We start from the raw sequence: 54,958 nt of genomic DNA, 5'->3' as shown, positions 1-54,958 counted from the left end.
CAGTCTGCGAAGGCAGACTTCGTGTAGTTGTTGCAGCGAATTCATTCGCCTGTGCAGGGTCGGCACGAAATCCTGCCGATGACCGCGACGGCCGCATTCCTCCCCCCGCACCTGCTGGAGCGGATCGGCGGGCTGGACCTGATCGCGAAGACCATCGTGCGCGGGTTCCAGTCGGGCATCCACCGCTCGCCCCAGCACGGCTCGGGAGAGGATTTCGCCAAGCACCGCGACTACCAGCAGGGCGACGACGTCCGCTACGTGGACTGGAAGCTCTTCGCTCGCACCGACCGGCTGTACGTCCGTGAGTTCGAGGAGCGCTCCAACCTGCAGTGCTGGCTGGTGATGGATACGTCGGCGTCGATGGACTACGCCGACCCGGGCGGCGTGCCCAAGTCGCGATACGCTGCCTACGTGGCCGCCGCGCTCGCGCACCTGATGCTGGGCGCGGGCGACGCCGTGGGGCTGGCCGCCTTTGGCGCGGAGCCGCGCCTGCTGCTGGCGCCTCGGTCCCGCCGTGGGCACCTGCACGACCTGCTGATGCAGCTGGAGCGGATGTCGCCCTCCGGCTCGGGGGCGGCCGGGGCCGCGCTGGACCGCGTGGGCGGCACCATGCAGCGGCGGGGGCGCGTGGTGCTGATCAGCGACCTGCTGGAGGAGGATGACGGGTCCGGGCTGGTCACCGCCCTGGCCCGCCTCCGCGCGCGCGGAGACGAGGTGATCGCCATGCGCGTGCTGACGGCGGCGGAATCCGGTGATCGTCCGCCGGGCGCGGGACTGTTCTTCGATCCCGAGCAGCCACAAACCGAACTCCCCGCCACGCCGGATGCCGACGCGGGCTACGTCCGCCGCGTCCGCGCCTACTACGACGGGCTGGCCGACCGCCTGCGCGAGCGCGGCGTGGAATACGTGCCCCTGACGACCTCGCAGCCGGTCGAGGAGGCGCTGGTGGCCTGGGTTAACGCGCGGCGCGGATGACGCGGTGCTGACCTTCGCCGCCCCCGCGTTCCTCCTCGCCGGTGCCTTGGCGATGCTGGTGCCGCTCGCCCTGCACCTGATCCGCCGTCGTCCGCCCGGACGCGTCCCGCTTCCCACGGCGCGCTTCCTTGCGGAGGACCCGCGCAACGCCGTCCGCGTCAGCCGGCCGACGGACCTGCCGTTGCTGGTGCTGCGCATGCTGCTGCTTCTTCTCGTCGGCGCGGCGTTCTCGCGGCCGGCGTGGATTCCCGCGCCGGAGGGGACGAGCACGGTGGTGCTGCTGGACCGGGGAGGCGTGGTGGACGCGGACGGGTGGCGCGCCGGGCTTTCCGCGGCGCGGCAGGCGCTGCTCGGGCCGGAGGGCGAGGCGCGCGGCGAACTGGTGCTGTTCGATACGGGGGCCGTGCACGTCCCGCGGGCGCGGGTTCGCCCCGAGCTGTTCGATTCGCTGCTCGCCGCCGGGCCCGGACGCGCGCCGTCGGACTATGCCGCGGCGCTGCGGGCGATCCCCGCCGCCACACGCGCCCTCCGCGGCGCAGATTCCGTCACCGTGCGGATGATCTCGACGCTCTCGTCGGCTGGCTGGTCGCCGGGGCTGGGGGCGCTGCGCGAGTCCGCCTGGCCGGGATCGATCCAGATTACCCGCTTGCCGATCGCGCGCGACACTGCTGCTGGGGACCCGCCCACATCCTCACGGCGCGCGTACGTCGTGGCGGGTGAGGGAGGGCGGTTCGTCAGCGCGGCGCTCGGCGCGTTGGGATACCAGGTCCAGGTGATCCCGCCCACCGGCCTGGTCGCAGCGACGGATACCACGACCCCGGACTCCGGCGCCTACTTCGTGCTGGCCCAGCCGGATCGCTCGACCGCGGTGGAACTGCTCTCTCGCACGCGGCGGGGCGCGGCGTTGATCGTCGCGTCTACGGCGGTCGTCGACTCCGGTGCATGGAGTACCATGATGCCGTGGGACGGCCCTTTCGCCGTGCGGCCCAACAGCGCCGGGGGAACGATGTGGCTCGGGGCGGACCTGCGGGTCGGCGGGGCGGCCGGGCGTGTCGAGGGGCGGACGGCCGAAGGGGCACGGACGGTGGGGGCCTGGGATGATGGGCGGCCGGCCGCGACGGCGCTTCGGACCCGCACGGGGTGCACCGTGTACCTCGGGACGGCGCTGGAGGGCGGTGATCTGCCCTTCCAGGCGGAGTATCCGGCCATGCTGGGCCGGCTCGCGCGCGGCTGCGAGTCTCAGGATGCGACCACGATCGACCGGCCGCTGGATTCAGGCGCGCTCCAGGTGCTGCGCGGCCGCGGCGCATCGTCCATCGCGGCCAATCGACTGGGTGCGGCCGGCGGAATCGCGTTCGGGCGATGGCTGCTCGCGGCTGCGCTCCTCGTCGCGCTGATCGAAACGATGCTGGCCTACAGACGCAGGGCGCCACGATGAGCACCATCGTCCAGTCACCCCCGGCCACATCCCCACGGCCGCTGCAGGCCCCGGCCGAGCGGCTGATCGGCGGCGTGCGCGCGGCGTGGAGGCGGTCGGTGCTGCTCCGCGCCCTGGTGATCGCCCCGGCGCTGTTCGTCACAGCGGCGATTCTGCTCGTGTTTCTGGACCTCCTGATCCCCCTCCGCGCCGTGCTGCGCGAGACGCTGCGGTGGATTCCGCCCCTGCTCGGCCTGGGCTTCGTCGCGTTCTCCATCCACCGCGTGCTCCGTCCGCCTCCGCCCCGGCGCTTCGCCCTGCTGGCGGAGGAGCGCATTCCCGCGCTGCAGAACCGGCTGCTGACGGCTTTCGACGCGGCGGACGCCCTGCCGGACGGGGTGGTCGTCCGCGCGTTCGTGGCGGATGCGGAGCGGCGCCTGGCCGAAGCCGATCCACGCGGCGTCGCTCCCGCACGCCTGAAGGTACCGGCGATGGTACTCGGGATCGGGCTGGCGCTGGCCGGCATCTTCTCCATCGCGCTGCCACAGGTGGCGGGTGAAGCGTGGACGCGGTGGATGCATCCCGCGGACGCCTACGCCAGCCGGTGGGCGGAAGTGCGCGCGGAGACGCTTCCGAACGCCGCGCCGGCGCCCATGCCCCTGTTCGACGAGCTGCGGTGGCGCGTGCAGCCGCCCGCGTACGCCGGCATCGGCCCGCAGGAGGGCCGGGGCGACGAGCCGGTTTCGGCGCTGGCAGGAAGCCGCATCCGCCTGCGCAGCCGTTTTCCGGATCGATGGGACGGCGTTCGCGCGGCGGTCATCGGCGGCCGTGCGCTGCCGGTGAGACGGGCTGGAGGAGAGTGGGTGATCGACTACACGATGGCGGCGGACGCGCGCGGGCTGTCGCTGGAGGCGGTGGCCGGGGGCGAGGTGATCGACCGCCGCGTCGTTCCCCTGCTCGCGCTTCCCGACCAGCCGCCGGACGTGCAGCTGACCGTCCCCGCGGCTGACCTCATCCTGGCGGAGGGGACCGGGCGTCTGACCATTCGCGCCACCGCCGGGGACGATTACGGCATCGGCGGCTTCTGGCTGCACTGGACGCACTCGCGCGGCAGTGGCGAATCGTACGAGTTCGTGGAGGGCGACTGGCAGTTCGCGCGCGTGTCGCGAAACGGCAGGACGGCCACGGGCGAGCTGGTGGTGGACCTGGCGACGCTCAAGCTGCAGCCGGGGGACGTGATGCACATCCGCGCCGTGGCGCGCGACCGCAACGACGTCACGGGACCGGGCGAGAGCGTGTCGCGCACCCGCATCATCCGGGTGGCGCGCCCGGACGAGTTCGACGAGGTGAACACCGACATCGGCCTTCCCGCCGAGCTGCCCAAGGACCCGGTGCTCAGCCAGCGGATGATCATCCTGATGACCGAGCGGCTGGTACGCGAGGCGCCACGTTTGTCACGGGCCGACCTGCTGAAGCGCAGCGGCGAGGTGGCGCGCGAGCAGGGGCGCCTGCGCGACGTGGTGGGCGAGCAGGTCTACGTGCGCAGCTCCGAATCGGGGGTGCAGGGGCAGGACCTGGACTTCGGCTACCTGGAGACGTCCGGCGCCCAGCACGAGCACACGGAGGCGGGAATCGCCGAAGCGGAGCGGCCCAGCGCCGAGGAACTGCTGGAGGAGGCCTCGGAGGCCACGGGGCGGGGCACCATCGACGAGATCAGCCACAAGCACGACGAGGGCACCATCCTGGACGTGAACCGCGACCTGATGGCGCTGCACAACCTGATGTGGCGCAGCGAGAGCGAGCTGAACCTGGCGAAGCCCGACTCGTCGCTGCCCTTCCAGTACCAGGCGCTGCGGATGATCCAGGCCATGCAGCAGGCGGAGCGCGTGTTCCCGCGCGGAAACGTGCGGGTGGACCCGATCGACGTCGCCGAGGCGCGCGGGCAGGGAAAGCTGGACGACGTGGCGCCCTCCGTTCGCGCCCGTGGCGCGGCGCTGCCGTCGCTTGGCCCGCTGCTCGCGGAGCTGGACCGCGTGGCCGCCGGCCTGGGCCGCCGCCCCGCGCGCCAGTCGTCGCTGGAGATCTCCGCGCTCGCCGCTCGCGCGCTCGAGGCGGGAGCGGACCGCGAGGCCGCCGCGCTGGTGTCGCGCGCCGCCGGCGAGGCGGGAGCGGGGCGGGCGGACCGCGCGCGGGACCTGCTCGGCCGGGCGCGCGAGCGGCTGGCACCCGGTTCCGGGGCCGCCGCGCGCCCCCTTCCCACGACCGCGGATCCCGCGGCGGCCGAGTACTTCCGCCGCATCGGGAGAATGCCGTGAGCCGCCGCCGGATGCGCCGCATCGCCTTGCCGCTTGCCCTTGCCGCCATCGCGGGTACGGCGACGGCGGTCCTCTCGTCGCCTTCCGCCGTGGTGGTGCAGGCTCCCGAGCCGCCACAGGACGCACCGGCGGCGGAGCCGGCGCGCGGGCCGGAGGCCTTCGTCTTCGCCATCGCAAAGTACGAAAGCGGCAACTGGGACAGCGCGCCGCTGGTACCCACGAACATCCTTCACTCCGTGGCGCAATACACCTCCATCCCGGTGGCGTCACAGGGCGCGCTGGTAGACCTGTCGAGCCCCGAGCTGTTCCGCTTTCCGTTCGTCTTCCTTACCGGCCACCTGCCGCTGCGCTTCAACCCGCAGGAGAGCGCCAACCTCAAGGCGTACGTGCAGCGGGGCGGCTTCATCATGATCGAGGACCACAACCACGACGTGGACGGCGGCTTCCACAAGACGGCGGTGGCGGAAATCGCGCGCATCTTCGGCTCGGGCGCGCTCCAGCCCATTCCCAACAATCACGAGCTGTACCGCTCGTTCTTCGTGTTCGAAGACGGGCCACCCACCACCAGCCATGAGCTGAACGGCTGGGGCGACGGGCTGGTGCACGAGAACCTGATGGGCGTCACCGTCAACGGCCGCATCGGGCTGCTGTACAGCAACAAGGACTACGCGTCCGAGTGGAACTACCACGCGCGGAACAAGCGGTTCTCCTCGGTCGACAACACGCGGTTCGGGGTGAACGTGGTCGTCTACGCGCTGACGCGATGAGGCTGCCGCTGGCGCTTCGCGGGGCCGTCCTGCTGCTGCTCGTCGCCGCGCTCGCCCCGCCGCTCTGGCGCACGCGGGGCGGTCCGGCCGGTCCCGTGTGGATCGAGAACGCCCGCGCGCTGGAGGCTCGGCGCGACTCGCTGCTGGTCGGCTCGCCCGTTCCCGCCATCGCCCGTGCTTCCACGGAGCCGCCGATGGTCCGCGAGCTGGAGGTGCTGGCCGCGGCCGCGCGCCGGGCGCCGCTCTACGCCGCGCTCCCCAACGAGGCCGCCGTCGTCCAGGCGCAGGCACCCGCACGGGTGCTGGCCGGCCGCGCCGCCGCCGTTGGTTTCCGCCTCCGCGCGCAGCCGGGCGACAGCGTGCTGGTGCGCATCAGCGACGACACGGGCGTGCTCGACAGCCTGCGCATTCGCGTGGACGCGTCCGGTACCGCGGCGGGCGCGTTCCGGGTCCGCCCTCCACGCGCGGGGTGGCGGGAGTGGACGGTGGACGCGGACGGGCAGACGGCGCGCACGGGAGCGTGGGTGGATTCCGCCGGCCCGCCGCGCGTGCTGGTCCGCGCCGGGTTTCCGCACTGGGAAAGCAAGTTCGTCGTGCGCGCGCTGGAAGAATCCGGCGCGGCGGTGGAGACCGCGTTCGACCTGGGCCGGGGCCAGGCCGTGGCGGCTGGGGGCGGCGCCGTTACGGCGGAGCGCCTGGCGCGCGTGGACGCGGCCGTGGTCCTGAACGCCGCGCCCACGAGCGAGGCCGAGCGGCGGCTGCTGGCGGACTGGGCGGCGGGGCGGGGCGGGGGCGTGCTCCTGGTGGGCGGCGCGGCGGGCGCGGGGGCGTTCGGAGTCGTGACGGATCCCGGCCGGGCGCGAGCGGTGGACGGCCCCTCGCTGGCGTGGACGCTGCCGCCCGAGTTGGCGCCGCTCCCCGCCGATCGCGTCCGCTCCGGCGCGGTGCTCTTCGGCGGCGTGCGGCCCGGGGCGTGGCTGGCGGCGTCGTCGCCGGGCGGTGGCGTGTTGGGTCTGCGCCCTCTGGGCCGCGGGCGCGCGGCGTCGCTGGCGCTGACGGAAACCTGGCGCTGGCGGATGGAGGCCGGCCGCATCGCCGAGCACCGCGAGTTCTGGCGCGCGCTGGTGGACTGGCTGGCCTCCGCGCCGCGCGATCCGCTGACGATCTCCGTGCCGGAACCCGTCGGCCCGGCCGGGGTGCAACGGCAGGTGATCGTCTACGCGATGGCGGAAGCCGCGCCGCCGCCCCTGATCGTCACGCGTCCCGGCCGCCTGGCAGACACCCTCGCGCTCTCGTCCGATCCCGCGCGCCCCGGCGTGCTGCGCACGGCGTTCGTCCCGGCCGACACGGGGCTGTACACGCTGGCCTTCGCGGGCCGCACCCCGTCCGCCGCCCTGCGCGCAACCGCATCCACCGGCGCCGCGGCCGACGCATGGGCTCGGCTCGCGGTGCTGGCCGGCGCGTCGGGAGGGCGGATGCTGCCAGCGGATTCGCTGCGCCCGGTCATCCAGGGCCTCACGCCGGAGGGCGCCCGGACCAGCTCGCGCCTGCCGCTCGCCGCAATCCTGTTCGCCATGCTGCTGCTCGCCGCCGCGTCGGAGTGGGCCATCCGCCGGCTCCGCGGGCAGCCGTAGATCGCAAGCGATGCTGCTACGGTCGCAGCAAGCTTGCATCGCGCGGTCCACCGGACGAGATTCCCGCACGCCGCCCATCCCACAGCCACACCACCACCGAATGACGACGCGCCTGATCCGCCTCGCCGCCCTGATGGCGGCGGCCCTCGTGCTCCACGTTCCCGCCCGTGCCCAGCAGCCGATCCCCAAAGCCCTGCCATGGGGAATCACGGGTGCCGAGACCGCGGCCCTGCTGGCCGACAGCAGTGCAATGCGCATTGCCGCGACCCGCGCCGGGCGCGAGATCTACGCGATGTCCACGACGGGGCCCGTGCAGGCGGTGGCGCTTCTCGCGCAAGATACGCTGGTGGGGCTGATCTACTTCCATCCCGAGACCCACGCCGTCAGCGCCGCGGACCTGTTCACGCTGGCCGCCGCCGACGCCGAGCGGACGCATGGCCCGCCGTTCTGCCGCAAGCGCGACGTGGCGGTCTGGACCATGGAGAACATGATCCTGGAAATTCGCCTCCGGCGCCCCCGCGGCGACGGCGCGCCCGGATCCGAGGTGCGCTACACGCGGCCGGGATACGAGGCGGAGATCGCCCGCCGCTCCGCGCCCGCGCGCTCGGCCAGCACCCCGCGTCCTGCCACACCGCGCCCCGAGCGCGGGCCGCGGCTGCTGGGCGCGCCGGCGCAGGCTCAGCCCGAGCCCGCGCCGCCGGCGGTGGAGCCTCAGCCCGAGCCCACGCCGGCTCCGGCGGACCCCACGGCATCGGGCGTGTCCGCGCACGTGCTGGCGGCCTGCGCCTGATCGCGGATCGTCTACGCAGGATGATGGACGCCCGACAATTGGCGGCCCGCGTCGCACGGCTGCGGAAGCGCGTGCGGTGGCTGATCTGGTTCTTCATCTTCGGCCTGGTAGTCAGCGGCGTGACCTCGTTTCCCATCCAGACCGAGCTGGAGTGGCTGACGGGCATGCTGGGCGCCGGGCCCCAGGCGAAGCCGGAGAGCTACACGGGGCTGATGCGCTGGCTGGTGACGGTGCGGGAAGCCCTTCGCGCCACGAACGACGCGTATCCATTCCTGGCGTACGGAACCGATTGGCTGGCGTTCGCGCACCTGGTGATCGCCATGCTGTTCGTCGGCCCGCTGCGCGACCCCGTGCGGAACGAGTGGGTGATCACCTGGGGGATGCTGGCCTGCGCCGCGGTGATCCCGCTGGCGCTGATCGCCGGAGCGGTGCGGGAGATTCCCTTCTGGTGGCGGCTGGTGGATTGCTCGTTCGGGGTGATCGGAATCGTGCCGCTCTGGCTCTGCCGCCGCGCCATCGGGGAACTGCGGCGCCTGGAGACGGCACCGGGCTGACGCCTTCGACCCAAACGACGAACGGGCCTGCACCGCGGATGGGTGCAGGCCCGTTTTCGTGACGTCAGCCGCTATCCGATGGTGCCGCCCGTCGCCGTGCCGCCTCCGGCGTTGTTGCCGGTCCCGGCGTCCAGCCCCAGGCTCTTCGGGAAGACGTCCTCGTCACCCAGGCCGCTGGTGCCGCCCCCGCCGATGTCGTTCGAGGCGATCCCCGCGTCCCCATCGGGGCCGTCGGTCAGCCCGCTTCCGGCGTTGCCGCCCGTCCCCGCCGCGCCGGCGTATCCGCCTGCCCCGCTGGTGTGCCCGACGTGGCCGCCGCCCGCCCCACCGGCGCTGCCCAGCTCGCCCGACACCTGCTCGTCGCTGGCGCGATCGGAGCCGTCATCCGCCGGTAGGCCGCCCAGGTCCCGCCCTCCGGCGCCGCCGCCGAACCCGCCCAGGTCACCTCCCGACGCACCGCTGGCGCTGCCGCCCAGGTCGCCGCCGCCCTCGGGGGCCGCGCCGCCGCGTCCGCCGCCGAATCCCTGGCCGCCGCTGCCGCCAACCGTCTCGCGTTCGTCTTGCATCGCATCCTCCAAGCGGTGTGAATGTCAGGGCGGGGGAGACATGCAAGGCGCCGGCCCATCGCCGGGCAGCATTGCCGTAGGCCCGCGCCGCCGCATATTGGGCAGCGACCCCGCAGCCGGAGCCCGGATCGTTTGAAGATCACCGCCTTCGTCAGCCACGAAGACTGTTCCCGCCACGACACGGGCTGGAGCCATCCCGACCACCAGGGGCGCCTTCCGGCGATCGTCCGGGCGGTGCAGCGCGACATGGTGGCGCTGTGGGAGCCGCTGCTGCAGCTGGAGGCCGTGCCGGCGACGGACGAGGATCTCTGGTTGATCCACACGCCGGAGCACGTCGGGCGCGTCCGCGAGGTGGCGGGTGACGCGGCGCGGAGCGAGGAGACGCTGGAGCTGGACGGCGTTCCCGTGTCCGGCGCCTCGTGGGACGCCGCCCGCGCCTCGGCCGGGGCGGTGCTGACGGCGGTGGATGCCGTGCTGGCGGGAGAGGCGCGCAACGCTTTCGCTCTGTCCCGCCCGCCCGGGGCCGGCGCCTGGGCCGACGGGCCGGGTGGATTCGGGCTCTTCAACAACGTGGCCATCGCCGCGCGGCACCTTCGGGAGCGGCATGCGGCGGCTCGCGTGCTGGTGGTGAGCTGGGGGGTGCGCCCGCCGCTGGCGCTTGCACGCCTGCTGACGGACGACGATGGGATCGGGTTGATCTCCATCCACCAGCACCCGCTCTCGTTCCCCACGCCGGACCCGTCAGCCGCCGATCATCCGGAGGTGGCCGGCGCGGCACTCTCTCCGGGGAGCGGGGGCGAGGAGTTCGAGGAGGCCCTGCGGGCGGCCCTTGCCGCCGTCCCCGCAACCGAGTCGCCGGATTTCGTGCTGCTGGCGGCCGGGTTCGACATCCTGGACGCCGATCCCGTGGGCCAGCTCGCGGTGGAGCCCCACGAGGTGCACGCCATCACGCTCGCGCTGCGCGAGTGGGCGGACGAGCGCGCGGGCGGGCGCCTGGTGTCGGTGCTGGAGGGCGGGTACGCGGCCGCGGAGACGGCGCGTGCGGTCGTGCAGCACCTGCACGCGCTCGCGGGGCTGCCGCCGGCGTGAGGGGTGGATTCTCCCGCTCTCCGCGGCAACGATCGCTGGGAAGGGAGAGCTTCGGTGGGAACTGGACCGGGTTGGGCGCATGTCTCGGGCGCCCCCCATCCCCAGCCCTTCCCCCGCAAACCGCGCGGGGGAAGGGAGCCAGCCCGGGGCGCTCCGGTCGGTGCCGTGAGAAAACGGGCGATGATCGGGTTTGGGGCGCTACGACGTGGGTCGGCGCATGCCTCGGCTGCCCTCTCCCCCGGCCCCTCTCCCGCAAGCGGGAGAGGGGAGAATTCGGTCGCGCTTCGGCAACCGCCGTGCACGTGCAGCCGGATCGGCCTGCGCTGGCGAGAACGCTTGTAATCGTTCCCTCATCGTTGGCCTGCAACGGTTGGCCGACAAGCCTGGATCGAATGGCATGAGCGCGACGACAGGGTGCGCGCTCGGATCCGATCCCCCGGAAACTACGACGATGAACAGGAACCTTTCTTTTGCCGCGCGGCGCGGGGTCGCGGGATTCGCGCTGATGTTGGCAGGTGCGGCCGTGGTGCCGGCCTGCGCGCAGGCCCCCCGCGACGCCATCGCCGCCGGCGCGTTCGCGTACGACCGCGCCGCGCCGCTGGACCTGCGCGACTCGCTGGAGTCGGTAGACGGTGACGTGGAGGTGCACGCCATCAGCTTCGCCAGCCCGCGCGGGGGGCGCGCGACGGGGCTGCTGTTCGTGCCCCGCGGCGGCGCGGCGCGGAAGCCGGGGATCGTGCAGCTGCACGGGGCCCCGGGGAGCGCGCGGTCCATCGCCGCAGGCTCGCTGCGGCTGGCCCGGCGCGGTGCGGTGCTGATTTCCGTGGACGCCCCGTTCGCACGGCGGGGCGGGGGGATGGTGACGTTCACCGCAGCCGACAGCGCCGACCACGTGCAGCTGATCGTAGACCTGCAGCGCGCCGTCGACGTGCTGCTGGCGCGGAGCGACGTCGACCCCGCGCGCATCGCCTTCGTGGGCGGGAGCTACGGCGGCGCGGTGGGCACCATGTACGCGGCCGTGGACCCTCGCCCCGCCGCGTACGTGCTGTTCGTGCCGGATGGAGGGATGGTGTCGCACGTGACGGACGCGCAGGGGCAGCGCGGCGAGCAGCTGTCGGGGATCCCCGACGCGGAGTGGAACCGCTGGGTGGCGGCCATGCGGCCTGTAGAGGGGATCGGCTACATCGCGCGGGCGAAGCCGGGGAGCATCCTCTTCCAGAACGGCCGCACGGACCCGTTCGTCCCCGCGTACAAGGCCGAGGCACTGCACCGTGCGGCCGGTTCGTCGCAGACGGTCCGATGGTACGACTCCGGCCACCGCCTGCCCGAGCAGGCCGCCGTGGACCGCTACCAGTTCCTGCACGAGCGCATCGGCACGGCGCCGGTGACGGCGGAGGAGCGCGCGGCGGCCGCGGCCGCACCGGCCCCGTCGGACCCGGTGGGCGGCAGGCGTGCGGCGAGGGTGATGGAGGCTGGCTGACGAGGGAAACGAACGGACCGGTCCATCCAGGGGCCGGTCCGTTTCCGTCGATGCCGCTGTCCGCGTCCCCGGGAGTGTGACCGCTGCCGCGCCCAGGTTTGGACGCGTCCTCGGCTGGATCCTTCGGCGCGCGGAGTGTGTGCCGCGGAAGGGTGTCGTTCGCTCGCGCCTCTGGATGACAGATCCGCGCCTCTAACGAATGCGCGGTTCTCCCTCTCCGCCCGCAGTTTGCGCGGGGAGGGGCCGGGGGAGGGGCCGCCTACGCCGCCAGCGACTCGATCTCTGACCGGACCCTCCGCAGCATCTCCAGCTTTTGCGCTCGGTGCATGAACGCGCTGTCGAAACCCATCAGCGCGATGTCCACCAGCTCGTCCCAGGTGAAGCCCAGGTGCTGGTGCGCGCGCCAGTACTCCTCGGTCACCGTGGTGGCGCTCATCAGCCGGTTGTCGGTGTTCAGGCTGAGCACCAGGCCCGCGTCGTAGTACTGCCGCAGCGGGTGGCTCCCGAAGCTGTCCACCGCGCGCGTCTGCACGTTGCTGGTCAGGCAGATCTCGATGGGAATGCGAAAGTCGTTCACGAACCGCATCAGGTCCGGGTCTTCGAACAGCCGCGTGCCGTGGCCGATGCGGTTGGCCCGGCAGTAGTGAAGGGCCTGGTGGATGCTCTCGGCCCCGTACGCCTCGCCGGCGTGGATGGTGGCCGCCATGTTCTTGTTGATGACGGTGTAGAACGCATCCTTGTGCTTCTTGGCGGGATAGTTGTACTCCGCCCCCGCCAGGTCGAACGCCACCACGCCACGGTCCTTGTACGCCACCGTCAGGTCTGCCAGGTCGCGTGACGTGGCGGGTTCCATGTTGCGGATGCCGCAGATGATGATGGCCGTCTCGATGCCGAAGTCCGCCTTCGCCCGCGCCAGTCCCCGCAGCGGCGCGTCGACGGTGGCGGTCAGCGGCAGCCCGCCCTGGCTGTTGAGGATGGGCGAGTAGCGGATCTCGGCGTAGCGCACGTTCTCGGCGGCAAGGTCCTCGGCCAGCTCGTAGGCAATGCGCTCCAGCGCGTACTCCGTCTGCATCACCGACAGGGTGATGGCGAAGCGGTCCAGGTACTCCACCAGGTTGCGCGCGTCCTTCACGTGCATGTAGTCGCGCAGCGCCTCGGGGTCGCCGACGGGCATGGACGCGCCGTACTCGGCGGCCAGCTCCAGCATGGTTTCCGGGCGGAGCGATCCGTCCAGGTGCACGTGCAGCTCGGCCTTGGGCAGCCGGTGCAGCAGTTCGCGGGTTACTTCGATGGCCATGTCGTCGTTCCGTCTTCAGGTCATTAGGGCAGGTACCAAGGGCCAAGTGCCCGGTACCCAGAAAGGCACCAGGCACTCGGTACTCGGCACTCGGTACTTGATCTTACGTCAGGATCCCGACCACGCACGCCGTCATGAAGTTGGCCAGCGTGCCCGCGATCATCGCCCGCAGCCCTAGCCGGCTGAGGTCGCCGCGGCGCTCCGGCGCCATGCCGCCGATGCCGCCGATCTGGATGGCGATGGAGCTGAAGTTGGCGAAGCCGCAGAGCGCGTACGTCGCCAGCACCACGGAGCGCGGCTGCAGCCCGGCGCCTTCCTGCAGCATGCCGCCCAGGTGCGCGTACGCCACGAACTCGTTCAGCGCCGTCTTTTCGCCCAGCAGGGTGCCCACGGCCAGCACGTCGGGGGTGGGCACGCCCATCAGCCAGGCGAACGGGGAGAAGATCCATCCCAGCAGCTTCTGGATGGTCAGGTCCATCCCGAAGAACCCGGCCGTTCCGCTGAGGATTCCGTTCAGCAGGGCGACCAGCGCGATGAAGGCGATGAGCATGGCGCCCACGTTCAGCGCCAGGCTCAGCCCTTCGCTGGCGCCTCGCGCCGCGGCGTCGATCACGTTGGCATCCACCTTCTCCAGCTTGATCTTCACGTTCCCCGCCGTCACCGGCTCTTCCGTCTCGGGATACATGATCTTGGAGACGAGGATGCAGGCCGGGGCCGCCATCACCGAGGCGCTGATCAGGTGGCCGGCGATGTTGGGAAAGTACGCCACCAGGAACCCCACGTACGCCGCCAGCACGCCGCCCGCCACCGTGCCGAAGCCGCCCACCATCACGCAGTGCATCTCGCTCTTGGTCATGGTGCCGATGAACGGCTTCACCAGGAGCGGCGCCTCGGTCTGCCCCAGGAAGATGTTTCCGGCGGTGCTCAGGCTTTCGGCGCCGCTGATCTTCATGGTCCTCATCATCACCCACGCGAACGCCTTCACCACGGCCTGCATGACGCCCATGTGGTAGAGCAGCGTCATCAGCGACGAGAAGAAGATGATGGTGGGCAGCACGTTGAAGGCGAAGTACGCCCCTGACGCCGCCCATCCCGTGGTGGCGCCGATGGGCTCCATCTGCGGGAAGCCCGTCCCCCCCGCGCCGGCCGGGATGTTGTTGAACACCAGGTTGCCGAACAGGAACTTGGCGCCTTCCACCGTATAGCCCATCAGCGCGTTGAACGCGTCGTTGGCTGCGTCGAAGAAAGCCGCGCCCCACGGCGTCTTGAGGATCAGGAGAGCGAAGATGAACTGAAGCGCCAGGCCCCACGCCACCAGCCTCCAGTCTACCCGGCGCTTGTGCACGCTCATCAGCCACGCGAGCCCAATGAACACGAGGATGCCCAGGGCGCTGGTGGCCTTCTGGATGGGCGTGCCCTGCGCGTCGGCGCGGGCCTGCCGCGCGATCTGCCCGGCGTTGCGCGCGGCGGGCGCCGAGTCGGCCACGATGCCGCTCTGGGGCGTCTGCGCCCGCCGCGCCGCCTCGGGCGAGGCGAGGGGCGCCGTGGGGTCTCCCGGGTTGGCCGCGGGCGCCTGCGCCTGGGGCGAAGCGGGGTTGGCCGGGCGGTCCTGCGCCGCGGGCTGTGCCTGCACGGGGCCCGTGCTGTCTCCCGGCTGCTGGGCGCGGGCATACAGCCCCGCCGACAGGAGGAGCGCGGCGGCCAGCCACAGGGGCAGCAGCCACTTCAGGTGCTTCTTGCGCGTGGAAGCCATGCGTTCAGCGGGCCCGGCGTGAGCGGGGGATGGATGGGAAAACCCGACAGCGTCTGCGGAAGATCGTCATTCTACCTTCACCACCGCAGCGGCGCCACCTCGTCGTGCGAAAGCTGCACGCCCTCGCGCTTGGCCCTCACCAGCCGCGGGCGGTCGAACGGCTTGATCAGCAGCAGTCCCGCCACGAAGCCGCCGATGTGCGCCCACACCGCCACGCCGCCCTCCTCCGTCGCCGGCATGCCCAGCGTGGCCATCCCCTCGAACAGCTGCAGCACGAACCACAGCAGGAGGAAGAAGAACGCGCGGATGCGGAAGAAGAAGAACGGAGGAAAGTAGGTGCGCACCCGGGCGCCGGGGTACAGCAGGATGTACGCGCCCATGATGCCGCTGATCGCGCCGCTGGCGCCCACCATGGGGATCTCGCTTGCCGGCGAAAAGAACACGTGGGCGAGCGCCGCCGCGGCGCCGCAGATCAGGTAGAAGCCCAGGAAGCGCAGGTGGCCCATGGAGTCTTCGATGTTGTTCCCGAACACCCACAGGAACAGCATGTTGCCCAGGATGTGCCCCCACCCGCCGTGCATGAACATGGACGTCACCAGGGCCGACGCGCCCAGGCCGGTGGTCTGGCAGGCCCCGGTGATCTCGCAGGGCTGCGCGCCGAACACCACCACCGACGCCTCTAGCGCCTGCATCTCCCCCCCGCCCTGGATGAGGATCCACACGACGGCGTTGGCGATGATGAGCAGCATGGTCATCCACGGCCGCAGCTCGGTAGGGTTCTCGTCGTTCAGAGGGATCAAGGACCAGGCTCGCCGGGGTATGGATGGGATGGTTTGCGCCGCGGGATGAATTGCGCCGCGGGCAGGTGTTTCCGCAAGGGCGCCCCTCCCCCCGGCTCCCACCCCGCACGGTACTGCTGTGCGGAGAGGGGGAGAACTTCGATCGGGGTCCGACTGGGTGCCTCGCATGCTGCGGGAGCCCCCTCTCCCGGCCTCTCCCCCGTAAACTGCACGGGAGAGAGGTGCACTTCGGTGGCAGTTCGAGAGCTTCGGTCCATGTCCTTGGGAGCCCCCTCCCCCCGGCCCCCGTCCCCCGCTGCGCAAGGGAGGGGGAGACCTGAATCGCGCTTCGGCCGGCCTGGTGCACCCGACCGCGCGTGCAGTCCGCGAAGGCGGACTTTGGGCCGTTGTTGCCGCGAATTCATTCGCCCCGGCAGGGCCGAGGCCTCTGCTCCATGCTCGCCGCCGCACCCTAACTCCGAAGTGTACCCCCTCTCCCACGCTGTTTGTGGGAGAGGGTGGCACGCGTGTCAGCGCGGCCGGGTGAGGGCCCCACGGCAGCCGAGGCCTCGGCTGCCGTGACCGCTGCCGCGCCCGAATTCGTACGTTTCCGCGGCTAGATCCTTCGCCCCGCGACGGGTGTGCTGCGGGTCGATTCGGTGCGCCTGGGCCTCAGGATGACAGGCTGCTGCGCCTCATCAGCTTCGGTTATGCACCAAGCTGGCTCCCTTTCCCCGCGCTGTTTGCGGGGAAAGGGCTGGGGATGGGGGGCGCCGGCCCGAGCACCGGGCCCCCGTCGGCGGGCGCCCGATCCCGGCGTGCCCTCCCTCCGGCGACGGAACCCGGCAGGCGTTGAGGGATACGCATCCCGAGCCTGATGATCTCGCCGGTGGCTGGTCCAGGCGCTAGGTTCCGCCGATGCGCAGGGCCGGACCGGGGCTTGCACGCGGCCTGCGCACAAACCCGACGTTCATCGACCGATGCAGATCCGTCCGTACACGGACACCATACGCTTCTTCCGGCGCTCGCTCCTGGCCGCGGCGCTGGCGCTCGTCGGCTTGGCGCTCTCGTCCGCGCACGCCGCCGCACAGGACCCGCAGCCAGCGGACTCGGTGCGGCCACTGGCACCTCGTGCCGGGCAGGTAGCGCGGCCGGTGCAGCCGGATACCGCGCCTCCGCGCATTTCTCCGCGCGGCGCCTTCGTGCGATCGCTGGTGCTTCCGGGCTGGGGGCAGTCCGAGCTGGGCGCGCCAGGGCGCGGCGCCGTGTACTTCTTTTTGGAGGCGGGCAGCCTCTGGATGTGGTACACGGCCGACCAGAAGCTCGACGAGGCGCGCGAGCGGCAGGCCATCCTCCGCGACCTGGGCCAGTTGGAGCCCGACAGGCGCACGCCGCTGGTGCGCGACCGCGAGAACCAGCGCGAAGACTGGATCACGCTCTCCGTCTTCTGGCTGTTCTTCTCCGGCGCGGACGCCTTCGTCGCCGCGCACCTGCAGGACTTCGACGTCCATGTGAACGCGGTTCCGCGGCCCAACGGCGGCGGCACCGAACTGCGCGCCACCGTTCCCGTCGGCCCGTGACCGCGCCCGTCGGCGTCTTCGATTCGGGGGTGGGCGGGCTGAGCGTGGCGCGCGAAATCCGCCGCGAACTCCCGTCCGAGCACCTGCTGTACGTGGCGGATACGGCGTACGTCCCCTACGGCGACCGCTCCGAGGACGAGGTGCGCGAGCGGACGCTGCGCATCGGCGAGTGGATGCAGGGGCAGGGCGCCAAGGTGTTCGTCGTCGCCTGCAACACGGCGTCCGGCGCGGCGCTAGAGGCCCTCCGCGAGCGGCTGTCCATCCCCGTCATCGGGCTGGAGCCGGCGATCAAGCCGGCGGTGCGCGATTCCCCCAGCGGCCGGGTGGGGGTGATGGCCACCACCGGCACCTGCGGCTCCGCGCGTCTGCAGCGCCTGGTGGACAACTACGGGAACGGCGCCACCATCGTCCGGCAGCCGTGCCCGGGACTGGCCGACATGGTGGAGGACGGGGTGCTCGCCGGGCCGGAGCTGGACGCGCGTATGGCGGAATACGTGGCTCCCCTCCGCGCGGCGGACGTGGACACCGTGGTCCTGGGGTGCACGCACTACGTGTTCGTGCGCGACGCCATCCAGCGGGCGCTTCCGGGCGTGAAGCTGCTGGACAGCAGCACGGCCATCGCGCGGCGCACGCGTCAGATTCTGGATGAGGCGAATGCGCTCGCCCCCGGCGGCCCCGGCTCCGTCCGCATCTATACGACGGCGGACCCGGCCGGGGCGGAGCGCATCGTCCACCGCCTGTGGGGCGAGCCGGAAATGGTGCAGCGCGTGGAGATCTGACCTCCGCGGGGCTGACAGAGCAGGTTGTGCGAGGGCGGTCATCGGTATGGATGGCCGCCCTCCGCGTCGTACGCGACGTAAGGGATTTCCGGACTGCGGTCTGCTGGAAATCATGGATATTCCGTCAGGATAGCGAGTTGCGGCTATCATGGATAAAAGAGGTGGATGGAAATGACTTCGCAGACCGCGCAGGGGTTCACCCGGCCGCCGATCATCACGATGCTGGGACGCGCGCTTCGGCTGCGGTGCCCCCATTGCGGTGGGGACCGGCTGACCGAGCGCTGGATGAAGCTGAAGCTCAAGTGCGGCGCCTGCGGGATGCGGACCGAGCGGGGCGAGGAGGACTACTTCCTCGGCGGGATGATGCTGAACATCGTTCTCGCGGAAGGCATTCTCGTCGTTGCGGCGGGCATCCTGGTGGCGGCGACCTGGCCGGACGTGCCGTGGAACCTGATGCTCGGCGTCGGCCTGGTGCTGATGACGATTGCGCCGTTCGCGTTCTACCCGCTGTCGCTGTGCCTGTGGATGGTCTGCGACCTTGCGGTCCGGCCGCTGACCGCTCAGGAACTTGAGTGGCACCGCAACAGCGCGGAGGGCCAGTTCCGGCACCAACGCGATCGGTAGGGCAGGGTATCGCGCCGGGGATAATCCGCCGCGCACCCCGCGTCGGCGGGTGAACCCGCGGCTGGAAAAGCGGAAAGCCCCGACACGGCGCGCTGACGCGCCGCCGTTGGGGACTTCACCTGCACGCATGCCGCACCTGCCGAAGCGCAGCGATGTCATCCCGATGGAGCGGCCAAAGCGTACTGGCCCGAACGCCGAACTTCGCAGCGACTGAGGGATCCGCCACACACGGCGCGTCATGCGGACAACTGACGCGGCTACAGAACTGCGCCTCCCTCTGGGTCGCGGGATTCCGCTGAGAGCGTGCCGGGCTATCGTGTGGCCGCGACGTCGGAGCGATTCGGTACAGTGTGTGGTGGATCCCTCGGTCGCTGCCTGTCGTCGGAGTGGCTGCGGGTTCGGCGTGGCCGCTCCGTCGGGAAGACAGTGGGCCGGTTCGGCAGGTTTGGGCACGTGCTGTTGAAGCCCCGGACGGGACGCGCCAGCGGCCCGTGCCGGGGCTTACCGCTTTCCCAGCGGCGGGTTCACCCGCTCAGGGAAGGGGGCGAACGCCGGGTTTCGATGCGCTTCGACGACTGTGTGGCGGATCCCTCGGTCGCTGGCTGGCTTGGAGTGGCTGCGGGTTCGGCGTGGCCGCTCCGTCGGGATGACAGCGGTGGGTCCCGAGCGTCAGATCGCGGGTGGGCGCTTCAGGGCGGGGGTGTCGCCGATCGTGGAGTAGAAGTCGCCCCAGAGGCGGGCGAGGGGGCGCAGGGCGGCGCTGTCGGCGAACATCGTGTCGGGGACGATCGGGACGGTGTCGGCCAAGTGCACGCGCAGCACCTCGCCGATGACAAGCGTGTTGGTGCTGCCTTCCAACTCCACGATCTTGAAGACGCGGCACTCCATCACCGCGGGACAGTTGGCTACGTACGGCGCATTCACCGATTCCGCCTCGGCCGAGAGCAGCCCGGCGCGCTCGAACTCGTCCACTTCGGACGCGTACTCGCCGGCCGTCTCGTTCATCTGCGCGAGCTGCCCCTCCGTCGCCACGTTCACGCAGAACGCGCCCGTCCGCCGGATGTTGCGCAGCGTGTCCTTGTCCTCGCCGCGCCGGCTGCCGATGGACACCGAAACCAGGAACGGCGTCGCGGAGATCGCGGCGAAGTAGCTGAAGGGCGCCAGGTTCCGCCGCCCCTCGCCCGACCAGGTGGACACCCACGCGATCGGCCGCGGGACGACGAGCGAGGTGAGCAACTGGTACCGCTCGCGGCCCGTGAGCGCCGCGGTATCCCAGATCATTCCGCCAGCCCCCGTTGGATCCACGCCTTCACGTCCCCCGCCTCGTCCGGGCTGATCCCGTGGCCCATCGGGTAGTCGCGCGCCTCGAGGTCCGCCCCCGCCGCACGAAGCGCCGCTCGGCCCTCGATCGCCATCTCGAACGGGATGGCGGGGTCCATCGTCCCGTGGCCCCAGAAGAACCGGGTGCCGCGCACAGTGTCGGGCGTGGCGGCAACGGTGGGGTGCTGCGCGAAGAACCCGCTGAGGTTCAGCACCATCGGCACGGCGCCGGGGTTTCGCAGCGAGTAGGCCAGGGACATGGTGCCGCCCTGGGAGAATCCGCCCAGCACCAGTGGCCCCGTGCGGACGGGGAGGCGCGAGGGGATTTCGCCCAGGAACTCCGCCAGCGCCTGCTGCGACGCCTCGAACGACTGGGGCTCGGGGATGGTGCCGCCCATGAACCGGTACCACGCCCATCCCGGCCCGTATCCCCACTGCGTTCCGCTGTGTGGCGCCTCAGGCGTGACGACGACGGCGCCCGGCGCCAGGTGGGGCGCCAGCGAGAGCAGGTCGAAGCGGTCCGACCCGCGCCCATGGAGCAGCACCACGAGCGGGGCGCCGTCCTGGGCGTCGGGCGGAACGGCAGCTTCGTACTTCAGCATCAGCGCTCCACGGAGGCCGAAGGGCGGCCGGAGGTGCCGAGTGGGCTCCGACCGATCGACACGATGCCGCCGATGATCAGCAGAAGGGTGAGCACCACCCCGGCGAGGGCTACGCCGTGCGCCTTCTTTCCGTCGGGCTGCTTCTTGGCGTAGGCCGACAGCGCGGGCATCAGGATGGCGGCGGCGATCATCATGGCCAGGTGCCCCATCAGCGCGCCGTACCAGATGCCGGTAAGCACCAGCCCAATCCCAAGCAGCACCTGCAGATGCAGCAGCCCGGTGAACGCCGCCGTCAGGCCGCGCGAGGGTCCGGCGTACGCCCGCCCGCGAACGTACCCCATGATCAGCACGACGATGGCGGCCACGCCGGCGAGCAGAACCAGGTAGCGCAGCCCGGAGTGGGCCTGGAAGAGAATGTTCATCGATCCGCGATGTAGATGGAAGCGCGGCCCGGACGACCGCTCGCAGGGACAATGTATGGAGCCGGGGAGAGTGGGGGGAAGGGAAGTGCGTGAGTGCGTGAGTGCGTGAGTGCGTGAGTGCGTGAGTGCGGGACCGCACGGCGGGGCGGCTGTCATCCTGAGCGAGCGGCCACGACGAACCAGCCCCTGCACCGCAATCCGCAGCGACCGAAGGATCCACCACACAACCCGTCGAGACGCGCCGCCGTAGAGGACCGAACCGCATCACCTGGACGCATTGAGGAGAAAGCGCCAAAGCAATGCGGCTCGTCAGTTTTCACTTCCGCACTAACGCACTCACGCACTCACGCACTCACGCACTCCCCCTACGCACTCTTCGTCGCCTGCCGCACGAACATCTCCTGCACCAGGCCGTTGAAGTCGCGCTGCATCTGGTCGTGCTCCGTCTCGCAGGTGCGGCCGATCTCGCTCAGCCGCGGCTCGCCGATACGGTCGCCCGCCGCTGCGAAGGTCGCGAAGGTGTCCTGGGCCTGGCGGATCATGACGATGTCCTCCACCACCCGCAGGAAGTCGTCGGTCCGCAGGCTGTCGGCCACGTCCTTGGCCTTGCCCAGCACGAATCCCAGCGCACCCTTCAGCCCCTGGCCCCCTTCCTCGCCCAGCGTGGTCCGGTACGCATTCAGCGTCTGCTGGTGCTGCTGCATGCGGGGAATGTAGCGCTCGCACAGGGTGCGGAACGCGGCGTCCTCCGCCTGCTTCGCGTGGTCTTCCAGGCTCTCCAGGAGCGTCTTGTGCTGCATCACGCAGTTGCTGACCTGCGCGCGCAGGAAATCTCGGCCCTCGTGCATTTGCTCTGCCTTCCATTGATTCGATCCCCCGCCGCCCGAACGGCGACGGGGGTGAACGCCTGGTGCAGAAGGTATGCCCAAGGTTTTTATCAGCGCGCCTGCGGACCAGGTCCGGGGCCCTCCGTGCTCAGCTCCCGGTTCGCCGCCCCGGTGCCGGCGGGCGTAGGCTCGTGCTCCTCGCGCGCCACCTCGCCGATCTCGCCCAGCGCCTGCGGGCGGATCCAGCCCTTTTCGGCCGCGTGCCGGGCCGCCGCCAGCGTGTCGTCGGCCAGGATGAGTGCGCTGCCCGCGTGTTCCACCTCGGCCGCCAGCTTGCGGATGGCGCCCACGCGGTCCGGCCTCGGGACGACGTTGCGGATGTACACGGCCAAGATGCGGTCCGGGTAGTCGCGCACCACGCGGTGGTAGATCTCGGGATCTTCCTGCCCACTGTCGCCGATCAGGATGAAGGGCAGGGCGGGGAACAGGTCCAGGATGCGGCGGATGGCTTCCAGCTTGTGGCTGGCGTGCCCCGTGGGCAGGGCTTCCTGCGCGCTGACCCCCCAGTCGCGCAGCATCAGCGGGCCCAGGGGAATCTTCTGCACCATCAGGAACTCGGTCAGCGTGTCGTGCAGGTTCCACGGGCTGCTGCTGACGTAGAAGATGGGGTTGAAGGGCGACTCGCCCGCGCCCTGCTGCAGCGCCCGGTAGAACGGGGCCACGCCGGGAAACGGCACCCGCGTGTAGGCGTTGCTCAGGAAGACGTTCTTCGCCATCCGCAGCACCGACGTGGCGTCGGTCTTCACCACGGTGTCGTCGATGTCGCTGATCACCCCGAACGCGGCGGTCGGCGGGGGAACGAGCAGCTGTCCCAACGCACGGTGCGGCGGGTCGGACTCGGCCGGCTCCACCAGCTCGATCACCACCTCGTGCCACAGGTTGTCGGCGCTGAAGGGCGGCTTGGGGTGGAGCCACGCCTCGAAGTAGCCCTCCTCGTCGGTGGTGACCATCGCCTCGCCGCCGGGATAGACGACGCGCACCTTCGCGCCGGCCACCTCGTCGCTTTCGAAGCGCTGGATCATCGCCGCCAGGTTCATGGCGATGCCCTGCTCGGCCACGGCGGCGGGGACGGCGGCCCCGCGCACCACCCGGCCGCGCAGGTACGCGCGGTCGGCGCAGCCGTAGCCGCGGTACGCCTCGATGCGCGCGGTGCCGTCGCCCATGGCGCCGAACTTCTGCCGCTGCGCGTCCACCTTTTCCTCTACCCGGTGGACGAACTTCGCGATCGCGTTCTTCCAGTCTGCCATCTCGTGGCGCCCTGGCGTGAGAGGGTTGGGGTTTCGCCCGCGGCACTGGCCCGCCGGGCGCACGCGGAGCATATTGGCGATCAAGAATCCCGCCGTCTACGCCCCAGCTCCCCTGATCCCACATCCGGATGCCATCCACCGTACCCGCCGAGCGCCGCGGAATGCTGGCCGCGCTGGGGCTTCACCGCCCGGAGCTGCGCGCCTGGGCCATGTACGACTGGGCCAACTCCGCGTTCATCTGCACCATCACCAACGCGGTGTTCCCCATCTACTTCGTCAGCGTGGCCGCCAAGGGGCACCAGAACGCGACGGAGACGTACGCCTGGGCCACCACCGTGGGGCTGGCGATCGTCGCGGTGATGGCGCCCATCCTGGGCACCATGGCCGACTACGTGGCCATCAAGAAGCGCCTGCTGGCCACGTTCATGGGCGTGGGCGTGGCCGCCACCGCGCTGATGTTCCTGATCATGCAGGGCAACCTGCTGCTGGCCTCGGTCCTCTTCATCCTCGCCAACATCGGCGCGAACGGCAGCTTCGTGTTCTACGAGTCGCTGCTGCCGCACATCGCCAAGCGCGAAGAGATGGACCGCGTGTCGACGGCGGCGTACGCCATGGGCTACATCGGCGGCGGGCTGCTGCTGGTGATCAACCTCATGTGGATACAGAAGCCGGAGTGGTTCGGCCTTCCCTCCGGCCCCGGGCTGACGCCGGCGCAGGCCACGCTTCCCGCGCGGCTGTCGTTCCTGTCGGTGGCCGTGTGGTGGCTGCTCTTTTCCATTCCGCTCTTCCGCCGGGTGCCCGAGCCGCCGGTGGCGCGCGAGTCGGACGAGCACGCGGGGGCCAACCCCGTCCGCGTGGCGTTCACCCGCCTGGCCGAGACCTTCCGCGCGCTGCGGGGCTACAAGCAGGCGTTCCTGATGCTGCTGGCCTTCTTGATCTACAACGACGGCATCGGCACCATCATCCGCATGGCGACGGTGTTCGGCACGGAGCTGGGGATTCCCACCGGCACCATGATCACCGCCATCGTCCTCGTGCAGTTCGTGGGCGTGCCGTGCGCGTTCCTGTTCGGCGCGCTGGCGGGAAAGATCGGGGCCAAGCGGTCGGTGTTCATCGCGCTGGCCGTGTACGTGCTGATCGCCATCCTGGGCTACCGGATGCAGACCGGGCGCGACTTCCTTCTGCTGGCCGTGGGCGTGGGGCTGGTGCAGGGCGGCGCGCAGGCGCTGAGCCGGTCGCTGTTCGCCAGCATGATCCCGCGCCACCGGTCGGGCGAGTTCTTCGGGTTCTTCGGCGTGTTCGAGAAGTTCGCGGGCATCTTCGGCCCGGCGATCTTCGCGATCGTGGTCAGCTACACGGGCACCAGCCGCGAAGCCATCCTGTCGATCATCGCGTTCTTCGTAATCGGCGGATTCCTGCTTTCGCGCGTGGACGTGGAAGAGGGGCAGCGGGTGGCGCGCGCGGAGGAGGCGGCGGTGGAAGGCGGCGTGCTCGTCCAGGGCTAAGCAACGGCGGTTTCACGCAGAGGTCGCAGAGGAAACGGAGAGGACGCAGAGGGAACACCGCACCCATGTGCAGTTCTCTGCGTCCTCTCGGTCATCTCTGCGTCCTCTGCGTGAAACTGTTTTTCTTTCGCCCTTCTCTCACGCCTTCACCGTCTCCCACAACGCGGCCAGCCGCTCCGCGAGCGCGCGCTGGCGGATGCGCAGGTCCTCGATGGCCTCGGCGCGGCGGGCTCGCAGGTAGAAGCGGCGCGCTTCGCCCCGGGCGCGGTTCCACATGTCGACCGTCCACAGCGTCACCCAGGCCAGGATGGGGAGCAGGACGAGCGCCGCGAGACCGTACTTCCATCCCCAGCGCCACCAGACGGCCACCGCCAGGACGATGGTCCACACGGCGTGCAGCACCGTGCCCACGAGCGTCTTGAAGGTCGCGCGGATGTCCTGTGGCGGGCGGGCGCGCGCCTCCGCGAACCCGGTGGCGCGGTAGGGGATGTAGAAGATGATGATCCCCACGATGGCGATGGGGATCAGCGCGCGCAGCACGCCCAGCTGGCGCGCCACCCACTTGCCCGCCTCCACCTTTCCGACGGACGCCTTCAGCTCCACCGGGGTCATGCGCAGCACCCGCAGCGCCCGCGCGTGCGACGACACGGCCGAGGCCACCTGCTCCCATCCGCCGCGCTCCTCCGACCGCAGGCGCGCCAGCCCGTCCGCCGTCTCGCGCAGCCGGGCCACGCGGGCCGCGGGTGACGCCTCTACCGGGAACTCCGCCGCGTACACCGCCTCCGCCGTTTCGACCAGCGGCTGGTCTTCCCAGCGCTCCAGGTTGAGCGTCACCCGGTGCAGCGCCCGGTCGATGCGCTCGGTCAGCTGATCCACCGCCTCGCGGTCGTCCATGCCGCGGGCCGCCAGGTCGTCCCACTCCACCGGCTTGCCCACCATCACCAGCGCCTCGGAGCGGAACTGCTGCTTCTTGCGGAACGTCAGCCCCACGGCGACCACGGGGAACGATCCGCCCAGGATCGCCGCCGCGCCCAGGGCGATCCGCGCCGCCCCCGTCTTCAGCGGAACCAGGGACGGCTCGCTGTGGCTCACCCCCTCCGGGAAGATGCCCACGGCCGCCCCGTCGGCCAGCGCCTGGTGCACGGCGCGAAAGGTGTCCTCGTTCCTGCCGACCTCGGCCGGGTTGTCGGCGTGGCGGTAGACGGGAATGGCGCCCGACCCGCGCACCAGCCAGCCCACGGCGGGGTCGGTGAAGAGCGGCGCCTTGGCTAGAAAGCGCACGGGACGGCCGGCGACCGCCGCGACGGCGGCCGGGTCTACCAGCGAGTTGGGATGGTTGGCGACGATCAGCACCGGGCCGGCCGGCGGCACCTGCTTGCCCGCGACGGTCAGGCGGTAGAAGGTGCGAACGGCCAGCGACGAAACGTGCGCGAAGAACGGAAGGAGCCACACGGCGGGAGAGCGGGGAAGGGGAGCGGAGGGCGACACCATGTCGTGACGCAGCCCGTTCCAAATTATCGCGCGGCCGGGTGCCGTCGGAAAGGGGTTTGCTGATAGATTGGCGCCATGACCGATCGCACGCCGTTCACGCCCACGCCCTTTCGCCCCGCCCGCTGGCTTCCCGGGGCCCATGCGCAGACCGTCGCCGGCCGCTTCATCCGCCCGCCGCACGGGGTGGCGTACCGCCGCGAACGGGTGGAAACGCCGGACGGCGACTTCCTGGACCTGGACTTCGCCACCGTCGACGGCGCGCCCGCCGCGGGGGACGAGTCGCCGCTCTGCCTGGTGATCCACGGGCTGGAGGGGAGCAGCAACTCGACGTACATGCTGGAAACCTGCCGGGCGCTGGCCGGCTACGGCATCCGCTCCGTCGCCATGAACTTCCGCGGGTGCAGCGGCGAGCCCAACCGCGCGCTGCGCTTCTACCATGCGGGCGAGACGGGCGACACGGCCTTTCTGCTGGAGCTGCTGGCCGCGCGCTTCCCGCGCGCCACGCTCCTGGGCGTCGGCTTCTCCCTGGGCGCCAACGTGCTGCTGAAGTACCTGGGCGAGCGCGGCGCCGACTCGCGCATGCGCGCCGCGGCCGCCATCTCCATCCCCTTCGACCTGGGCGCGGGCAGCGACAAGCTGGACCGCTCGTTCATGGGGCGGCTGTACGTGCGCCACTTCGTCCGGCGGCTGCGGGGCAAGTTCCTGGGCAAGCGGGAGCTGATCGGCGACCGGCTGGACGCGGAGCGCATCCGCCGGGCGCGCAGCTTCCGCGAGTTCGACGACGCGGCGACGGCGCTGCTGCACGGCTTTCGCGACGCGCAGGACTACTACTCCCGCTCCAGCTCCGCCGGGTACGTGGCGCGCATTCGCGTTCCCACGCTGCTGGTGCACGCCACGGACGACCCGTTCGTGGACGAGCGCGCCATCCCGCACGCCGAGATCGAGGCGAACCCCTGGCTGTACACTGCCTTCACGCCGCACGGGGGGCACGTGGGGTTCATCGGCGGCTCGCCCCGGCGTCCGCGCTTCTGGGCAGAGGGCGAGGCGGCGCGGTTCCTTGCGGCGCAGGCCGGAACCGAACGTGCGTAATCATATGGCGGAACACAGACACACCCGGAACTGACGGAGACGGAACGAATGACGGATATCCTGGACCCGGCGGACCCGCGGGCCACCTTCGGCCGCACGGTCGAAGAGCGGTTCTCGCATCGCCTTACGCTAAACGTGCCCTCGCGCGGAAACCCCAAGGTCGAACGGCTGATCGAGCGGCTGAACGCCGACGACGAGATGTACGCGCTGTGGCTGGCCGCGAACGTGAACGCCGTCGAGCGCCTGCAGATGACGGATCACGGGCCGGTGCACGTGAAGATCGTGATGAATCTCGCCAGCAAGCTGCTGCGCGTGGTGATGGCGGCCGGTGTTCAGCCCGGCGTGGTGGTGAACTACGGGATGACGCCCGAGGACGCCGAGGTGGTGGTGGTGCTGGCCTCGCTCCTTCACGACGTGGGGATGAGCATCCACCGCAAGGACCACGAGGAGTTCTCGCTCTTCGTGGCGCAGATGAAGCTGCGCGAGCTGCTGCCGGAGATCTATCCTCACCCCGGGACGGCGGCCATCGTGCGCTCCGAGGTGCTGCACGCCATCATCGGCCACCGCTCGGGCGGCAGCCCGCTGACGCTGGAGGCCGGCGTGGTGCGCGTGGCCGATGCGCTGGACATGGCCAAGGGCCGCTCGCGCATCTCCATGGGCATCGAGGGCACCATGAGCATCCACTCCATCTCCGCCGCCGCCATCGAGGCGGTGCACATCGAGGCGGGGGTGGAAAAGCCCGTGCGCATCCGGGTGGAGATGAGCAACTCGGCGGGCATCTTCCAGCTGGACCAGCTGTTCCGCGAAAAGCTGAAGGGAAGCGGGCTGGAGCCGTACGTGGAGGTGGAGGCGCTGATCGAGGGCGAAGAGGAGAAGCGCCTGGTGCAGACCGCCTACCGGTTGTAGCGGCGGCCGGGACGGGCGGTTTCGGACGCAACTTCTTGCTGGTGCAAGGTTTGCACAGGGTCCGCGGCTCGCTTTGCCGTCGTGGACTTTTCGAATCGAGATGCCGAGTGATGGATCGTCGTGAGGCCGTTGCGCACTTTCGGGACGTGCTGGGCCGCGAGGGCGTGCGGCCGGCGCTGCGATACCTGAACAGCCTGGGACCGCACCGGTTCACGGCCGTCTTCCGCTTCGAGGGTGGCACGCTGCGCAACCTGCACCTGATCGACCGCGACGACCCCACGGTCGAGCGCTGCCCGGACCAGCCCGTGCTGGACTCGTACTGCATCTACGTGCGCGAAACCGCCCGCACCTTTCTGACGGAAGATTCCGCGAACGACGAGCGCGTGGCGGGGCATCCCAAGCAGGCGGTGGTGCAGTCGTACTGCGGCGTGCCGCTGATGGAGGACGACGGCACGCTCTTCGGCACCATCTGCCACTTCGACTATCAGGCGGTGCCCTTCGACGAGGACGAGGTGTACATCCTGGAGACGGTGGGCCCCATGCTGGTTCAGGCGGTGCACCGGACGGAGTGGCACCCGTCGCCGGTCGCCGCCTGACGGTTCGCGTCGTGGCGGATGCGGTGCCCGTGATGCTGAGGCTGGTCTCCGGCGGGCAGACGGGGGTGGACCGGGCCGCGCTGAACGTGGCGATGGAGCGTGGGATGCCGGCCGGGGGATGGTGCCCCGCCGGCCGCTGGGCAGAGGATGGGCCCATCGCGGCGGACTATCCGCTCCGCGAAACGCCCTCCGCAGACCCGGCGCAGCGCACGGAGTGGAACGTGCGCGACTCCGACGGCACCCTGCTGCTGGTGACGGATGCCGCCAGCGCGGGGACGGAGCTGACGCGAGAGGCCGCCCAACGGCTGGGGCGGCCTCTCCTTTCATCCCGCGTGGACGCCGTTCCCGACGTCGACCACTTTCGCCGCTGGCTCCGCGCCCACAAGATCACCATCCTGAACGTCGCCGGCCCCCGCGAGAGCGAGTCGCCCGGCATCTACGACGCGGTCCGCGGCTACCTGCGCGCGGTCCTTCCCTGAACACCATCCGCGGTCCCCGCGCAGACGGCCTCTCCCATGAGCGAATCATCGTGCGTGTCCTGATCACCGGCGGCGGCGGGCTGCTGGGCGGCGAGCTGATCCGCCAGGCGCCCGCCGACGTGGAAGTGCACGCCACCCGCCGCTCGTCGCCCGTGCACGGCGCGACCTCGCACCCGGTGGACCTGTCCGACGCGGCCGCCGTCCAGGCGCTCTTCGCGGCCGTGCGCCCCGATCTGGTGATCCACACCGCGTACTCGGCGCGGGAGGGGGAGCGCGACATCTGGCGGGCGACGGAGAGCGTGGTGGGGGCATGCCAGGAGACCGGCGCGGCGCTCGTGCACATGAGCACGGACGCGCTGCTCGATGGCGAAAGCGGGCCGTACGCGGAAGACGCGGAACCGGACCCGGTGCACGAGTACGGGCGATGGAAGGCACGCGCCGAGCTGCACGTCCGCGCATCCATGCCGAACGCCGCGGTGGTCCGCACGTCCTTGATCGTACGCGCGGACCCGCCGGACGTGGGAAGCGCGTCGGTGCTCGATGCGCTGCGCCGCGGCGAGCCCCTGCGCCTGTTCACGGACGAGCTGCGCTGCCCGACCGCCGTCGAAGACCTCGCCGCGCAGCTGTGGGAGGTGGCGCGGCTGCCGGCGGACCGGCGCGCGGGAGTGTGGCACCTGGTGGCGCCCGAGGCCGTCAGCCGGTACGCGCTGGGCGTGCTGCTCGCCACCCGCCACGGGCTGAACCCGGCCGGCATCACTCCGGTGGCCAGCGCCTCGTCGCCCGTGCCGCGCCCGCGCGACCTGCGCCTGCTCACGACCCGCGCCGACCGCGAGCTGCGCACCCGCGCACGGCCCATCAGCGCCGCGCTGTTCCCGCCTCGGTAACCTTGCGTGTGCCGCCGTGGCCGCCAAGCTTCATCGGGAGCAGACCCTTCCCCGAAATACTGGAGGCCTCCCCATGCGAATGATGCGAACCCTGCTGATCGCCTGCGGATTGATGGTGCCCGCAGTCGGCGCCGCCCAGCCCACCACCCCGGCGCAGCCGGCGGCGGCGGTCTCGGCCGCGTCGTTGTCGCTGGCGCGCGAGCTCACGACGCTGATGGACCTGGGGGGCAACGCCAGCGCGAGCGTTGACGTAATGCTCGACGCCATGCAGGCGCAAAACTCGGAACTCGCCTCGTTGCGCCACGTCCTGCAGCGGTGGATGCGCAACATCTTCACCTCCGACGAGGCCGCCGTCGCGTTCGCCCAGTTGTACGCGCAGACGTTCACCGAAGCGGAGCTTCGCGACATCGTGACGTTCTTGCGTACACCCTCTGGCCGGCGGTTCGCGGCCGCACAGGGGGAACTTACACGGCGCGGGGGAGAGCTGGGACAGCGGCTGGCGGAGGAGAACCAGGGCGAGTTGATGCAGATGCTGGAGGCCGAGATGCAGGCGCAGCAGCAGAAGGGTCGTCCTCGCAAGCAGAACTGAGCATCCGCACCGCCTGAAAAGCGACAGCCGGCGATCCCTTGGGGGACCGCCGGCTGTCTGGCGTCAGGGCTCCCGCGCGGCGGGCGCCGTTCCGCCTACGACGCGGGGTGAAGGCGCGCGTGCAGCAGCACCTTGGCGCGGTCGGCCCGCGCGCTGTTCTCCTGCTTCACCGAGCGGAAGAACTCGGCCAGGTTGCTGTCGCCCTCTTCCTCGGCGTCGCGGATGTACTGGTCGTACGTCTCGGCGCCCTGCAGCGCGTGGAAGAGAATGCTGACCAGGTTGTACGTCAGGTCTCCGGTACCGGTGTTGCCCGTGCTGTCCGACATCGAGCGTTCTCCTGATAAGGTTCGTGCCTCAACTGCCGCGTGCGCCCTGCGCAAGACAGGGGCCGCGTGGAGGGGCGAAAACGCGTCCTCAGCGTCGTCCGCGATCTCGGCGCGCACCGGGTGCAAGTCGCTGGCGCGGCGCGCGCGGGTCGTGTATCGTCCCGGTCCGCACCGTTTCCGCAGCATGCCGCCCGCAAGCCACCGCCAGCCTCACGGAGCACTCGATGGAGATACTCACCGGTCTCGTCTTCGTGGTGATCCTCTACGCGCTCGCCGTCCTGAATCATCAGAACACGCAGGACCGCATCGCCGCGCTCCGCCAGCTCGCCACGCGGCTGGGATGGAGCTTTCAGGATGCGCCGCCGCTCACCATCATCCCGCACGTGGAGCGGTTCGAGCTGTTCACGCAGGGGCGCGATCGAAAGATCCGCAACTACCTGGCGGGGGAGAGCGGCGGCGACCAGTTGGCCGTGTTCGACTACTCGTACGCGACGGGTGCCGACAACGCGCAGAAAACCCATAGCCAGACGGTGCTCCACGTGCACTCTCCGCGGCTGGACCTTCCGCTCTTTTCACTGCGGCCGGAGAACCTGCTTCACCGCATCGGCGGGCTGGTGGGGCACCAGGACATCGACATCGAGGGCCATCCCGCGTTTTCGGGCGAGTACCTGCTGCGCGGCCAGGATGAAAGCTCCATCCGGGCCGTGTTCGAGCCCGACGTGGTGGCGTTCTACGAGGCCAACCGCGGGCGGTGCACCACCGGCGCGGGCCCCGACCTGCTGCTCTGGCGCTCCGCGACCCTGGCGACTGCGGACGAAGTGCCTGCGCTGCTGGAACTGGGGCGCGACCTGCTGGCCCGCCTCACCAGCCGCGCCCTGCCGCATCCGAACGGGCCGGCTGCCTAGGCGCTGGGCCGCCCTCGCTGGGGCGAATGAATTCGCGGCAACGACGGCCCAAAGTCCGCCTTCGCGGACTGCACGCGCAGCCCGGTGCGTGAGGCCGGCCGGAGCGCGATTCAGGTCTTCCCCTCCCCTGCGCAGCGTTGGATGGGGGCCGGGGGGCTCCCCTCTCCCCGCTGTGTGCGGGCGCTACCCGCCTCCCTCGCCTCGACGAGTCACGGTGCAGCGGGATGCGGGAACCAGCGGCACGTTCAGCGGCGCGCCGGGCTCGGACCCGCGGCCCGCCGAAACGAGCCACGATTCCGGCTTGATTCCGGAGGGGTGCTGGGCCATCCGTTACGCTTCCGGGGGCAGCGTCAGCGTGAAGGTGGCGCCCTCGCCCGGCCCGCTGCGCAGGGTGATCTCGCCGCCCATGGCGCGGGCCAGGTCGCGGCTGATCGCCAATCCCAGCCCCGTTCCCTCGTGTCCGCTGGTGAGCGAACGCCCCAACTGCACGAACGGCTGAAAGATGGAGTGCTGGTGCTCCGCCGGAATGCCGGGGCCCGTGTCGGATACCGTCACGCACGGAACGCCGTCCTGCGTGCCGCAGCTGGCGGTGACCCGCCCGCCGTTCGGCGTGAACTTGACGGCGTTGGACAGCAGGTTGAGCACGATCTGCTCCGTCTTTCCCATGTCCGCCATCGCCACGATCTCGTCCGGACAGGGGCCGTGCTTCAGGAAGATCCCCTTTGCCAGGGCCAGCGGCTCCACCATCGCCAGCACCGCTTCCACGGCATCATGCAGGGAAAACGGCGTGATGTCGTATTCCACCTGCCCCGCCTCGATGCGGCTGTAGTTCAGCAGGTCGTTGACGATGCGGAGCAGGTGCTGCTGGCTCCCGCGGATGCGCTTCAGGTACTCCCGCTGCTGGTCGGTGACGGGGCCGGCGATCTCCATCTCCAGCAGGTCCGCGTATCCCAGCGTGGCGTTGATGGGCGTGCGCAGCTCGTGGCTCATCGCCGCCAGGAACTCGCTCTTGGTGCGGCTGGCGGTCTCGATCTCCGTGATGCGGCGCGCGTCGGCAATCTCCCGCTCCTGCGCCGCCTTGCGTTCGGTGAGGTCGCGCGTGACCTTCGCGTACCCCACCAGGCGTCCCTCGAAGTCGCGCAGCGCGGTGATCAGGACGTGGGCCCAGAAGTGGGACCCGTCCTTTCGCACCCGCCAACCCTCTTCCTCGTACTTCCCGTCGCGGACGGCGACCTCCAGCTCCATCTCCGTCTTGCCGGCGGCGACGTCCTCGGCGGGGTAGAACGTAGAGAAGTGGCGGCCCATGATTTCGCCCGCCGCGTAGCCGTTGATCCGCTGCGCTCCCTCGTTCCAGCTGGCCACCCGGCCCTGCGTGTCGAGCATGAAGATGGCGTAGTCGCGTACGCCCTGCACCAGGGTGCGGAACCGTTCTTCGCTCAGGCGCAGCGCCTGCTCGGCCGCGCGCCGCTCCGTGAGGTCGCGGGTGACCTTGGCGAACCCGACCAGGGTGCCGTCGGAGTCGCGGAGCGCCGTGATCACCACGTTGGCCCAGAAGCGGGTGCCGTCTTTCCGCACCCGCCATCCCTCGTCCTCCACCCGGCCGTCGCGCGTGGCGATCTCCAGCTCGATGTCCGTTTTTCCCCGCGCCACGTCTTCGGGGGGATAGAAGATGGTGAAGTGCTTGCCGATGATCTCGTCTGGCGTGTAGCCCTTGAGGCGCTGCGCACCGGCGTTCCAGCTGAGGATGTTGCCCCCCGCATCGAGCGCGAAGATGGCGTAGTCCATCACGCTGTCCACCAGCAGGCGGTAGAGCCCGCTGCCCTCCAGGACGGATGCGGAGCCGCTGGCGAAATCCGCCGCCTCGGTTTCCGACACCGACCGGAGTACGCCCAGCGGCGTGGTGCGCTGTGGGCGGGGCTTATCAGGAACCGTCATCGGCCGGCTTGGATGGGTCGAAGGATCATGCGGGGATGGCTCCAGCCCCGAGAAAACTCACAACTAAAATTGCGGCACAGATCGTTCCAAGTTTCACCGCCGCGATGCTCGCCGCCTCCGCTGAACAAAAAGCTCTCAGCGGTTCTCGGATTCTACGGCTTCATTCAATGCGCCTGCGAGTTCGCGCAGCAGGTCCGATCGCCTCGACAGGCCACTTGCGAGCTGCCGAACGTTCTCCGGGCGCGGTACACGACGGCCCTTTACCCAGGAGTAGAGCGTGTCGTAGCTGACTCCAGCTTCAGCGGCAAGCTGCTGGATCGTGAACGGCCCCTCCGATAGCGCACGTTCGATCGCACGCGTGATCCTGTCATTCGAGGACTCCTCCACGTCGTTCTCCGGTACAGAAAAAGCTTGACGACTTTCCCCATGTACAGTATGCTCTGTACATCAGGGCGAAGGAAAAGGCTGGCCGCTCTCCCGCCAAGAAGACACGACCAGCCTCCACGCGAACCGACCCGAAGGCCGCCCGCTCGCCCAAGCTAGCCCTGCCGCGCGGCCAGGGTCAAGAGAATCGGAGGGCGCACCATGAGAACGGAATCTCCAACCGGTACGCTGGCCTCGCCGGGGCGGCTCCTCGAGATGCTGACGGATCGCTTCGGCGCCTTTGAGGCCATCGCCATGGCATCCATCAAGCTCGCCCGCCACGTCTCCGAAGACGAACTGTCAATGGACCAACTCGTCGCGGAAGCAATCCTCGAGTTCGGCGACGATCTCCGTGCGGCTGCGGAGGCCGCCGAGAGGTGGACGCGCGAGGAGGTGGCTAGCCGCGCGGCTTGACGGGTGATCGGCACGAGATTGAAAGGGCAGGACGCGGACGGCACAAGGCTCTCCGCGTCCCCGCTCGTTCGTTGCGCGAAGCCCGGATCAGGCGCCTACTTGTCCCAAGCGCTCGCCGGTCGCCCGGGTGCCCAGGATAATGATCCGGCGGTAATTGGACACCACCGCGGGCGTCGAGCTTCCGCCGACAATCAAGGAGTTGGTGCCCACGCCGCGTCGGGAGTGGGCGTCTGCTTTCGGCCAAGGGAGAGCTTACATTGCGCGGTTCATGTCCACTACGAATCCTGCCGCCTTCAACTCCTTCGCGAGCATGAGCTTCCACGCACCACCGGCATCCATGGATACATAAACCACCCCGAGCATGTCGCTGGGGAGTTCCACATCGCCCCGTATCACGGCGCAGACATGGCGCCGTCCAAGCTTCCCGGCGAAGTACCCCATCTCTAGCACCACGTTTTGTCGTGCGCGCGGCTGTAGAGCGTCGCGCTTCGCGGCTGTAGCGCCCACGTCATCGGGAGTGAGTAGCACCACCGCAAAGTCCACTTCGCTGTGGTGCTCAAGTTTTTCTATGATCGTCCGGCCTTCGTTGACCTGCTCGTGAAGGATGATCGGTTCGACACCGAGGCGTTCTAGAAACCGGGCGATCCCTTCGCGCGCGGCATCGTCATGTCCGTGCACGATGAATGCACGGTTCGTGTGCATGCGTGCGGCCACTGGTACGACCGCTGGAGACCGGTCAAGCACCTCTGGGGTGAATATGAGGTTGTCGCGAATGGACACAAGTTGTTCGGACAGTTTTTTGATAGCTTCCTTGGTGACTGCAGCAAGTGTTAACGCATCCAGGTAGCCTAGTACGCTCTTGGCGGGGATGGCGCCAGCGTCCCGATAATCCTCTAAGACATGCAACGTTGTGAATGCTCTCCTCAGGAATTCGAGATTACCGGCGTTCCAAGCCACGGCACGGTCATGCAATGCAAATGCTTCGCGCATCGAGTGCGGAAGCGGAGCCGACAGCAACTCATTCCCTGCACTGATAAGTTCGGAAATCCGCCGCAATGCATCATTGCGCGGGACAAGGAGTTCTGGGTTTGGGAGGTGCGCTGAAGACGCGGGTAGACGTGGCATAGGTGTTTGAACGTGGATGAACTGATGACCCACTTAGTGTCGGGGTGAGCAGGAAAGGCTGGCCGTCCTTAAGCTCACGTTCACGCGCGCAGGTGGTCGAGGTACTGGTTCAGCGGGACGAACTTGGAACAGACGTCTTTCAACTCACGTGAAGCATGATCCCAGAAGTACACCTCGATCACGTATCCATCCGAAACGAGTTGGCGCACAGCCGGAACAAAATCCCCATCTCCGCCAACAAGGGTAATAACGTCATCCGCCTTGCGAACACGGGTATATGCGTCACGCAGCATCTGCGTAACGATACCAGTATCGATTTTCTTTTCCTTGTTCGCGACGTTTCGGTCCTCGATTACGGTTTCAAATCCCACGCGACGTGCGATGTCCCAGAGCGAATCATTGGCTGGGGGGCGAGATCCAAATAGCATTGCCCGCGCGATGTTATCGGGGTCGTCGCCTGCCGCAAACTGATGCACCTTCCCGAAATCAAGACGGTATTCGTTATCCAGAATGCGGTTCTCATGAGCCTGCCAGATATCCAGAGCAAGCCCCTTTACGACTGCGCTTACTCGCTTACCCTCAATGAACACGTTCGAGTTGTCCACGTAAACATAGTTGGCCACGACGCAGTCTCCGCGTTGATTGTTGCCTCTACTCGCAGGTGGTAGAAAATGGCTGGGAGATGCTTCGGACGCAACCGTATCGGCCGGGTGGCGCATACATCGGTGGACGCCTCAGCTTGTCGTTCCATGGGGCTTCAGGCCGCGTTTGGCTTGCCACGCCTTCGAGGGCCGCCCGCCGTACTCCCGCAAGATCCTCGAGGCATCGGTTATCACACACGCCCACCTCCGTTAAGCAGGGACACGGGTTCGCTCAGCGCGACGCGACAGCCTCTCGGCCGGCCCACGAATGCGCAAGCTGCGCACGGGTCAGCGTGGACCGTGCCGCCGCCAGATCTGCCTGGAGTGCGGGCGACCACGGTGAGGCCGCCGCACAGCTTCTAGCAATAACGGAGTCCTGCAAGCGCGGTATAGAGTGGCGCCCGGTGGGCCTCGCCTCTTGGTCAAGGCGAAGGGGTGGGAGTAGCAGGAGCGGTCAGCCCACGTACGCCGCCAGGTGCTCGCCCGTGAGCGTGGACCGCGCCGCCACCAGCTCGGCCGGGGTGCCCTCGAATACGATGCGGCCGCCTTCGTGGCCGGCGCCGGGGCCCAGGTCAATGATCCAGTCGGCGTGGGCCATCACCGCCTGGTGGTGCTCGATGACGATCACCGACTTGCCGGCGTCCACCAGCCGGTCCAGCAGCCCCAGCAGGTTCTCGACGTCGGCCAGGTGCAGGCCCGTGGTCGGCTCGTCGAGCACGTAGATGCCGCCCTTGTCGCCCATGTACGTGGCCAGCTTCAGCCGCTGCCGCTCGCCACCGGAAAGCGTGGTGAGCGGCTGGCCGAGGGAGAGGTAGCCGAGCCCCACGTCCGCCATCCGGGCCAGGATGGCGTGCGCCGCCGGGGTCTTCGCCGGGCCTGCTCCGAAGAACTCCGCCGCCTCGCTCACCGGCATCGCCAGCACCTCGCTGATGTCCCTGCCGCCGAACTTGTATTCGAGCACCTGCGCCTGGAATCGCTTGCCGCCGCATTCCTCGCAGACCGTCGCGACGCCCGCCATCATCGCCAGGTCGGTGTAGATGACGCCCGCGCCGTTGCAGGTGGGGCAGGCGCCCTCGGAGTTGGCGCTGAAGAGTGCCGGCTTCACCCCGTTGGCCTTTGCGAACGCCTTGCGGATGGGCTCCAGCAGCCCCGTGTACGTCGCCGGGTTGCTGCGTCGCGAGCCCTTGATGGGCGCCTGGTCCACCGACACCACGCCCGCCGACGCGGGAACGGAGCCGTGGATCAGCGAGCTCTTGCCGGAGCCCGCCACGCCGGTGACGACCACGAGCACCCCCAGCGGGATGTCGACGGACACGTCCTTAAGGTTGTGCCGCGTCGCTCCGCGGATCTGCAGCTTCCCGGTCGGCCTGCGCACCGCCGGCTTGAGCGAGGCCCGGTCGCCCAGGTGGTGGCCGGTGAGGGTGCCGCTGGCCCGCAGCCCGTCGACCGTGCCCTGGAACACCACCTCGCCACCGGCGGTGCCCGCGCCGGGCCCCAGGTCGACCACGTGGTCGGCGATCTCGATGGTTTCCGGCTCGTGCTCCACCACCAGCACCGTGTTCCCCTTGTCGCGCAGCCGCAGCAGCAGGTCGTTCATCCGCTGCACGTCGTGCGGGTGCAGCCCCGTGGTGGGCTCGTCGAAGACGTAGGTGACGTCGGTGAGCGACGATCCCAGGTGGCGGATCATCTTTGTCCGCTGCGCCTCGCCGCCGGAGAGCGTGCCCGACGAGCGGTCCAGCGACAGATAGCCCAGCCCGATCTCCGCGAACGAATCCAGCAGGTGCTGCAGCCCGGCCAGGAGCGGCGCCACCGACCGCTCGTTCAGTCCGCGCACCCAATCGGCCAGGTCGCTGATCTGCATCGAGCAGGCGTCGGCGATGTTGATCCCCCGGATGCGCGACGACCGGGCGGACTCCGCCAGCCGGGTGCCGCCGCATTCGGGACAGGTGGTGAACGTCACCGCGCCCTCCACGAAGGCGCGGATGTGCGGCTGCATCGCCTCGACGTCCTTGGACAGGTACGACTTCTGGATGGAGGGGATCAGCCCCGAATACGTAAGGTTGATGCCGTCGATCTTGATCTTGGTCGGCTCGCGGTAGAGCAGGTCGTGCAGCTCCTTCTTCCCGTAGTCGCGGATGGGCTTGTCGGGGTCGAAGTAGCCGCAGCCGCGGAAGATGCGCCCGTACCAGCCCTCCATGCTGTAGCCGGGGATGGTGAGCGCGCCTTCGTTCAGCGACTTGCTGTCATCGTACAGCGCCGCCCGGTCGATGTCGTTCACCGAGCCCATCCCCTCGCAGCGCGGGCACATTCCGCCCAAACGGTTGAAGACCACCTTCTCGGCCTTTGTCTTCCCCTCGCCACGCTCCACGGTGATGGCGCCGCTCGCCCGCACGGACGGGACGTTGAACGAGAAGGCACTCGGCGGGCCGATCTGTGGATCCCCCAGCCGGCTGAAGAGGATGCGCAGCATGGCGTTGGCATCCGTCACCGTGCCGACGGTGGAGCGGGGATTGGCGCCGATGCGCTCCTGGTCCACGATGATGGCCGTCGTCAGCCCGTCCATCAGGTCCACCTCCGGCCGCGCCAGCGTGGGCATGAACCCCTGCACGAAGGCGCTGTACGTCTCGTTGATCATCCGCTGCGACTCGGCGGCGATCGTCCCGAACACCAGCGAGCTCTTGCCGGAGCCAGAGACGCCGGTGAACACCGTCAGCCGGCGCTTGGGGATCTGGACGCTGACGTCCTTGAGGTTGTTCTCGCGCGCGCCCTGCACGCGGATCAGGTCGTGGCTGTCCGCGGGATGCTGGTCGATGGCCATCGTCAGAGTCGTCTCAGCGAGAGTGGAGGGTGCGGCGCGCGGTGCGCCAGCGCGTGGCATAGGGCAGCGCGAAAAGGTACAGTCCGCTGAACAGGAGCAGGAAGAGCGGCGGAAGCGGCGCGTAGGTGATCCACGCCGGAGGCATACCTCCATCCGCCCGCGCGAGGGCGATGAAGTTGGCGATCACAGCCGCGGTAAAGGCGATCGACAACCACCGGTGGCTCTGCCGAATCCACTTGTTCATCGTGCTGTCCTCCGTCGAATGGTTACGGGATCCTCTCCAGCAGCTCGCCCAGCCTGCCCGTCATCATCTTCCAGCCGTACCGCGCGCCACCGAACTCCTGCTTCTGGTCCGGCCGGAAGCCCGACTGCACGATGGACAGCCGCGTCCCCGATTCCGTGGGGACGATCCGGAAGGTGACGACGGTGTCCAGAAAGGGGACGGACCACGTGTAGCTGAGCGTGCGATGCTCCTCGATTTCGAGCATCCGGCAATCCACCGTGCCGTCCCACCCCGGGTACGCCTGTGGTGCCTTCAGCGTGAACTCCGCCCCGGGCTGCAGGGTGAAGCCGATGGCGGGGAGCAGCCACTCCCTGAGCAGCTCCGGCTCGGTGAGCGCCCGCCATACCTTTTCCGGCGCATGCCGCAGCTCCACCTCGAACGCGATGGCCTCGCGCTGCGCGGGCGCGGTGATGTCGGCGAACTTCATTCGTCCATCTTCTCCAGCAGCTGTTGGAGGCGGTCGATGCGGTCCGTCCAGAAGGCCTGGTAGTGCGCAATCCAGTCGATGAGCGGCTTCATCCCTTGCGGCTCCACCCGGTAGAACACGTGGCGACCCTCGCGGCGGCCGGTCACCAGGCCGGCGTCCTTCAACGCGGCAAGGTGCTGCGAGACCGCCGGTTGGGAGATGTCGAAGCGCGCGGTCAGGTCCTTGACCGCCGCTTCGCCCCGCGTCAGCGACTCGAAGATCGCGCGGCGGCTGGGGTCTGCCAGGACCTGGAAGATCCGGTCTTCGGGATCGTGCGCGCTCGCCATGGTTGGATATATAAGTGCGCGCTTATTGATTGTCAAGCACTTCGGTCCACGGTCAAACGCCAGCAGGGCCGACGAAGGAAGCTCCGTCGGCCCTGCTGGATCGTGTGTCAGGTGGATAGCTGGCCAGCGGCTCTCAGGCGGACGCCATCACGTGCGGCTCGACGAGCGCGCGGGGAGCAGGGTCGGGATGCGGACGGCCGAAGAGGAAGCCCTGGAGGAGGTCTGCCCCCAGTTCCGTCATCAGCCGCCACTCGTCGTACGTTTCCACACCCTCCGCGAGGGCCAGCTTGCCGTTGTCCTGGGCCAGCTTCACCAGCGAAGCGCACACGTCGCGGTGGAACGCCGATCCGGGTGCGCGCGACACCAGCTCGCGGTCGATCTTGATGAGGTCGGGGCTCAGGTCGGCCATCATCGCCAGGCCGCTGTACCCGCTGCCGACGTCGTCCAGCGCCACCTTGAACCCCTTCTCGCGGTAGTACGCCAGCAGCGTGCGCAGCTGCGTGGGATCCACCCGTTCCGTCTCCACCACCTCGAAGATGATGTTGCTCGGCTGCAGCCCCGCATGCGCGGCGGCGCGCACGGTCGTCCGAAGGCAGAACTCGGGGCGGTAGATGGAGGTGGGAAGGAAGTTGATGAGCACGTGGCAGTCCGCCGGAAGCCCCGCCGCCCCGGCGCGCCGCAGGTGAAGCTCGCGCACCTGCCGGTCGAGCATGAAGGTCAGCTGCTCCTGCTGCGCCCATTCCAGCAGGGTGCCGGGCGAGACGATGGCCCCGTCCTCGCCGCGCCCGCGCATCAGGCACTCGTAGCCCCACAGCTCCAGCGCGCCGGCCCGGAAGATGGGCTGGAACCAGCTTTCAATACGCCCCTCGGCCAGCATGGCGGGAAGCGGCGAGCTGTCGGCCGGCACCATGTCCGCGAGCCGCCCGGCGTGCAGAAGCGTGACGAGCTGCTCCTCGAGCGCAACGCCGCGCCGCGCCCACGCAGCGCGCAGCTCGCCGAAGCGGGCGAAGTCCAGCTCGGTGCGAAGGAACGCGGCCACCTGCGCGATGCCCGACCAGCGCGACCCCGTGCCGACTTCCACGCGAACGCCGCCCAGCCCCGGATGCACCACCCAGTCGTCACCGGAGGCGAACTCCGTCAATTCCGGGTAGCGGTCCAGCCCCGGGGCCAGCACCACCAGGCTGCGTGCGTCCGTCCTGCACTCACAGATCATCGTTCGTCCTCCTCGCGCGTCGATTTCCCGCATTGTAGTGACGCATAGATAATACAAACATTAGACCACGAAGCCGAGTGCCGCCATCCGCGGACACCCTTCTGCCACCCTTGGTTCGGGGACGACGAAAGGAGCCGTCCACTCTCGCGGACGGCTCTCGCTGCGGATCGACCCAGGCGCTCAGGCGGCGTGTCGGCCGCTTTCCAGCCACTCGCGCACCTTGGCCAGGAACGAACGCACGTCGATGGGCTTGGGCACCAGGTCGTCGCACCCCGCGTCCATCACCCGGTCGCGCGCGCCCTCCATGGCCGTCAGGGCGATGATGGGCACCGTGCGCAGGGCGGGCACCTCGCGGATCTCGCGGGTGGCCTGCAGCCCGTCCACCCGCGGCATCATCATGTCCATCAGGATGATGTCGGGCGTCTCGGCGAGCGCACGATCCACCGCTTCACGGCCGTTGGTGGCCTCTACGACGCGGTAGCCGAAGGCGTCGAGCAGCGTGCGCAGGGCGTCGCGGCTGTCCTCGTGGTCTTCGGCCAGCAGCACCACGGGGCGCGCTTCGCCGTCCACGACGTCGTCCTCGGGCGGCTGCACGGGCGACATCCGCGGCGCGCGCGTCTTGCGCGGCCTGTCGGACGCGGAACGGAGGTCGGGCGCCTCGGGATGCGAGAGCGACGGGGCAGCCATCACGCGGATACGCGGGAAACGGGGCCTGCGGGAAGGGGATCGTGTGCCGATCCTTGCAAGCTCGTTACAAGCAATTCGTATGCCTGCCGCTTAGCACGATCGGGCGGAAAACGGCTGATGGCCGCAGGTGGCGGGCGCCGGGCGGGAAGCGTACAATCCCGCTCCACCAGAAGCGACATCATCAAAGGAACGGGCATGCCGCGGATGCAGCTGACCAGGAAGGTGCGCTTCAGCGCGGCCCACCGGTACCATCGGCCGGAGTGGAGCGGCGAGCAGAACCGCGAGGCGTTCGGGCCGTGCGCCAACCCGCACGGGCACGGGCACGACTACCTGCTGGAGGTGACGGTGGAGGGCGAGGTGGACCCGGTCACCGGCTTTTCGGTGGAGCTCGGTCGATTGGACGCCGTGCTGCGCGACGAAGTGGTCGTTCCCTTCGATCACCAGCACCTGAACCACGTGGTTCCCGAGTTCGCGCCGGGCGGGCTGATCCCGACGTCGGAGAACATCCTGCTGCTGATCTCGCGCCGCCTGGCCCCACGGCTTCACGACGTCAGCGTGGTGCGCCTGCGGCTTCACGAGAATCCAGACTTCTACGTGGACTACGCGCCTGGGAGGTAGCGCCCTCACCCGCCGCGCTGACACGCGTGCCACCCTCTCCCACAAACAGCGTGGGAGAGGGTGTACACTTCAGGGCTGAGGTGCTCGAAGAACGGTTCGGTGCCACGGCGGGCGCCTCCCATCCCCAACCCTTCCCCCGCAAACTGCGCGGGGGAAGGGAGCCAGTATGAAGTTCTACCCAAGCAGCTTCCTGACGCCCACATCTGTCTCCTGAGGCCCAGGCGCGCCGAGTCTGCCCGCGGCACACCCGTCGCGGGCCGAAGGATCTAGCCGCGGCCACGTACCAGCCAGGGCGCGGCAGCGATCACGAAAGCCGAGGCCTCGGCTGCGGGATTCGGGATGGCGAGTGCCATGTCCGACGCGGCTCCGAGCCGGCACGGGCGAATGAATTCGCTGCAACAACCACACGAAGTCCGCCTTCGCGGACTGGCTTGCTCGGGTGCTGGTTGGGCCCTGTGGCGCGACCTTGCCCGGTGACACAGCGCATTCCAGTCGAGCACGCCGAACCCAGCCGAAGCGCAATCGAATTCTCCCCTCTCCCGCTTGCGGGAGAGGGGCCGGGGGAGAGGGCAGCCGAGGCATGCGCCGGCCCGTTTCGAGATGCGTCGACATCGCGGCCTCTGCACCGGTGACCGCTGCCGCGCCCCAGCACGTTCGTGCCTCGGGCTAGATCCTTCGGCCCGCGAGGCTTGTGCTACGGGCGAGTAAGGTGCGCCTGGGCCTCAGGATGACAGGGTTTGGTGTCGCTCCGCGACCGGGGCAGGCTCGTGCCCGTGCGAGAGGCTCGGAGGCGTGTAGCGCGCCGCCTTCGGACCCAGGACGTTCGCGCGGACGATGTGCCAGATGGCCGCCACCCCGTCGCGCCACCCGATCTTCTTTCCCTCGTCGTACGTGCGGCCGGCATACGAGATGGGCACCTCGTAGATCCGGGCGCGCGACTGGGCCAGCCGCGCCGTCAGCTCGGGCTCGATGCCGAAGCGGTTCGCGGAAAGGGGCAGGCTCTTCATCAGGTCTGCGCGCGCCATCTTGTAGCACGTCTCCATGTCGGTCAGGTTCAGGTCGGTGAACATGTTCGACAGGAGCGTCAGCACGCCGTTCCCCATCCGGTGCCAGAAGTACATCACCCGGTGCGGCCCTCCCGCGAAGCGCGACCCGAACACCGCGTCGGCGCGGCCGTCGGCGATGGGCTCCAGCAGGCGCGGAAGCTCGAAGGGATCGTACTCCAGGTCCGCGTCCTGGATGACCACCACGTCGCCGGTGGCGGCCGCGATCCCGGTGCGCACGGCGAAGCCCTTGCCGCGGTTGCGGGGCTGCTCGATTAGCCGGTGGATGACGCCTTCCGCCTGCAGCTCGCGCAGGGCCGCGCGGGTGCCGTCGGTGGAGCCGTCGTCCACGCAGATCAGCTCCAGATCCAGCGGTACGGCGCGCACCCGCCGGGTGGATTCGCGGATGGTCGCTTCCTCGTTGTACACCGGCATCACCACCGAAAGGCGGATGCCGGCCCCGCTCTCGTGCCCGCTCACGCGTCCCCCTTCCTGGCGATGGCGATCAGGCTTTGCCCCACGGGCGGCGTCCACACGCGCTCCAGCCGCGAGATCCATGGGATCATCCAGCGGTCGTACAGCTTTGCGTCCCGCGCGCTCACCGTCCGGCGCCGCAGCACCCGGCCGCTCATCCACCACGCCAGCACGCCGGGAAGGTTGGTGTAGGCCACGCTCAGCGGCGTGAACCCCGCCGTCCGAAGCCGGCTGGTCAGCTCGCCTTTCGTGTAGCGCCGGTAGTGCTCGAAGGCCTCGTCCAGCGAGCCGTAGATGGCCGGCAGGGCGGGGACGAAGAGCAGCGCGTGGCCGCCGGGAGAAAGCAGCCGGTGCGCATCGGCCAGGAAGGTGGCGTCGTCGCGCACGTGCTCCATCACGTTCACCGCCACGACCGTGTCGGCGCTGCCGGGCTCGCCCGCGTCTGCCAGGTAGCCGCGGCGCGTGGTGACGTGGCGGCGCCCCGCGAACCGCGCGCTGAGGTGGGGCCAGTTGTTGGCAGCGGGCTCCACCAGCGTGAGCCGCGCATCGGGGGCGGCGGCGCGCAGGTGCTCGGCGAAGGTGCCGATGCCGGCGCCCACCTCCACGATCCGCCGCCCCAGGTAGGGCGCGAAGCGGCGGACGATCCAGCCGTAGTAGTTGCGGGCTTCGGCCAGCGCGTCCAGCTCTTCGCCGGAGTAGGTGAAGGCCTGCGATGCGGTCGTCGTCACCGGGGTCGGGTCGGTCGCGGAAATCTCGTGTGTGCGGTGGGCGGATGCCGCCCGTGCGAAGCCGCGTAGAATGTGCGGACCGGGCGCGCCAGGCAAGGGCGCCGCCGCCGAAAATCTTCTTGTCCCCGGGGCGCCCGCACGCCTATGTTGCCCGTCACCGGCCTCGCGCGGCCGGGAGCCCTCCATCCATCATGTCAGAAGATCCGGCCCCTGATGAGGACCCTCTCCGTCGCCACCGTGCTGGCCGTCGCACTCGCCGCCGCCGCGCCGCTGCAAGCGCAGCCCGACCCCGCATTCCCCGTTCTCGCCGTGGGACAGCGCGCGTCCGGGCAGCTGAGCACGGCGGACCCGGCGCTGTACGAGCGCGGCCCGTTCAAGGTGTACCGCTTTCAGGCCCAGGCCGGCCGCCGCTACGTCGCCATGCTGCAGTCGTCCGATTTCGATGCGTACCTGACCGTGGCGCGAACGGTGGGGGGCATCACGGACCACATGCTGATGGACGACGACGGCGCGGGCGAGACCAACGCGCGCGTTCGCTTCACCGCGCCGGAGGCGGGCACCTACCTGCTCATCGCGCAGTCGCTCCTGCCGGAAGGAACGGGCGCGTTCACCGTGGGCATCGACACCATGCCCGCCAAGCGCCTGGCCATCGCCGACCTGCGGGTGGGGCAGACCGTGACGGGCGCGCTGGAGGAAACCGACCGTGAGTACGGCGCCGGGCCGGGCGGCGGCGGCTTCTTCGACCTGTACCGGGTTCGCGGCACGCCGGGGCAGCGGCTGCGGCTGCGCATGCAGATCGGCGAGTACTTCCCCACGCTGAACGCGGGGACGATGCAGGGCGACGAGTTCGTCCCGGATGCCTTCGGACACGGCCAGGGAATGCTCCTGCTGACGCTTCCGGCGTCAGGCGAAACGCTGGTGCAGGCCGGCGCCGAAGGCGAGATCACGGGCGAATACACGCTGGCGGTGGCGGACCGCGGCCCGGCGGCTGCGCCCCGGCCGGTGCGCCTTTCCCGCGGGGAGCCGGTGGATGGCCGCCTGGAGGCGGGTGACGCGGAGAAGGAGGAGGATGGGCGCTGGACGGACCACTACACCATCACGGGACGCGCGGGCGAGCGCATCCGCGTCACGATGGCCGCCCAGGCGTTCGATGCCTACCTGTCCATCGGCCGGATGGTGGACGGCGCGTTCCAGGAGCTCGCGTTCAACGACGACGACGGCGAGCAAGGCACCAACTCGGCCCTGGAGGTGGAGCTGCCCGAGGCCGGCGAGTACGTGATCATCGCGACCTCGTTCGCCGCGGGCGGCGAGGGCGAGTACCGCATCCAGGCCTCCGCGCCCTGACCGGCGCCGGTCACATCGGCGCGAGGCCGGCGCGGCGCGCCAGCCGGTCAGCCGTGCCCAGGACGAGTAGCACCAGGGCGACGACCGCGATGCCGTGGAACCCCGAGTTCCGGGACACGGGCCCCGCGACGCCGGTCAGCGCCCCTCCGAGCACCGCGACGACGAACGGAACGCCGATCACGCACGCGGCCGCCATCAGCACGGGGAGCACGTAGCGCTCGAACGGCGAGGCGCGCACGGGCTCCGGCATCAGCCGCGCGGTCATCAGTTCCGCGAAGTTCGAGGGCAGGGCGAACCCTGGATCCTCGCCCAGCGCGGCGAACACCACGCGGTAGGCGGCCTCGTCCGCGTCGGCCGCGGCGCGGGCGCTCCCCCGGTCCAGCGCGTCCTGGATCTCCTCGTCGCGTTCCATCATCCCGTTCCCTCCGGTCCATAGCTGGCCACCAGCTTCTCCTTCAGCATCCTGCGCGCCCGGAACAGGTGGCTCTTCACCGTTCCCTCGGGCAGCTCCATCACGGCCGCGATCTCGCCGACGGCCATCTCTTCCAGGTGATACAGCGTCACCACCGTACGGTACTGCACCGGCAGCTCGTCCACCCGTGCCCGGACGAAGGCGCGCAGCTCGGCGCCCTCGGCCTCGTCCAGCGGCGACGCCCGCGTGCCCGGCAGCTGGTCGACGGCCGTTCCGCTGGTTTCGTCGGGGCGCAGGTCGTCGTACAGCGGAATGCGGCGCCGCTCCAGGTGGTTGAGGCTCAGCCGGTACGCGATGCGCGCGATCCAGGTGGACAGCGCCGACTCGTGCGCGAACTGGCCGAGCTTCTGGTACACGCGGATGAAAACGTCCTGGCACACCTCTTCGCGGTCGCGCGGGTCGCGGACAATACGGAAGACGACGTGGCTGACCAGGCGCTGGTGCGTGTGCACCAGTTCCCGGAAGGCGTCGCGGTCGCCCGCGAGCACTCGTGCCACCATCGCCCGATCGTTCATCTCCCGTTGGACAAGGTCATCGCGGGTTCGGTTGCAGGGGGCCCCTCCCCCGGCCCCTCCCCCGGCCCCTCCCCGCACAAACTGCGTGCGGAGAGGGGGGAACTTCGGTCGGGGTTCGACTGGCTGGGTCGCATGCCCTGGGAGCCCCCTCCCCCCGGCCCCCTTCCCCCGCTGCGCAGGGGAGGGGGAGAATTCCATTCGAGGTGACGCTTCGGCTGGTCGCGCTTGACCTCCCATCCCGCTCCTGCAACCGATCCGCGACACCGCCTGTCCATCGTTGCAGGTGGACGAGGCACGTGCAACCGATCTCCGGGTCGGCCTGTCCATCCTGAATGAGGCGCCGATCCGGGGCCTCGCGCAACCCCGATGAATGCCCCTGGAGGCCACGATGTGGGAAAGTCCTGTGCTCGTTTTCGTCAGCTTCTTCGCCTTCATCCTGGGCACCACCAAGGTGCTTTCCGACAACTGGACGAAGCGCAAGCTGATCGAGGCGCGGGTGTCGGAAGACATCATCCGCGCGCTGTTCCGCAAGGAATCCGATCCCGAGATGTTCGCCGCGCTCAAGTGGGGAATCGTGCTGGCGGCGCTGGGGCTGGGCCTGATCGTTTCGCAGTACCTGCCCTCGCGCTTCGAGGAGCCCCTGGCCTGGGGCGTGGTGCTGGTGTTCGGCGGCGTGGGGCTGCTGGCCTACTACGCCACCGCCCGCGCCGTCATCCGCCGCGAGGCCGTCATCAATCCCGAGCGGCACCGCGGATATCCCGACGAGCACATCTGAGCCCGTCCGCAACCACGACACAGGTCCCCGACAGAGGCGGCCTTTCAACCTGAGAGATAGATGATGAACCGGACCATCGCCATCACCTTCGCCGCCCTCCTGGCGGCGAGCCCCGCGCGAGCCCAGCAGCAGCCCGCACCCGCAGGCCCGGCCGGAGCGCCCGCCCCGGTGCAGATTCCGGCGACGCCCGCCGGGACCGCCGCCCGCGCCTTCATGGACGCGGTGAACGCGGGAGATTCGGCGGCCCTGCACGCCTTCGTGGACCGGCACGTGTCGCCGACGCTGGCCATGGGGTGGACCCCCGCGCGGTACGAGGCCATGTTCGGCCGGCTGGCGCGGCAGAGCGGCGGCGGGCTGCAGCCAGGGCGCCTGATGGACCAGGGCGACCCCAACTACCTGGGCGTGATCTTCCAGACCCGCTCCGGCGGGCGCGTGGGAGTAGAGTTCGTCGCCGACCCGGCCGACCCCGCGCGGATGAAGCTGATCGAGCTGCACCCGATGCCGCCACGGGGCGCGCGCCCGGAGTTTCCGCAGGGCAAGGTAGACGAGGGCACCGTCGCCGCAGCGGTCGCTCGCCACGTGGGCGCGGCGGCGGAGGCGGACCGGTTCAGCGGCGTGGTGCTCCTGGCCAAGGGCGGGCGCATCGTCCATCACCAGGCGTACGGGATGGCGGACCGTGAGGCCGGCCGGGCGAACACGCTCGACACCCGCATCGGCACGGGCTCGGTGCCCAAGATGATCACCGGCGTGGCCGTCGCCCAGCTGGTGGAGCAGGGCAGGCTGAAGTTCACCGACACGCTGGGCGCCGTGCTCCCCGACTATCCCAACGAAGATGCGCGGCGGCACGTGACCATCCACCACCTGCTGACCCACACCGCCGGCGTCGGCGACCCTTTCCTGTCGCCCGGCTACGTGCGGGGCACCCGGTACGCCACCCCGCGGGAGTGGATGGCGCTCTTCGCGAACGAGCCGCTGGCGTTCCGGCCGGGCGAGCGGATGCAGTACAGCAACGGCGGATACGCGGTGCTGGCGGCCGTGGTGGAGCGGGTGAGCGGGCAGCCGTTCGGGGAGTACGTGCGCGACCACGTGTTCCGCCCGGCGGGGATGGCGGTCGCGGATCTGGATGCGTACCGGCGGCTGCCGTGGGCGCGCGGCTACTCGCGTCCGCCGGAGACGGACCCCATGGGGCTGGAGGCGCGCCGGAGCAACGAGTGGATGGTTGGCAGCCAGGGCCCGTCGACGGACCTGAGCGGCTTCGGCGGGATCGGGCTGACGGCGGAAGACCTGTTCCGCTTCACCCAGGCCCTGCGCGAGCACCGGCTGCTGGGCGCGGAGATGACGCGGACGGTGCTTGAAGGGAAGGTGGACGTGGGTCCGGGTGCGCCGGTGAAGTACGCCTACGGCTTCTACGTGGCCGCGTTCCCCGACTCGCACCCGGAGATCGGCCACAGCGGCGGCGGCAGCGCGTCGGGCATCGGCGCCGACGTGGAGATGGTGGGCGACTGGACGCTGGTGGTGCTGAGCAACTACGACCTGGAGCAGGACCTGCGCCCCATGGCCGGGCCGGTGCTGGGGTTCCTGGCCCGCCAGTAGACGTCGCGAGTTCGAACAGCAGTCGGCCCACCCCCGCAACGGGGAGGGCCGACGCGTTCGTAGGGCACCCAGGGCGCGCCACACACTTCCACTCACACGAAGGCAAGCCAGTCCGCGAAGGCGGACTTCGTGTCGTCGTTACAGCGAATTCATTCGCCCGCGCAGGCCCGAGGCGGCTCCACAATCAGGGGCCCCGAGTCCCGAGTCCTGGCAATCCCGACCCGAGTCCCAGAGTCCGTGCCGCTGCCGCGCCCAGGCTTGTACGTGCCTCAGGCTAGATCCTTCGGCCCGCGTAGGGTGTGCTGCGGGCGGGTTCGGTGCGCCTGGGCCTCAGGATGACAGGTCGCGGCGGTGGGTTCGGGTTCTCCCCTCTCCGCACAACAGTACCGTGCGGGGAGGGGCCTACTCCAGCCCGTACACCGCCCGCAGCTTGGTGCGCAGGTTGGCCAGCAGCGGCGCGGGGGTCAGCGGGCGGCCGGTGGCGCGCTGGCAGAGCTCGGGCGCGGTGTAGCGCCGGCCGTGGGCGTGCACGTTCGCCTTCAGCCAGGCCAGCAGGCCGCCGAACTCGCCCGCACGCAGCTGGTCGTCGAGGTCCGGGATGGCCTCGCCGATGGCTTCCCACAATTGCGCCGCGTACAGGTTGCCCAGCGTGTACGTGGGAAAGTAGCCCACGGCGCCCATCGACCAGTGGATGTCCTGCATGGCGCCCCGCGCATCGTCGGGCACCGTCAGCCCCAGGTCGCTGCGGATGCGCTCGTTCCACGCGCCGGGCAGGTCGCGCACGGCCAGGTCGCCCTTGAGCATGGCCCGCTCCAGGTCGAAGCGCAGCATGATGTGAAGGTTGTACGTGGCCTCGTCGCTCTCGATGCGGATCAGGTTGGGCTCCACCACGTTCAGCCCGCGGAACACCGTCTCCGCGTCCAGTGCCGAGATGGCGTCGCTCCCCGCCTGAGTCTGCAGCCGGGGCAGGGCCCACTCCCAGAAAGGCCGGCCGCGCCCCACCAGGTTTTCCCACATCCGCGACTGGCTTTCGTGGATGCCCATGCTGGCCGCCTCGGCCAGGGGCTGGCCGAAGCGTTCGGCCTTGGGCAGGTTCTGCTCGTACAGCCCGTGCCCCACCTCGTGCATGCTCGAGTGCAGCGCGCTCAGGAACTGCGCCTCGTCGTAGCGCGTGGTCAGGCGCGTGTCGCCGGGGCCCGCGCCCTCGCAGAACGGGTGGGTCGACACGTCCAGCCGCCCGGCGCTGAAGTCGAACCCCATCCGCTCGATGACGCTACGGTTGAACGCCTCCTGCCGGTCGACGGAGAGCGGGATGTTCATCCACGACGTGTCGGGGCGGTTGCCGCTCTCCCCCAGCTCGCGGATCAGCGGCACCAGCCCCGCCCGCAGCTCGCCGAACACGCGGTCCAGCTCGGCGGCGCGCATCCCGGGCTCGTAGTTGTCGAGCAGGGCGTCGTACAGCTCGCCGCCCTCGGGCACACCCAGGTACTCGGCCGTCCGCTGGTTCAGCACCATCAGCTTTTCCAGCCACGGGGCGAACGCCGCGAAATCGTTCCGCTCCCGCGCGTCGCGCCATGTGTGCATCGCGAGCGTGGTGGTCTCGGCCATCTCGCGGACCAGCCCCATCGGCAGGCGGGTGGCGTGCTGGTAGTCGCGATCCAGGTTGACAACGTTGGCCGCCGCGTCGGGGTCCGCCATCAGCTCGGCGTCCGCCAGGCAGCGGGCGATCAGCTCGCCCAGCTCGGGGCGGGTGCGGCGCTCGTGCACCAGCGACGAAAGAAGTGACGCCTGCTCGCCACGCAGGGCAGCGGCGGCGGGCGGCATCATCACCTCCTGATCCCATCCGAGCGTGGCGGAAACGGAGCCCAGCGTGGCGATGTCGCGCATCTCGCGCAGCAGGTGGTCGTACGGTGCCTGGCCCTGGGCCTCGGGCGCGGAGGCCGTGTGGAGCGTATCGGTCATCGGGTCGGGATCGGGTCGGTTGATGGACGCGCACGTCAGCCCGGTGTGTACCCCCTCTCCCACGCTGTTTGTGGGAGAGGGTGGCACGCGTATCAGCGCGGCCGGGTGAGGGCCCCACGGCAGCCGAGGCCTCGGCTACGGAGATCGCTGCCGCGCCCAAGGCTGGTACGTGTCCGCGGTTAGATCCTTCGGCCCGCGAGGAACGGCATGCGGGCGGGTACGGCGCGCCTGGGCCTCAGGATGACAGGCTGTTGTGCGCCATTGGTTTGTACGCAGCCCCGAAGTGAAAACTGCCCGCTCTCCACGCGGATCGTGGACGAGGGCTTCTACACCTTCAGCTCCGGTGCGGCCTCGCCGACGGCATCGGGGTAGCGGGCGAGGACGGGGGCGACCCATTCATCCAGGAACTCGTCCACCTGCGCCGGCGCGCGGCCCACGTACAGCTCCGGGCGCAGGTCATCTTCCAGCTCTTCGCGCGAAACGCCGAAAGCGGCGTCCCCGGCGATGCGGTCCATCAGGTCGTTGGGAAGGCCGTGCTGCTTCACCTGGCGGCCCGCCTCGATGCTGTGCACGCGCACCCGCTCGTGCAGGTCCTGGCGGTCGCCGCCGCGCTTGGCGGCGCGCATCATCAGGTTTTCCGTGGCCATGAACGGAAGCTCCTCCATCAGCCGCCGCCGGATCATCTCCGGATAGACGACCATCCCCGACGCCACGTTGTGCATCAGCAGCAGCACCGCGTCCACCGAGAGATACCCCTCGGGAACGGCGATGCGCTTGTTGGCCGAGTCGTCCAGGGTGCGCTCGAACCACTGGCTGGCGGCGGTGAACGCGGGGTCGATCACCAGCGCGATGGCGTGGCGGGCCAGCGCGTTGATCCGCTCGCACCGCATGGGATTGCGCTTGTACGGCATGGCCGACGAGCCGATCTGCTGCTCCTCGAACGGCTCCTCCACCTCCTTGAGGTGCGAGAGCAGGCGCACGTCGTTCGCGAACTTCGATGCCGACTGCGCCACGCCTGACAGCGTCGACAGGCAGCCGTAATCCACCTTGCGCGGATACGTCTGCCCGCCGACGCCGTACACCTGCTCGAATCCCATCTTCTCGGCGATCAGCCGGGTGAGCCGCTCCGCCTTCTCCCCGTCTCCCTCGAACAGGTCCACGAAGCTGGCCTGCGTGCCGGTCGTTCCACGAGAGCCGTGAAAGCGCAGCGTCTGGATGCGGAACTCCACCTCTTCCAGGTCCAGCAGCAGGTCCTGGATCCACAGCGTCGCGCGCTTGCCGACCGTGGTGGGCTGCGCCGGCTGGAAGTGGGTGAACCCCAGCGTGGGGAGGTCGCGGTAGCGCCGGGCGAAGTTGGAGAGCGCCGCGACGGTCGCGACGATGCGCCGGGCGACCAGCCTCAGCGCTTCGCGGTGCTGGATGAGATCGGTGTTGTCGCCGACGTACGCGCTGGTGGCGCCCAGGTGGATGATGGCGCGCGCCTCGGGCGCCTGCTCGCCCAGGTGGTGCACGTGCGCCATCACGTCGTGGCGAAGCTGACGCTCCAGTTCGGCCGCGCGCTTCAGGTCGAAGTCGTCCAGGTGGGCGCGGATGGCCGCGACCGCCTCGTCCGGAATCGGCAGCCCCAGCTCGCGTTCCGCCTCGGCCAGCGCCAGCCACAGCCGGCGCCAGGTGCCGAACTTGAACTTGGGCGAAAAAATGTACGACATCTCCGCCGAGGCGTATCGCTCAGTCAGCGGATTGGAATATCGGTCGCTCGACATCGTCGTTTCTTGGATCAGGTCGGCTCGCGGCGCGGCTCCAGCAGGTCCCACAGGTTGCCGTACAGGTCCTGGAACACGGCGACGGTTCCGTAGCTTTCCTCGCGCGGCGCGCCCGTAAAGCGCACGCCGCGGTCGGTGAAGGCCCGGTGGTCGCGCCAGAAGTCGTCCGTGTGCAGGAACCAGGCGACGCGCCCACCGGTCTGGTCGCCCACGCGCGCCTCCTGCTCGGGCGTGGCGGCCCGCGCCAGCAGCAGCCCGGGCTCGGTGGACCCCGGGGGACGCACGACCACCCAGCGCTTCTCCGCCCCGAATGCGGTGTCCTCCACCAGCTCGAACCCGAGAACGGTTGTGAAGAACGCGATCGCCTCGTCGTAGTCGCGCACGACGAAGGTTGCCGCACCGATGGTCTGCCGCATTTTCGGGCGACCTATGGAACCAGCTGCGGCCCGCGCCTGCGCGGCGGCTGGGTCCCCGCGTCTGGCGGGTAGGCGACGCCGGTCAGGAACAGCCCCTCCGGCGGCGCGGGCGACGACGTTTCCAGCCCCGGCTCGTTCGCCAGCAGTGCGTCCATCACCTCCGGCGGGCGCTGCCCCAGGCCGATGTCCACCAGCGTGCCCGTCAGGTAGCGGACCATGTGGTGAAGGAAGCGGTTGGCGCTGATGTGAAACTCCAGCCCGATTCCCTCCCACGGCGCCCAGCGCGCCTCGGTGACGGTGCAGCGGTCGCCGCGCTCTTCCTGGCCCGCCTTCGCGAACGCCTTGAACGAATGCTCCCCGAGGATCTTCTCCGTCGCCCGTTCCATCGCCAGCAGGTCCACGGGGCGGACGAGGGGCCAGCACCAGGGCGAGCGGAAGGGCGAATCGGCCTCGGCGGCCAGGCCCACGCGGTAGACGTAGGAGCGCGTCGTCGCGTCGTAGCGTGGATGGAAGTACGGCGGCGCCTCGGCGGCGTCGACGATCCACACGTCGTCGGGCACCAGCGCGTTCATGGCGCGGCGCAGCGCGGACGCCGTCCAGCGTCCCGGCACGTCGGTGGCGGCCACCTGCCCGGTGGCGTGCACGCCGCGGTCGGTGCGCCCGGAGCCGATAACGGGGCAGGGGCCGTTGGTCAGCTTAGCCAGCACGACCTCCAGCTCGCCCTGCACCGTGCGCTGGTCGGGCTGCACCTGCCAGCCGTGAAAGGCGCGGCCGTCGTAGTGGATCGTAAGGCGGATTCGCCGCCGCTCGGGAATGTTCATCGCGGCGCCAAGCTAGGCCCCGCCGCGCCCGCGCGAAAGTGCGCCGATGGGCACGTCGACCGTGAAATCGCGTCGCGCATCGCATCCCGCGAGGTGGGCCACCCTGCACCCGACACCGAAGGTCAGGTGAGGGGAGCCAGGAGGTCCATCACACACGAGGAGGGACGCGCCGATCGTCGGCGGGAGCCAGGGATGGGTGTCTGTGGGGCGACCACTGCCGTCATGCGTGGTTCGAGTTTTCGCGGCATCAGTTTCTTCGCGTCACCGAAGGGGGCCCCTCCCCCGGCCCCTCCCCGCACGGTACTGCTGTGCGGAGAGGGGGGAACTTCGGACGGGGGTTCGACGGGCTCGCTAGCGCCGCGCTTCCCCCTCTCCCGGCCTCTCCCCCGCAAACTGCGCGGGAGAGAGGAGCACTTCGATCGCGGCTCATGCGCTTTCGCACTCACGCACTCACGCACTCACGCACTCACGCACTCACGCACTCACGCACTCACG

54 protein-coding genes are annotated in these 54,958 nt (G+C 69.9%); 25 read left to right on the top strand and 29 right to left on the bottom strand.

Going from position 1 to position 54,958, the window contains the following annotated elements; genetic code table 11:
- Positions 1-78: 78 nt before the first annotated feature.
- The 7 genes from VGB24_RS02200 (at position 79) to VGB24_RS02170 (ending at position 8,452) form a co-directional block, all read left to right on the top strand.
- Positions 79-975 (top strand): DUF58 domain-containing protein, encoded by an 897-nt coding sequence (locus tag VGB24_RS02200; RefSeq protein WP_331071319.1) that lies wholly within the window; start codon positions 79-81, stop codon positions 973-975.
- Positions 976-979: 4 nt separating this feature from the next.
- Positions 980-2,413 carry a BatA domain-containing protein gene (locus tag VGB24_RS02195; RefSeq protein WP_331071318.1) on the top strand — a complete coding sequence of 478 codons (1,434 nt, stop codon included), beginning with the start codon at positions 980-982 and terminating at the stop codon, positions 2,411-2,413.
- On the top strand, positions 2,410-4,707 hold the full coding sequence (locus tag VGB24_RS02190) for a hypothetical protein (RefSeq protein ID WP_331071317.1): 2,298 nt from the start codon (positions 2,410-2,412) through the stop codon (positions 4,705-4,707). Before VGB24_RS02195 ends, VGB24_RS02190 begins: the two co-directional genes overlap by 4 nt.
- Complete coding sequence (locus VGB24_RS02185) at positions 4,704-5,474, top strand: DUF4159 domain-containing protein (protein WP_331071316.1); 771 nt, start codon at positions 4,704-4,706, stop codon at positions 5,472-5,474. The genes VGB24_RS02190 and VGB24_RS02185 overlap by 4 nt, the downstream gene beginning before the upstream one ends.
- Positions 5,471-7,108, top strand: coding sequence for a hypothetical protein (locus tag VGB24_RS02180; RefSeq protein ID WP_331071315.1), 1,638 nt, complete (start codon positions 5,471-5,473; stop codon positions 7,106-7,108). The genes VGB24_RS02185 and VGB24_RS02180 overlap by 4 nt, the downstream gene beginning before the upstream one ends.
- Before the next feature lie 100 nt (positions 7,109-7,208).
- Complete coding sequence (locus VGB24_RS02175) at positions 7,209-7,898, top strand: hypothetical protein (protein ID WP_331071314.1); 690 nt, start codon at positions 7,209-7,211, stop codon at positions 7,896-7,898.
- A gap of 20 nt (positions 7,899-7,918) precedes the next feature.
- Positions 7,919-8,452 carry a hypothetical protein gene (locus tag VGB24_RS02170; RefSeq protein WP_331071313.1) on the top strand — a complete coding sequence of 178 codons (534 nt, stop codon included), beginning with the start codon at positions 7,919-7,921 and terminating at the stop codon, positions 8,450-8,452.
- A 71-nt stretch (positions 8,453-8,523) separates the two neighbouring features.
- Here the strand turns inward: VGB24_RS02170 and VGB24_RS02165 are convergent, their stop codons facing one another.
- A complete protein-coding gene (locus tag VGB24_RS02165) occupies positions 8,524-9,018 on the bottom strand; it encodes a hypothetical protein (protein ID WP_331071312.1) in 495 nt (164 codons plus the stop codon).
- Positions 9,019-9,150: 132 nt separating this feature from the next.
- Between VGB24_RS02165 and VGB24_RS02160 the strand changes: the two genes are divergently transcribed.
- Together VGB24_RS02160 and VGB24_RS02155 are read left to right on the top strand one after the other, a co-directional pair.
- The gene (locus tag VGB24_RS02160) at positions 9,151-10,107 is read left to right on the top strand and encodes a histone deacetylase (protein ID WP_331071311.1); all 957 of its coding nucleotides are present in this window, start codon (positions 9,151-9,153) and stop codon (positions 10,105-10,107) included.
- A gap of 451 nt (positions 10,108-10,558) precedes the next feature.
- Positions 10,559-11,587, top strand: coding sequence for an alpha/beta hydrolase (locus tag VGB24_RS02155; RefSeq protein ID WP_331071310.1), 1,029 nt, complete (start codon positions 10,559-10,561; stop codon positions 11,585-11,587).
- Positions 11,588-11,846: 259 nt separating this feature from the next.
- Here VGB24_RS02155 and add read toward each other — a convergent pair whose 3' ends face one another.
- The 3 genes from add to VGB24_RS02140 all read right to left on the bottom strand — a co-directional run bounded on the left by add (position 11,847) and on the right by VGB24_RS02140 (position 15,437).
- Positions 11,847-12,884: an adenosine deaminase gene (gene add / locus VGB24_RS02150; protein ID WP_331071309.1), complete on the bottom strand. Its 1,038-nt coding sequence runs from the start codon at positions 12,882-12,884 to the stop codon at positions 11,847-11,849.
- 103 nt (positions 12,885-12,987) lie between these two features.
- A complete protein-coding gene (locus VGB24_RS02145; RefSeq protein WP_349263882.1) occupies positions 12,988-14,292 on the bottom strand; it encodes a NupC/NupG family nucleoside CNT transporter in 1,305 nt (434 codons plus the stop codon).
- 422 nt (positions 14,293-14,714) lie between these two features.
- On the bottom strand, positions 14,715-15,437 hold the full coding sequence (locus VGB24_RS02140; RefSeq protein WP_331071307.1) for a rhomboid family intramembrane serine protease: 723 nt from the start codon (positions 15,435-15,437) through the stop codon (positions 14,715-14,717).
- A gap of 959 nt (positions 15,438-16,396) precedes the next feature.
- Here VGB24_RS02140 and VGB24_RS02135 point away from each other — a divergent pair.
- The 3 genes from VGB24_RS02135 to VGB24_RS02125 all read left to right on the top strand — a co-directional run bounded on the left by VGB24_RS02135 (position 16,397) and on the right by VGB24_RS02125 (position 18,399).
- The gene (locus VGB24_RS02135; RefSeq protein WP_331071306.1) at positions 16,397-16,996 is read left to right on the top strand and encodes a hypothetical protein; all 600 of its coding nucleotides are present in this window, start codon (positions 16,397-16,399) and stop codon (positions 16,994-16,996) included.
- The gene (gene murI, locus VGB24_RS02130; RefSeq protein WP_331071305.1) at positions 16,993-17,775 is read left to right on the top strand and encodes a glutamate racemase; all 783 of its coding nucleotides are present in this window, start codon (positions 16,993-16,995) and stop codon (positions 17,773-17,775) included. The genes VGB24_RS02135 and murI overlap by 4 nt, the downstream gene beginning before the upstream one ends.
- Before the next feature lie 165 nt (positions 17,776-17,940).
- Entirely contained in the window at positions 17,941-18,399 is a 459-nt protein-coding gene (locus tag VGB24_RS02125; protein WP_331071304.1) for a DUF983 domain-containing protein, read from the top strand.
- 669 nt (positions 18,400-19,068) lie between these two features.
- On the opposite strand, the gene VGB24_RS02120 is transcribed toward VGB24_RS02125, so the two are convergent.
- From VGB24_RS02120 to VGB24_RS02100, 5 genes are all read right to left on the bottom strand, one after another.
- Entirely contained in the window at positions 19,069-19,680 is a 612-nt protein-coding gene (locus VGB24_RS02120) for a flavin reductase family protein (RefSeq protein WP_331071303.1), read from the bottom strand.
- Positions 19,677-20,321 (bottom strand): alpha/beta hydrolase, encoded by a 645-nt coding sequence (locus tag VGB24_RS02115; RefSeq protein ID WP_331071302.1) that lies wholly within the window; start codon positions 20,319-20,321, stop codon positions 19,677-19,679. Before VGB24_RS02115 ends, VGB24_RS02120 begins: the two co-directional genes overlap by 4 nt.
- A complete protein-coding gene (locus VGB24_RS02110) occupies positions 20,321-20,743 on the bottom strand; it encodes a hypothetical protein (protein ID WP_331071301.1) in 423 nt (140 codons plus the stop codon). Before VGB24_RS02110 ends, VGB24_RS02115 begins: the two co-directional genes overlap by 1 nt.
- Positions 20,744-21,108: 365 nt before the next feature.
- Positions 21,109-21,591 carry a hypothetical protein gene (locus VGB24_RS02105; protein ID WP_331071300.1) on the bottom strand — a complete coding sequence of 161 codons (483 nt, stop codon included), beginning with the start codon at positions 21,589-21,591 and terminating at the stop codon, positions 21,109-21,111.
- A gap of 89 nt (positions 21,592-21,680) precedes the next feature.
- Positions 21,681-22,877, bottom strand: coding sequence for an App1 family protein (locus VGB24_RS02100; protein WP_331071299.1), 1,197 nt, complete (start codon positions 22,875-22,877; stop codon positions 21,681-21,683).
- A gap of 128 nt (positions 22,878-23,005) precedes the next feature.
- Between VGB24_RS02100 and VGB24_RS02095 the strand changes: the two genes are divergently transcribed.
- Positions 23,006-24,382, top strand: a complete 1,377-nt coding sequence (locus VGB24_RS02095; RefSeq protein ID WP_331071298.1) for an MFS transporter — start codon at positions 23,006-23,008, stop codon at positions 24,380-24,382.
- Positions 24,383-24,520: 138 nt separating this feature from the next.
- Here the strand turns inward: VGB24_RS02095 and VGB24_RS02090 are convergent, their stop codons facing one another.
- Positions 24,521-25,834 carry a 1-acyl-sn-glycerol-3-phosphate acyltransferase gene (locus VGB24_RS02090; protein WP_331071297.1) on the bottom strand — a complete coding sequence of 438 codons (1,314 nt, stop codon included), beginning with the start codon at positions 25,832-25,834 and terminating at the stop codon, positions 24,521-24,523.
- Between the two features lie 114 nt (positions 25,835-25,948).
- Between VGB24_RS02090 and VGB24_RS02085 the strand changes: the two genes are divergently transcribed.
- The 6 genes from VGB24_RS02085 to VGB24_RS02060 all read left to right on the top strand — a co-directional run bounded on the left by VGB24_RS02085 (position 25,949) and on the right by VGB24_RS02060 (position 30,416).
- The gene (locus VGB24_RS02085) at positions 25,949-26,962 is read left to right on the top strand and encodes a hydrolase (protein ID WP_331071296.1); all 1,014 of its coding nucleotides are present in this window, start codon (positions 25,949-25,951) and stop codon (positions 26,960-26,962) included.
- A 48-nt stretch (positions 26,963-27,010) separates the two neighbouring features.
- The gene (locus VGB24_RS02080; protein ID WP_331071295.1) at positions 27,011-27,868 is read left to right on the top strand and encodes an HD domain-containing protein; all 858 of its coding nucleotides are present in this window, start codon (positions 27,011-27,013) and stop codon (positions 27,866-27,868) included.
- 110 nt (positions 27,869-27,978) lie between these two features.
- Positions 27,979-28,464: a GAF domain-containing protein gene (locus VGB24_RS02075; protein ID WP_414676696.1), complete on the top strand. Its 486-nt coding sequence runs from the start codon at positions 27,979-27,981 to the stop codon at positions 28,462-28,464.
- 32 nt (positions 28,465-28,496) lie between these two features.
- The gene (locus VGB24_RS02070; protein ID WP_331071293.1) at positions 28,497-28,943 is read left to right on the top strand and encodes a putative molybdenum carrier protein; all 447 of its coding nucleotides are present in this window, start codon (positions 28,497-28,499) and stop codon (positions 28,941-28,943) included.
- Positions 28,944-28,993: 50 nt separating this feature from the next.
- Complete coding sequence (locus VGB24_RS02065; protein WP_331071292.1) at positions 28,994-29,827, top strand: SDR family oxidoreductase; 834 nt, start codon at positions 28,994-28,996, stop codon at positions 29,825-29,827.
- Positions 29,828-29,900: 73 nt separating this feature from the next.
- Complete coding sequence (locus VGB24_RS02060) at positions 29,901-30,416, top strand: DUF2059 domain-containing protein (RefSeq protein ID WP_331071291.1); 516 nt, start codon at positions 29,901-29,903, stop codon at positions 30,414-30,416.
- A 95-nt stretch (positions 30,417-30,511) separates the two neighbouring features.
- Here VGB24_RS02060 and VGB24_RS02055 read toward each other — a convergent pair whose 3' ends face one another.
- A complete protein-coding gene (locus VGB24_RS02055; protein WP_331024060.1) occupies positions 30,512-30,742 on the bottom strand; it encodes a hypothetical protein in 231 nt (76 codons plus the stop codon).
- Between the two features lie 224 nt (positions 30,743-30,966).
- On the opposite strand from VGB24_RS02055, the gene VGB24_RS02050 reads away from it, so the two are divergent.
- Entirely contained in the window at positions 30,967-31,647 is a 681-nt protein-coding gene (locus VGB24_RS02050; RefSeq protein ID WP_331071290.1) for a hypothetical protein, read from the top strand.
- A 330-nt stretch (positions 31,648-31,977) separates the two neighbouring features.
- Here VGB24_RS02050 and VGB24_RS02045 read toward each other — a convergent pair whose 3' ends face one another.
- Together VGB24_RS02045 and VGB24_RS02040 are read right to left on the bottom strand one after the other, a co-directional pair.
- Entirely contained in the window at positions 31,978-33,582 is a 1,605-nt protein-coding gene (locus VGB24_RS02045) for a PAS domain-containing sensor histidine kinase (protein WP_331071289.1), read from the bottom strand.
- A gap of 135 nt (positions 33,583-33,717) precedes the next feature.
- Positions 33,718-33,969, bottom strand: a complete 252-nt coding sequence (locus VGB24_RS02040) for a helix-turn-helix transcriptional regulator (protein ID WP_331071288.1) — start codon at positions 33,967-33,969, stop codon at positions 33,718-33,720.
- 198 nt (positions 33,970-34,167) lie between these two features.
- Between VGB24_RS02040 and VGB24_RS02035 the strand changes: the two genes are divergently transcribed.
- Positions 34,168-34,419, top strand: coding sequence for a hypothetical protein (locus tag VGB24_RS02035; protein ID WP_331071287.1), 252 nt, complete (start codon positions 34,168-34,170; stop codon positions 34,417-34,419).
- 252 nt (positions 34,420-34,671) lie between these two features.
- Here VGB24_RS02035 and VGB24_RS02030 read toward each other — a convergent pair whose 3' ends face one another.
- The 8 genes from VGB24_RS02030 to VGB24_RS01995 all read right to left on the bottom strand — a co-directional run bounded on the left by VGB24_RS02030 (position 34,672) and on the right by VGB24_RS01995 (position 41,939).
- Positions 34,672-35,409 carry a nucleotide-binding protein gene (locus tag VGB24_RS02030; protein ID WP_331071286.1) on the bottom strand — a complete coding sequence of 246 codons (738 nt, stop codon included), beginning with the start codon at positions 35,407-35,409 and terminating at the stop codon, positions 34,672-34,674.
- Positions 35,410-35,624: 215 nt separating this feature from the next.
- A complete protein-coding gene (locus VGB24_RS02025) occupies positions 35,625-36,167 on the bottom strand; it encodes an NYN domain-containing protein (RefSeq protein ID WP_331071285.1) in 543 nt (180 codons plus the stop codon).
- A 472-nt stretch (positions 36,168-36,639) separates the two neighbouring features.
- Positions 36,640-39,003: an excinuclease ABC subunit UvrA gene (locus VGB24_RS02020; protein WP_331071284.1), complete on the bottom strand. Its 2,364-nt coding sequence runs from the start codon at positions 39,001-39,003 to the stop codon at positions 36,640-36,642.
- Between the two features lie 13 nt (positions 39,004-39,016).
- Positions 39,017-39,247 carry a hypothetical protein gene (locus VGB24_RS02015; RefSeq protein ID WP_331071283.1) on the bottom strand — a complete coding sequence of 77 codons (231 nt, stop codon included), beginning with the start codon at positions 39,245-39,247 and terminating at the stop codon, positions 39,017-39,019.
- Positions 39,248-39,269: 22 nt separating this feature from the next.
- Positions 39,270-39,713, bottom strand: coding sequence for an SRPBCC domain-containing protein (locus VGB24_RS02010; protein ID WP_331071282.1), 444 nt, complete (start codon positions 39,711-39,713; stop codon positions 39,270-39,272).
- Positions 39,710-40,039 carry a metalloregulator ArsR/SmtB family transcription factor gene (locus VGB24_RS02005; RefSeq protein ID WP_331071281.1) on the bottom strand — a complete coding sequence of 110 codons (330 nt, stop codon included), beginning with the start codon at positions 40,037-40,039 and terminating at the stop codon, positions 39,710-39,712. The genes VGB24_RS02010 and VGB24_RS02005 overlap by 4 nt, the downstream gene beginning before the upstream one ends.
- 133 nt (positions 40,040-40,172) lie before the next feature.
- Positions 40,173-41,252 (bottom strand): EAL domain-containing protein, encoded by a 1,080-nt coding sequence (locus tag VGB24_RS02000; protein WP_331071280.1) that lies wholly within the window; start codon positions 41,250-41,252, stop codon positions 40,173-40,175.
- A 180-nt stretch (positions 41,253-41,432) separates the two neighbouring features.
- Complete coding sequence (locus tag VGB24_RS01995) at positions 41,433-41,939, bottom strand: response regulator (RefSeq protein ID WP_331071279.1); 507 nt, start codon at positions 41,937-41,939, stop codon at positions 41,433-41,435.
- Positions 41,940-42,143: 204 nt separating this feature from the next.
- Here VGB24_RS01995 and VGB24_RS01990 point away from each other — a divergent pair, with 204 nt between their 5' ends.
- Positions 42,144-42,557 carry a 6-pyruvoyl trahydropterin synthase family protein gene (locus tag VGB24_RS01990; protein ID WP_331071278.1) on the top strand — a complete coding sequence of 138 codons (414 nt, stop codon included), beginning with the start codon at positions 42,144-42,146 and terminating at the stop codon, positions 42,555-42,557.
- 722 nt (positions 42,558-43,279) lie between these two features.
- Here the strand turns inward: VGB24_RS01990 and VGB24_RS01985 are convergent.
- Complete coding sequence (locus VGB24_RS01985) at positions 43,280-44,080, bottom strand: glycosyltransferase family 2 protein (RefSeq protein ID WP_331071277.1); 801 nt, start codon at positions 44,078-44,080, stop codon at positions 43,280-43,282.
- Entirely contained in the window at positions 44,077-44,802 is a 726-nt protein-coding gene (locus VGB24_RS01980) for a class I SAM-dependent methyltransferase (RefSeq protein ID WP_331071276.1), read from the bottom strand. Before VGB24_RS01980 ends, VGB24_RS01985 begins: the two co-directional genes overlap by 4 nt.
- Positions 44,803-45,015: 213 nt before the next feature.
- On the opposite strand from VGB24_RS01980, the gene VGB24_RS01975 reads away from it, so the two are divergent.
- Positions 45,016-46,146, top strand: coding sequence for a hypothetical protein (locus tag VGB24_RS01975; RefSeq protein WP_331071275.1), 1,131 nt, complete (start codon positions 45,016-45,018; stop codon positions 46,144-46,146).
- A 10-nt stretch (positions 46,147-46,156) separates the two neighbouring features.
- On the opposite strand, the gene VGB24_RS01970 is transcribed toward VGB24_RS01975, so the two are convergent.
- The gene (locus tag VGB24_RS01970; protein ID WP_331071274.1) at positions 46,157-46,561 is read right to left on the bottom strand and encodes a hypothetical protein; all 405 of its coding nucleotides are present in this window, start codon (positions 46,559-46,561) and stop codon (positions 46,157-46,159) included.
- A complete protein-coding gene (locus VGB24_RS01965) occupies positions 46,558-47,133 on the bottom strand; it encodes an RNA polymerase sigma factor (RefSeq protein ID WP_331071273.1) in 576 nt (191 codons plus the stop codon). The genes VGB24_RS01970 and VGB24_RS01965 overlap by 4 nt, the downstream gene beginning before the upstream one ends.
- A 388-nt stretch (positions 47,134-47,521) precedes the next feature.
- Between VGB24_RS01965 and VGB24_RS01960 the strand changes: the two genes are divergently transcribed.
- Complete coding sequence (locus tag VGB24_RS01960) at positions 47,522-47,908, top strand: DUF6249 domain-containing protein (RefSeq protein ID WP_331071272.1); 387 nt, start codon at positions 47,522-47,524, stop codon at positions 47,906-47,908.
- 60 nt (positions 47,909-47,968) lie between these two features.
- Positions 47,969-49,501 carry a serine hydrolase domain-containing protein gene (locus VGB24_RS01955; protein ID WP_331071271.1) on the top strand — a complete coding sequence of 511 codons (1,533 nt, stop codon included), beginning with the start codon at positions 47,969-47,971 and terminating at the stop codon, positions 49,499-49,501.
- 402 nt (positions 49,502-49,903) lie between these two features.
- On the opposite strand, the gene VGB24_RS01950 is transcribed toward VGB24_RS01955, so the two are convergent.
- The 4 genes from VGB24_RS01950 to truA form a co-directional block, all read right to left on the bottom strand.
- A complete protein-coding gene (locus tag VGB24_RS01950) occupies positions 49,904-51,463 on the bottom strand; it encodes a carboxypeptidase M32 (RefSeq protein WP_331071270.1) in 1,560 nt (519 codons plus the stop codon).
- Positions 51,464-51,789: 326 nt separating this feature from the next.
- Positions 51,790-53,226, bottom strand: a complete 1,437-nt coding sequence (gene purB, locus VGB24_RS01945) for an adenylosuccinate lyase (protein WP_331071269.1) — start codon at positions 53,224-53,226, stop codon at positions 51,790-51,792.
- Positions 53,227-53,240: 14 nt separating this feature from the next.
- Positions 53,241-53,642: a VOC family protein gene (locus VGB24_RS01940; protein WP_331071268.1), complete on the bottom strand. Its 402-nt coding sequence runs from the start codon at positions 53,640-53,642 to the stop codon at positions 53,241-53,243.
- Between the two features lie 11 nt (positions 53,643-53,653).
- A complete protein-coding gene (gene truA / locus VGB24_RS01935) occupies positions 53,654-54,463 on the bottom strand; it encodes a tRNA pseudouridine(38-40) synthase TruA (RefSeq protein ID WP_331071267.1) in 810 nt (269 codons plus the stop codon).
- Positions 54,464-54,958 lie beyond the last annotated feature (495 nt).

Source organism: Longimicrobium sp. (genome assembly GCF_036399935.1).
GTDB lineage: Bacteria > Gemmatimonadota > Gemmatimonadetes > Longimicrobiales > Longimicrobiaceae > Longimicrobium.
This window is presented reverse-complemented; position numbering and strand designations above follow the sequence as displayed.

What these genes read in the sequence shown, in the direction of transcription:
- VGB24_RS02075 (WP_414676696.1), top strand. Translation starts at nt 27,979, where the DNA reads ATGGATCGTCGTGAGGCCGTTGCGCACTTTCGGGACGTGCTGGGCCGC.
- VGB24_RS01950 (WP_331071270.1), bottom strand. Translation starts at nt 51,463, where the DNA reads ATGACCGATACGCTCCACACGGCCTCCGCGCCCGAGGCCCAGGGCCAG.
- VGB24_RS01960 (WP_331071272.1), top strand. Translation starts at nt 47,522, where the DNA reads ATGTGGGAAAGTCCTGTGCTCGTTTTCGTCAGCTTCTTCGCCTTCATC.
- VGB24_RS02115 (WP_331071302.1), bottom strand. Translation starts at nt 20,321, where the DNA reads ATGCTGAAGTACGAAGCTGCCGTTCCGCCCGACGCCCAGGACGGCGCC.
- add (WP_331071309.1), bottom strand. Translation starts at nt 12,884, where the DNA reads ATGGCCATCGAAGTAACCCGCGAACTGCTGCACCGGCTGCCCAAGGCC.
- VGB24_RS02000 (WP_331071280.1), bottom strand. Translation starts at nt 41,252, where the DNA reads ATGATCTGTGAGTGCAGGACGGACGCACGCAGCCTGGTGGTGCTGGCC.
- VGB24_RS02125 (WP_331071304.1), top strand. Translation starts at nt 17,941, where the DNA reads ATGGAAATGACTTCGCAGACCGCGCAGGGGTTCACCCGGCCGCCGATC.
- VGB24_RS01940 (WP_331071268.1), bottom strand. Translation starts at nt 53,642, where the DNA reads ATGCGGCAGACCATCGGTGCGGCAACCTTCGTCGTGCGCGACTACGAC.
- VGB24_RS02170 (WP_331071313.1), top strand. Translation starts at nt 7,919, where the DNA reads ATGATGGACGCCCGACAATTGGCGGCCCGCGTCGCACGGCTGCGGAAG.
- VGB24_RS02085 (WP_331071296.1), top strand. Translation starts at nt 25,949, where the DNA reads ATGACCGATCGCACGCCGTTCACGCCCACGCCCTTTCGCCCCGCCCGC.
- VGB24_RS02010 (WP_331071282.1), bottom strand. Translation starts at nt 39,713, where the DNA reads ATGAAGTTCGCCGACATCACCGCGCCCGCGCAGCGCGAGGCCATCGCG.
- VGB24_RS01975 (WP_331071275.1), top strand. Translation starts at nt 45,016, where the DNA reads ATGAGGACCCTCTCCGTCGCCACCGTGCTGGCCGTCGCACTCGCCGCC.
- VGB24_RS02105 (WP_331071300.1), bottom strand. Translation starts at nt 21,591, where the DNA reads ATGCACGAGGGCCGAGATTTCCTGCGCGCGCAGGTCAGCAACTGCGTG.
- truA (WP_331071267.1), bottom strand. Translation starts at nt 54,463, where the DNA reads ATGAACATTCCCGAGCGGCGGCGAATCCGCCTTACGATCCACTACGAC.
- VGB24_RS02045 (WP_331071289.1), bottom strand. Translation starts at nt 33,582, where the DNA reads ATGACGGTTCCTGATAAGCCCCGCCCACAGCGCACCACGCCGCTGGGC.
- VGB24_RS01955 (WP_331071271.1), top strand. Translation starts at nt 47,969, where the DNA reads ATGATGAACCGGACCATCGCCATCACCTTCGCCGCCCTCCTGGCGGCG.
- VGB24_RS02165 (WP_331071312.1), bottom strand. Translation starts at nt 9,018, where the DNA reads ATGCAAGACGAACGCGAGACGGTTGGCGGCAGCGGCGGCCAGGGATTC.
- VGB24_RS02015 (WP_331071283.1), bottom strand. Translation starts at nt 39,247, where the DNA reads ATGAACAAGTGGATTCGGCAGAGCCACCGGTGGTTGTCGATCGCCTTT.
- VGB24_RS02095 (WP_331071298.1), top strand. Translation starts at nt 23,006, where the DNA reads ATGCCATCCACCGTACCCGCCGAGCGCCGCGGAATGCTGGCCGCGCTG.
- VGB24_RS02190 (WP_331071317.1), top strand. Translation starts at nt 2,410, where the DNA reads ATGAGCACCATCGTCCAGTCACCCCCGGCCACATCCCCACGGCCGCTG.
- VGB24_RS02005 (WP_331071281.1), bottom strand. Translation starts at nt 40,039, where the DNA reads ATGGCGAGCGCGCACGATCCCGAAGACCGGATCTTCCAGGTCCTGGCA.
- VGB24_RS02100 (WP_331071299.1), bottom strand. Translation starts at nt 22,877, where the DNA reads ATGGCAGACTGGAAGAACGCGATCGCGAAGTTCGTCCACCGGGTAGAG.
- VGB24_RS01995 (WP_331071279.1), bottom strand. Translation starts at nt 41,939, where the DNA reads ATGGCTGCCCCGTCGCTCTCGCATCCCGAGGCGCCCGACCTCCGTTCC.
- VGB24_RS01990 (WP_331071278.1), top strand. Translation starts at nt 42,144, where the DNA reads ATGCAGCTGACCAGGAAGGTGCGCTTCAGCGCGGCCCACCGGTACCAT.
- VGB24_RS02050 (WP_331071290.1), top strand. Translation starts at nt 30,967, where the DNA reads ATGGAGATACTCACCGGTCTCGTCTTCGTGGTGATCCTCTACGCGCTC.
- VGB24_RS01970 (WP_331071274.1), bottom strand. Translation starts at nt 46,561, where the DNA reads ATGATGGAACGCGACGAGGAGATCCAGGACGCGCTGGACCGGGGGAGC.
- VGB24_RS02200 (WP_331071319.1), top strand. Translation starts at nt 79, where the DNA reads ATGACCGCGACGGCCGCATTCCTCCCCCCGCACCTGCTGGAGCGGATC.
- VGB24_RS02055 (WP_331024060.1), bottom strand. Translation starts at nt 30,742, where the DNA reads ATGTCGGACAGCACGGGCAACACCGGTACCGGAGACCTGACGTACAAC.
- VGB24_RS02135 (WP_331071306.1), top strand. Translation starts at nt 16,397, where the DNA reads ATGCAGATCCGTCCGTACACGGACACCATACGCTTCTTCCGGCGCTCG.
- VGB24_RS02120 (WP_331071303.1), bottom strand. Translation starts at nt 19,680, where the DNA reads ATGATCTGGGATACCGCGGCGCTCACGGGCCGCGAGCGGTACCAGTTG.
- VGB24_RS02060 (WP_331071291.1), top strand. Translation starts at nt 29,901, where the DNA reads ATGCGAATGATGCGAACCCTGCTGATCGCCTGCGGATTGATGGTGCCC.
- VGB24_RS02110 (WP_331071301.1), bottom strand. Translation starts at nt 20,743, where the DNA reads ATGAACATTCTCTTCCAGGCCCACTCCGGGCTGCGCTACCTGGTTCTG.
- purB (WP_331071269.1), bottom strand. Translation starts at nt 53,226, where the DNA reads ATGTCGAGCGACCGATATTCCAATCCGCTGACTGAGCGATACGCCTCG.
- VGB24_RS02175 (WP_331071314.1), top strand. Translation starts at nt 7,209, where the DNA reads ATGACGACGCGCCTGATCCGCCTCGCCGCCCTGATGGCGGCGGCCCTC.
- VGB24_RS02155 (WP_331071310.1), top strand. Translation starts at nt 10,559, where the DNA reads ATGAACAGGAACCTTTCTTTTGCCGCGCGGCGCGGGGTCGCGGGATTC.
- VGB24_RS02180 (WP_331071315.1), top strand. Translation starts at nt 5,471, where the DNA reads ATGAGGCTGCCGCTGGCGCTTCGCGGGGCCGTCCTGCTGCTGCTCGTC.
- VGB24_RS02030 (WP_331071286.1), bottom strand. Translation starts at nt 35,409, where the DNA reads ATGCGCGAAGCATTTGCATTGCATGACCGTGCCGTGGCTTGGAACGCC.
- VGB24_RS02020 (WP_331071284.1), bottom strand. Translation starts at nt 39,003, where the DNA reads ATGGCCATCGACCAGCATCCCGCGGACAGCCACGACCTGATCCGCGTG.
- VGB24_RS01965 (WP_331071273.1), bottom strand. Translation starts at nt 47,133, where the DNA reads ATGAACGATCGGGCGATGGTGGCACGAGTGCTCGCGGGCGACCGCGAC.
- VGB24_RS02070 (WP_331071293.1), top strand. Translation starts at nt 28,497, where the DNA reads ATGCTGAGGCTGGTCTCCGGCGGGCAGACGGGGGTGGACCGGGCCGCG.
- VGB24_RS02080 (WP_331071295.1), top strand. Translation starts at nt 27,011, where the DNA reads ATGACGGATATCCTGGACCCGGCGGACCCGCGGGCCACCTTCGGCCGC.
- VGB24_RS02035 (WP_331071287.1), top strand. Translation starts at nt 34,168, where the DNA reads ATGAGAACGGAATCTCCAACCGGTACGCTGGCCTCGCCGGGGCGGCTC.